Below are 57,671 nucleotides of genomic sequence, written 5' to 3' on the forward strand. Positions count from 1 at the left end.
ATTTTGATTCGGGAGAGAGTCACCGGGGTCTGCCACTTCACCGCGATCTCGCCGGTCCGGCCGACAGGTGACCAGGCCGTGCCGAGATCGCCGTCCCGGACGTCCTTGAAGCTGGTGCCGTCGGCCTTCGTGGAGCCGTCGGCGCCCCCGTCACCACGAAGGCTCAGATTCGGCTGCGGCGCGGGGCTGGCGGAGGCGGTGAGGTCGTGGCGGGCGGGCGCGGCCGGGTCGTGGCGTCCTCGATCCTCACGGGGAGCCAGCGTATCGGCCGTCATCGTTGTCCCGATAGGGCTCGCCTTCGTCATCGTTCGGTAAGGGTTTCCCCGCGCCGGCCGCGGTCTACTGGAAACATGACGATTCGCCGCCCGGCTGCCTGGGCCGCCGCGACCGTGCTGGCCCTGCTGGCCGGTCTCGGCCTCTACTGGTTCCAGCCGTGGAAGCTGGTCACCGACCGCCAGGTCGACGAGGCGCTCGCGGTGGTACCGGCGCCGGCGGCAGAAACATCGGGCCCGACGATCGCCCGTCAGGGCACCTTTATCAGCCACGAGCACGACACCAGAGGCATGGCCAGAGTGGTTCTGCACCCCGACGGCTCCCGTGTGCTCGAACTGCTCGACCTGGCCACCTCGAACGGCCCCGACCTGCGCGTCTGGCTCTCCGATCAGCCGGTGCGCCCCGGCCTGGACGGCTGGCGGGTCTTCGACGACGGCGCCTCGCTCGAACTGGGCCGCCTCAAAGGCAACCAGGGCAACCAGCGCTATGCCATCCCGCCCGGCACCGACCTGGACCGGCTCGCCAGCGTCGCCATCTGGTGCAAGCGCTTCTCGGTCTCCTTCGGCGCGGCCACTCTGCGACCTGAGCACTGAGGGGCTGATCAGCCCGCCGACCTGCGGCTGAGTGCTAGTCCGTCAGATAAAGGCATGAGATTCCCGGTACGCCGGGCGCGGGCGGTCGCCGTGCTCGCCCTCGCGATCGTGGTGCTGCCGCTGCTGGTGAACTTCTTGTCCGACGACACCCCGGACTGGCTGACCTCGCCGGCCCTCATCATCCCGGTCACGGTTTGCGTGTTCGCGGCCCTGGCCTACGACCAGTTCCGGCCGTTCGCCGACACCCAGGCACCGACCGCCGCCGCGGAGTCACGGTTCGCGCAGCGGCTGGTCAACACGACTCTCAAGACCCTCGAGGCGAGGGACCGCGGCTCGATCGACGTCGAGGCCGGGGTGGTGCTCGGCCCGGCCGCCCGGCTCCCGCTGACGCTGCGGCCCGCGGGCGAGGCCGACGGGCCGCACCGGGCCGTCTCCAGCGTGGCCGAGTTGGTCAACGCGGTGGTCGACCTGCGCGGCGGTCTCTCGGTCACGCTGGTCGGCGAGCCCGGCTCGGGCAAAAGCACTTTCCTGCGCGACGCCACCTGGGCGCTCGCCGAGGACGCGGCCGCGCGGCTCGGCCGCGGCGAGGAACCGGTCATGCCGGTCCTGATCGACGCCGGCTCGTGGCCCGCGGGGCTGGACCTCGCCGGACACGTGCGTCAAACCGTGCGGCAGAGCAGTGCGGTTCCCGGTGCGGCCGTCGATCGCTGGCTGGCCGCCGGAACCGTCTACCTGCTGATCGACAATCTGAGCTGGCTCCCGCCGCTGCGCCGTAAGAAGGCGATCGAGCAGGTGAACGCTTTCCGGACGGCCCATCCCGCGGTTGGTCTGCTGATCGGGGCCAATGCGGACGGCACTCGGGCCGGGGGCGCCGAGCTCGATCTGCCCGCGCTGGTCGTCGAGTCGGTCACCGCCGGTCAGGTGCACCTGCATCTCGACCGGTTCCGCGGCACCCACGACGAGCTACGGACGGTGGCGCGCGACTCTCCCGATCTGGTCGAGGTGCTGCGGACCCGGCTCTTCTTCACTACGGCGCTGCTGGCCTTCCCGGATCGGGACGGCACCACCATGCTACGGCTGCGCGACGGTGATCCGCGAAAGGCGATCATCGAGTCGTACGCGGAATCCATGTTGCTCCGGGACGACCGCGCCGGACCGCTCGCCGCACCGGGGGCCCGGGTGGAGCGCGAGGCGTTCCTGCGCGACCTCGGCTGGATCGCTGCCCAGCTGCATCGCCTGAACTCGTTCTATCTGCGCGACTACCTGATGGTCGAGTGGATCCCGCAGCGGACGGCCCGGCGGGTGATCAACCTGGCCGTCGGTCTGCTGGTGGCCCTGGTCGCCGCCCTCGGCGCGGCCACGATCCTCGTCCCCCGCCATCCGGTGGCCGGGCTCGGTGTCGCGCTGACGCTGTTCGTGCTGCTGAGCGCCGTCCACCTGCCGGACCGTACGGGCGACACCGCGATTCCCGTACGGACGGCGCGGCCGCGCGTCTCGTGGTCGGTCCGCGAGTTCCGGCGCGGATTCCGCCGGTTCGGCGGGCTGGTGACGATCGGCTGCGCGCTGTTCGACGCGTACCGCCTCTATCAGGGCCTGTCGGTCTGGGGCTCCCTCGACGCCGCTCAGCGGCAGCGTCTGCTGATCTTCGCGGTGGTCGCGGTGTTGTCGGTGAGCGCGCTGGCCCTGCTTCAGGGCGTCCAGTGGGATTGGACGGACACCGAGAACTGGGCCGTCGGGCCCGTCGTGCGCCCGTTCGGCCCGTTTGCCCTGCGCAGCGCGCGCTGGGCGGCCTACGCCGGCCTCACGTCCGGCGTCGTCACGGCGCTGACGTTCGCCACCGCGCGCATGCTCCTGACCGCCTTCAGCGCGGCCGACCGGCCGTACGGGGAAGTGCTCGCCTCGCTGCGGCCGGCGTTCGACGTCGGCGCCCTGGCCGCCGCCGTCGTCTTCGTCACCGTGCTCGTCGTGCTGCTCAGCGCCCGGCTGGAGGTCACGGTGGTGGAGGCCAGGCTTCGCGACGACGGTCTGATCCCCGCCGACCTGGCAGGCTTCCTGCACCGCGCCACCCGGCTCGCGCTCCTGCAACGCACCGGCGGCAACGAGTACACGTTCAGCCACCAGATCCTTCGCGACCACTTCGCGACCCGGGGCCCGAACCCGGGCGACAAGTTCCCGCAAGCCACGCTGTGACCGCGTTCGGAGCTATTCCTCGGCCTGTTCCGGTGCGGCGTAGCGCTCGATCATCGTGTCCCAGTTCAGCACGCCGACCCGGTCGGCCCATTCCTGCCAGCGACGGGCCATGGCGGCCACCCGTGCCGGGTCCGCGGCCGCGCGGTCGTCGAGTTCCGTACGGTCCTCGTCGATGTTGTAAAGCTCCCATCGGCCGGGGTGGTCGCGGACCAGTTTCCACGGGCCGACGCGGATCGCGGCGTTGCCGATGTGCTCCCAGTAGAGCGCGGCCTCCTCGACCGTGCCGCCCCGCAGCGCGGGCAGCATCGAGCGGCCCTCCCCCGGCCCGGCCGGCACTCCCGCCGCCTCGAGCAGGGTGGGCAGCACGTCGACCAGCTGGAAGGCGTCGTGGACGACGGCGCGGGCGGCCAGGCCGCCGGCGGGCCAGCGCATGAGGAACGGTGTGGAGATGCCGCCCTCGTGCACCCAGCGCTTGTATTTGCGCAGGGGCGTGTTGGACAGGTTGGCCCACGGGACGCCGTAGCTGGCGTACGTGTCCTCGGGCCCGGGCTCGAGTGCGGCGGTGTTGCCGGGGCGCACCGGGCGGCCGTCGCGGGTGCCGGTCCGCAGCACGCTGTCCTTGGCCGCGAACTGCTCCGGGGTGCCGATCGGCAGTTCCTCGGCCGAGGCGCCGTTGTCGGAGAGGAACACCACGATCGTGTCCTCGGCCCGGCCCGAGCGCTCGATCGCGTCGAGCACAGCCCGTACGCCGTCGTCGAGCGCACGCACCTGGGCCGCGTACGTCTCCATTCGCCGCGCCTGCCACGCCCGGTCGTCGGCGTCGTCCCAGGCCGGCTGGGACGGGTCGCGTTCGCTGAGCGGCGTGCCGTCGGCGATGATGCCCTCCTCGACGAGCCGGGCCAGCCGCTTCTCGCGCAGCACGTCCCAGCCCTCGTCGAACGCGCCGGCGTGCGGGGCGATGTCGGCCGGGCGGGCGTGCAGCGGCCAGTGCGGTGCGGTGAAGGCGAGATACAGGAAGTACGGCCGGTCGCCGGGGTGGGCGTCGATCCAGCCCGCGGCCTCCCGCGCGATGGCCGAGGTGTAATAGAAGTCCGGGTCGTCGCGGGCGTCGGTGGCCGGCGACTCCTGGCGGGTCAGCGTCTGCGGGTCGTAGTAGCTGCCGCAGCCGGCGAGGGTGCCGAAGAACCGGTCGAAGCCGCGGCGGGTGGGCCACGAGTCGTTGGGCGTGGCGGTGTCGGCGGCCAGGTGCCATTTGCCGCTGAGCCAGGTGGTCCAGCCGTGCTCGCGCAGCCGGTCGGCGATGGTCGCGCAGGCCGGGTCGAGCGTGCCGGGATAGCCGAGGGGCAGGTCGGGCCGGGTCAGCACGCCGATGCCGGTCTGGTGTGGATGCAGGCCGGTCAGCAGCGAGGCCCGCGACGGGCTGCAGCGCGCGGTGTTGTAGAACTGCGACAGCCGTACGCCTTGCCGGCCGAGCTCGTCGAGCGCCGGGGTCGCGATCTCGCTGCCGTAGCATCCCAGATCCGAGAAGCCGAGGTCGTCGGCGAGGATGAGAACGATATTCGGCGACGGCATGCCGTCATGAGAACAGATATAGTTACCGCATGCAACTAACTGGCTTCGGCACCTCCGAGGATCTCGGCCGGGTCAACGCGTCGCTCGTGTTGCGCACCGTGCTGGCCGAGGGGCCGCTGGCCCGGGCCGAGATTGCCGACCGGCTGGGCCTGCGCCGCGCCACGGTCACGCGGGTGGCGGCCCGGCTGCTCGAGATCGGCGTGCTGCGCGAGGGCGAGCCCAACCGGTCCAACCCCGGACGCCCGACCGTGCCGCTGGAGCTGGGCGGGCACGACCGGGTGGTGCTCACGGCCCATTTCGGCACCCGCGAGCTGCGGGTGGGCGCGGTCAACATCCGCGGTGAGATGCTGCAGGAGAGCCGCCGGCCCTATCGCGACCCCGCCCCCGAGGCGGTCGCCGAGATGGCCCGCGAGGGGTTGGGCGCGCTGGCCGGCGAGCTGCGCGGCGGCGAGACGCGGGTGCTCGGCGTGGGCGCCAGCATCGCCGGCTGGGTCGACCCGGCGACCGGGGTGGTGGCCCGGTTCGCGCCGCTGGGCTGGACGGATGTGCCGTTCGGGCGGCTGCTGACCGACGAGCTGGAGCTGCCGCACTACTTCGACCAGACCGTACGCGGGCTGGCGCTGGCCGAGCGCATGATCGGCGCCGCCCGCGGCCATCAGGACCTGCTGATGCTCTGGGTCGGCAACGTGCTCGGCGCCGCGATCGTCAACGAGGGCGCCGCCCGGCAGGGGCCCCGCGGCGCGGCCGGGTCGATCGCGCACTTTCCGGTGGGCGAGCACGGGCACGCCTGCGAGTGCGGGCGCACGGACTGCCTGCAGCAGCTGCTCACCGACGGGGCGATCCTGCGCGACGCGATCGGGGCCGGCATCGTGCGGCCGAGCGCCTCGATCCGTACGTTGGTGCAGGTGGCCGAGGACGGTGACGAGGCCGCCATGGCACTGATGGCCGAGCGGGCGGCGGTGCTCGGCCGGGCCGCGGCGGCGATGAGCAACCTGATCAACCCGCCGCTGGTGGTGGCGGGCGGGCTGGTGCCGACGGCGCGCGGCTTCATGCCGGCCTTCACCGAGGCGTTCGAGCGGGCCGGTGAACGCGGGGGCGAGATCCGGGTGGCCGGCTCGGCGTTCGGCGACGCCGCCCCGACGATCGCCTCGGCCGCATTCCTGCTCGACGCCTTCTACCGCGACCCGTTCGCCTTCGACCCCGCCTGAGCGACAGCGCCCGCCCAAAAGACAGCGCACGCCCGAGCAACGGCGCACGCCCGAAAAACAGCGCACGCCCACGCCGGCGCGCTGAGGTCGCCCATAGTGGGGGTGAGGGCCGGGGTGGGGGGACGGCGACGGGGACGTTGTCGGGCGGGGAACGGCGGGGACGGCGGTTCGGTGGCGGCGAGCAGGTAAGCCGAGGCCAAAAACATATAGGCGAGATAGGGCTTGCATTTAGTTGTAGCCCGTAACTATGGTGTGACGATGATCGCACTGAAGCCACGCGCCACCGCAGTGGCCGCAGCCGCGGCGGCGCTGATGCTCGCCGCCGGGTGCACCTCCGCAGTGAATCAGCAGGGCGACACCGGCGGCACGCCGTCGCGTGGCGGCACCCTGCGCATCGTCCAGGGCGCCGACGTCCAGCCGGCCACCCTCATGTCGCAGAACAACCCCAACTTCAGCCTGACCCGCACGGTCTTCAATTCCTTGATCCAATACGACCACAAGACGCTCGAGCCGCAGCCCGAGCTGGCCACCGCGTGGGAGACCTCGGCCGACGGCAAGACGCTGACCTTCACCCTGCGCGAGGGCGTGAAGTTCCACGACGGGCGGGCCTTCACCGCGGCCGACGTCATCGCCGACCTCGAGATCATCCAGCGGGCCGAGGTCGCCTCGCAGGTCAAGGGCATCGCCAAGCAGATCGCGCAGATGAAGGCCGAGGGCGACACCAAGCTGACCATCACCTTCAAGCGGGCCATGAGCAACACGCTCGACCTGTTCCTGATGATGCCGATCATCGACCCGAAGACCGCCGACGCCACCTTCGCGGGCACGTCGTTCAACGGCACCGGGCCGTTCAAGGTCGAGAAATACACGCCCGGCCAGGGCTTCACGCTCAAGCGCAACGACCAATACTGGGACAGCGGCAAGCCCCTGCTCGACGGCGTCACCATCACCGTCGTACGGGATTCGCAGTCGATGTTGTCGTCGCTCAAGTCGGGGCAGAGCGAACTCGCGCTCGACCTGGCGCCGCTGGACGCCACCACGATCAAGAACGACCCGGCGTACAAGCTCGTCGAGTCCGACGCCAACGACTCGGTCGCGTATGTCGGCTACAACGTGACCGTGCCGCTGCTGGGCGACAAGAAGGTGCGCCAGGCGATCTCGTACGCGATCGACCGCGACCGCATCCTGGCCCAGGTCTACGGCGGCATCGGCCAGGTCACCTCGCTGCCCTGGGCGCCCAGCTCCCCCGCCTACGACCAGGCCTTGGTCAAGCATTTCACCCACGACGTGGACAAGGCCAAGAGCCTGCTGCAGGAGGCGGGCGCGGCCGGTAAGACCGTGAACGTGTACTACGACTCCGGGTTCGGCCCCAACAACGGCATGGCCGAGATCATCCAGTTCGACCTGACGGCGGCCGGCCTCAAGCCGAACCTGCAGCCGTTGCAGGCCAGCGACTTCCTCAGCAAGCTGCGCTCGGGCGGGTTCGACGGCATGTTCGTCACCGCGCACGGCTTCGGCCAGATCGGCCCGGCCACGCTGCTGGGCGGCGCGTTCCCGTTCAACTTCACCAAGAACGCGTCGTCGTTCGTGAGCCCCGAATACCAGCAGCTCGCCGAGAAGGTCTGGTTCAGCCCGGGCAAGCCCGACGCGCAGACGCTGGCCCAGGTCAACGACTTCCTGCTCGACCAGCAGTTCGTCAGCGACCTGGTGACCAGCACCCACACGTACGCGACCAGCAGCAAGCTGCAGGGCTTGAGCTGGACGATGCTCGACTACCTCGACCTCGACGACGCCTCGCTCGCGAAGTAGAAGTGATGTTCCGTTATCTGCTGCGCAGGCTGCCGGCGGCGCTCGTGGTGCTGCTGGCGGCCTCGCTCGCCATCTTCTTCCTGCTGCGGCTGTCGTCCGGCGACCCGGCGGCCACCCTGGCCGGCCCGGACGCGAGCGACGAGACGGTGGCCGCGATCCGCGGCAGCCTCGGGCTGGACGAGCCGCTGTTCACGCAATACCTGATCTGGCTGCGGGGCGTCGTCACCGGCGACCTCGGCACGTCGTACATCCTGCACGCGCCGATCGCCCAGCTGATCGGCGAGAGCCTCGGCAACACGGTGCTGCTCGCCGCGGGCGCGCTGCTGCTGGCCGTGCTCGGCGGCGGCGTCCTGGGCTATCTGATGGGCACCGTGCGCAACCGTACGGTGCAGAACGTGCTCGGCGCGCTCACCTCGCTCGGGGTGGCCGTCCCGACGTACGTGACCGGGGTGCTCTTGATCCTGGTCTTCGCGGTGACGTATCGGGTGCTGCCCTCGGGCGGTGTCGGGCCGGGGCTGAGCGACTTCGAGATCGGCGTGCAATACCTGCTGATGCCGGCGGTCGCGTTGAGCCTGCCGACCGGCGCCACCCTCGCCCGGTTCCTGGCCGCCTCGCTGCGGCACACGCTCGATCAGGATTTCGTGCAGACCGGCATCGCCAAGGGCCTGCGCCGCCGCCGGCTGATGACCGCGCACGTCGTGCCGAACGCGCTGCCGCCGGTCACCACCGTGCTCGGCATCCAGATCGGCCAGCTGCTCGGCGGCGCCATCATCGTCGAGACGATCTTCGCCTGGCCCGGCATCGGTCAGCTGCTGCTGCAGGCCGTGACCGGCCGGGACTACCTGCTCACCCAGGATCTGCTGCTGATCGCCGTGGCCGTCTTCATCGTCGTGCAGATCGTCACCGACGTCATCGACGCGGCGATCGACCCCCGCATCCGGCTGGAACGCGCATGAACGGACTCCTTCGCGGCTTCCGCTCCCCCGAGGCCCGCATCGGGCTCGCCGTCGTCGTGGTGGTGCTCGGCGCCGGCCTGCTCGCGCCGCTTCTGGCACCCCATTCCCCGTACGCCCAGACGTCCGGCACGTTCCTGCCACCGTCCGCCACGCACTGGCTGGGCACCGACGAGTACGGCCGCGACCTGTTCAGCCGGGTGCTCTACGGCATCCGTCAGGATCTGCTGGTCGGCGCGGTCGCCGTGCCGATCGGTGCGGTCGCCGGCACGGTCCTCGGGCTGCTCAGCACCGTGTGGGGCTGGCTCGACACGGTCATCCAGCGGTTGTTCGACGTCACGCTGGCCTTCACCAGCCTGGTCATGGGGGTCACGGTCGCCGCCGTGATCGGTCCCGGCCTGCCCGCCGTGCTGATCACCGTGGGCCTGGTCAACGTGCCGCTGTTCGGCCGGCTCACCCGCAACGCGGTCAAGAGCCTGCAGACCCGCGACTACGTGACCGCCGCCCGCATCGTCGGCGTGCGACCCGTACGGCTGCTGTTCCGGCACCTGCTGCCCAACGCCCTCGACGCGCTCGTCGTGCAGGCCGCGCTCAGCCTCTCGCTGGCCGTCTTCATCGAGGGCGCGATGAGCTTCGTCGGCATCGGCGTGCGCCCGCCCGAGCCGTCGCTGGGCTCGCTGCTGCGCACCAGCATCACGTTCCTCGACCGCTCCCCGCTGTACGCGCTGGCCCCGATGGTCGTCGTCACCGCGCTCGTGCTGGCGTTCAACCTGATCGGCGACGGCCTCACCAAAGGACTCCTGCGGCGATGACCCTCTTGCAGGCACGCGATCTCGTCACCACCTTCCACACCGCGGGCGGGCCGGTCGAGGCGGTCCGCGACGTCAGCTTCGACCTCGACGCCGGCGAGACGCTGGCGCTGGTCGGCGAGTCCGGCTCGGGCAAGTCGGTGACCGCGCTGTCGCTGCTCAACATGGTGCGCCCGCCCGGCCGCATCGAGCGCGGCGAGGTGCTGCTGGACGGGCGGGACCTGCTCAAGCTGGGCGAGGCCGAGATGCGTACGGTCCGCGGCGGCGAGCTCAGCATGATCTTCCAGGACCCTGTGTCGTCGCTGAACCCGCTGCTCAAGGTGCGCGCGCAGCTGACCGAGGCTGTCCTGGCCCATCGGCGCATGCCGCGGCGGGCCGCCGAGCAACGCGCGGTCGAGCTGATGACCCGGGTCGGCATCCCCGATCCCGAGGCGCGGCTGTCCGACCATCCGCTGGCGTTCTCGGGCGGCATGGCCCAGCGCGTGATGATCGCGATGGCGCTGGCCGGCGAGCCCAAGGTGATCATCGCGGACGAGCCGACGACCGCGCTCGACGTGACGATCCAGGCCCAGATCCTCGAGCTGCTGGCCGAGCTCAACCGCGAGAACGGCACCGCGGTCATCCTGATCACCCACAACCTGGGCATCGTGGCCCGGCTGTGCCAGAGGGTGGCCGTCATGTACAAGGGTGAGATCGTCGAGCAGGGCACCACCGACGAGATCTTCACCGCGCCCCGCCACACATACACCAAGGAGCTGCTGGCCGCGACGCCGTCACTGCGCCGCCCGCGGCCGCCGATGCCCGCCCCCGAGAAGCCCGAGCCGCTGCTCGAGGTGCGCGAGCTGACGAAGTCGTACCGGTCCCGCGGCCGCACCCTGCAGGCCGTGGCGGGGGTGTCGTTCGAGGTCGGCCGGGGCGAGACCGTCGGGCTGGTCGGCGAGTCCGGCTGCGGCAAGTCGACGATCGCCAAACTCGTGCTCGGCATCGAGGAACCGACGAGCGGCCACATCTCGTACGGGGGCAGTCCGGTGACCGGCCTGCGGGGTGCGGCCCAGCGCGCGTACAACAGCAGGGTTCAGCTGGTCTTTCAGAACCCGATGTCCTCGCTCAACCCCCGGATGACGGTCGGGCAGGCCATCGGCGAGCCGTTACGCGTACGGGGATCGGACACCTCGCGGGTGGCCGAACTGCTGGAGCTGGTGGGGCTGCCGGCGAGCGCGGCCGGCAGGTATCCGCACGAGTTCTCCGGTGGGCAGCGGCAGCGCATCGTCATCGCCCGCGCGCTGGCCGTCGAGCCCGAGCTGATCGTCTGCGACGAGGCCGTGGCCGCGCTCGACGTGTCGTTGCAGGCCCAGATCATCGCCTTGCTGCGCGACCTGCAGGCCCGGCTGGGCTTGTCCTACCTGTTCATCGGGCACGATCTGGCTTCCGTACGCGATGTGTCGGCCCGGATGCTGGTGATGTACCTCGGCGAGATCGTCGAGAGCGGGCCATCGGACGAGGTGACGGCGACACCCCTGCACCCGTACGCCGCGAGCCTGCTCTCCTCCGTACCGGAGCCCGATCCTCAGGTGGAACGCGAGCGCGAACGCATCGTGCTGCGCGGCGAGGTGCCGACCCCGCTCGACCCGCCGCCCGGCTGCCGCTTCCACACCCGCTGCCCGATCGGTCCCCTCGCCCGGCCGGGCCGCACCATCTGCCGCACCGACAAGCCACCGCTGCTCCAGGTCTCCCCCGGCCGGGCAGCGGCCTGTCATTTCCCCGGCGAGCTGAAAGAGGACTCATGCGCGCACTGACAGGAACAGCCATCGTTGCCGGTCTCCTCGCCGCCTCGGTGCCCCAACCCGCTACGGCCGCCGCGTCGGTGCAGATCGCCGTGAGCCAGAACCGTTACGTCACCAACGACGGCGTGCCGGTGGGCGACATCCCGGCCGCGATGATCGGCTCGAACCAGCGCTGGCCCGACGACGGCAAGGGCGTCTGGAACAGCGCCGCCGGCCGCCCGGCCGACACCATCGTGTCGCTGAGCCGCAACGCCGGCCTGAACATGCTGCGCTATCCGGGCGGCACCGTGGCCAACCTGTTCGACTTCGCCAAGGCGATCGGCCCGGCCGCCCAGCGCGGCTGCCAGACCTCGGGCGGCTTCGCCAACGGCCAGTTCTCCCCCACCGACAGCCGGTTCGGCCCCGACGAGAACGAGAAGCTGGCCGACGCGATCGGCGGCAAGACCACGGTCATGGTGCCGACGATCAACCGGACCGCCGCCGACGCCGCCAACTACGTCGAATACATGAACTCGCCCGCCGACGGCGCGGCCACCAACCCCAACGGCGGCACCGACTGGGCCGAGGTCCGCGCGGCCAACGGGCACCCCGCGCCGTACGGGATCCGCTATTGGGAATACGGCAACGAGCCCTACCACAACGACCAGATCTATTGGCGCTCCACGGATCCGGCCGTCCGGGTGCGGCAGTTCATCGAGGGCGGCTGGCAGCGGCAGACCGCGGCCAACGCGCCGTACGCCAACAACGACGGCCTGTTCAGTGGCTGCGACCTGGCCACTCGGAAGACCGGCAACGGGCAGCCGAACCAGGCCTATCGCGTACGGTTCGCGCCGATCGCGCTGCCCGGCGACGCCATCGGCAAACCGGGCGTCGGCGACCCGATCCTCGAGCCGGTGCTGAAGGTCAACGGTGTCGCCTGGAAACGGGTCAACGTCCTGACCGGCCAGCCCGCGAACGCGCAGGTCTATCGCATCACCCGGGCCGACGGCGGCGTCCACTTCGGCAACGGCGTGAACGGCGCGATCCCGCCCGCCGGGGCCACCCTGTCCTTCGAGTACGTCAGCGGCATCCACCAGGGCTTCCTGGCCTACCGCGACGCGCTGAAGAACGTCGACCCGACGATCGAGGTCTGCTCCGGCTGGGGCCAGCCCCGGTTCATCGACGCCATGGGCACCCGACCGTACGACTGCCTGGGCATCCACTCCTACAGCAGCCCGCCGACCGACGGCACGCCCACCCGTTACAACAACCTCCAGTACGCCACGGTCAACCGCGACGCCGAGCTGCGCGACTTCCGCACCCGCCTGGCCGCCAAGTTCCCCGCCGCGGCCGCCCGGCCCGACCTGGTCGTCACCGAGTACGGCACGCTGATCTTCCCCGAGCCCGCATACGAGGCCCGCCTGGCCCACGTGCTCTATCTGGGTGGCCAGTTCGCCGGCCAGCTCGAGAACAACGTCCGCCTGTCGATCAACTCCAACACCGCCGACCTGCCCCTGGACAACGGCGGCTACGACCCGGCCAACATGTTCGGCAGCCCGCCCCAGTTCGTCACCACCGGCCGCGCCGCCCTGTTCAGCCTGTACAAGAGCATGGTCGGCAGCCACGTGGTGACCACCGCGGTGACCGGCAACCCCCAGCTGACCGCGCCCAACGGCAACTACGGCGCCCTGCGCGTGGTCTCGGTCTGCACCGCGAACCAGAACCGCCTCATGGTGCTCAACCGCGACCCGGCCAACCCGGTCAGCGCCACCGTCACCCTGACCGGCCGCCAGGCCACCGGCTCAGCCACCGTCGCGACACTCAACGCCGCCAGCGTCGAGTCCTACAACGCGCCGGGCCACCTCAACGACATCGCCATCCAACGCTCCCAGGTGCCCACCTCAGCCGGCACGCTGACCCACACGTTCCCCGCCCACAGCGCCACCCTGATCGAACTGACCGGCACCACCCCCTGCGGCAGCTGAACCGTCAGTCGGCCTCTCGAACGAACGGTGCAACGGCGGTTAGGCCGTGTCCTGCCGATCACCGAAGCCAGATCAAGGCTGCGGTAAGCAGCAATGATGAGCGGTAGAGGGCGGCGCGTTTGGCGTAGCGGGTGGCCGGTGCGCGTTTTGTTGCCGGTAGACCTGCTGGCCGAAGGCCGGTGGTCGTCCGCCGCGGCTGCCTTTGGTGGCCCGGCGGGCGATCTGGTCGGACCGCTCCGCAATGGCGTAGCGGATGCCTCGCCGGCGCAGGCCGATGCGGGTCGGGTCGTGGGCGTAGGCCTTGTCCGCGATGAGCATGTCCGGCTTTCTTGCGCGGCCGGCCGGGCTCGGCGGCGTGCACCGCGATGGCGTCAAGCAATCGGTCCACCGGCGCTGCCGTTCGTGGCAGGTCTTCCACGGCCCGTAACGTTCGGGCAAGTCCCGCCACGGCGCTGCGGTCCGCAGTTTCCACAGAACCCCGTTGATCACCTGACGGTGCTCCCGGGCATCTTCTTCGACACCGCGGCAGTATCCACGGTGATCGCAGGAGTTACACCGTTCGTTTTACAGACCCCCGTCAGTGGCCGGCCGTACGGAGGCGGCGGCGCTCCAACAGGTAGCCGCCGAGAACGAACGCGAGGCTGGGCAGGGTGGTGAAGAGCTGCGGCCACGTGTTCTCACCGGGCGGGTCCACGCTGGAGATTCCCGGATAGAAGACGACGGTGAGCTGGGTGATGCCGTAGACGCCGGCAAGGACAGCGCCGGTGGCCAGCGAGGCGCGCGTCTGGGCCGGCTTCCACAGGTAGTAGAGGGCGATGAGCCCGAGGACGACGCCCATGCTCATGGTCTGGGCGTTGTGGAACTTGGCATGTGGTGGCCACGCCGGGTTGTAGATGTGCGACTCGTTCCAGTCGGCGATGTACGCGCCGATTCCGGTTCCCGCCGCCGATATGGAGATCAGCACCTTCCCCCACGGAAACGCCATTTGAACTCTCCCTCCCATTGATGTCTCACCGCGACATCAAGCTAGCGATGTCGCGGCGTGACGTCAATCTGCTAGGTTGATGTCACGACGAGACATCACAAGGAGAGGGTCCCCATGACGCATCGGCACTCGAAGCGCCTTCAATACCACCGGTACGGCGGTCCGGAGGTGCTGCGGCTCGAGGAGTTCGAGCCGCCGCGGCCCGGGCGCGGCGAGATCCTCGTACGGGTCAAGGCGGCGGCCGCCAACGCGATGGACTGGAAGATTCGCAACGGCGAGCTGCGGCTCTGGACCGGTCGCGGATTCCCGCGCGGCGTCGGCAACGACTTCTCCGGAGTCGTGGAAGCGGTCGGACCGGGCGTGACCCGGCTCCGGGCCGGCGACCCGGTGCTCGGCGGCACGACCCCCAAGGGCGCGGGGGCGTACGCCGAACTGGTCGTCGCCGCCGAGGACGCGGTGGTCCGCAAGCCGGCCGAGCTCTCCTTCGAGCAGGCCGCGGCCCTCCCGGTGGTCGGCGTCACCGCCTACCAAGCCGTGCTCGGCAAGTCGCCACTGCGGGAAGGGCAGGCCGCCTTCGTCAACGGCTGCCTCGGCGGCGTCGGCCGGGCCGCGGCCCAGCTCGCGTTGCTGGCCGGCGCCTCGGTGGCGGGCAGCTGCCGCGCCGCCGACGCGGACGAGGCTCGCGAACTGGGCATCTCCCCGGTCGTCGGCTACGACTTCGACCCGGCGCCGCTGCGGGGGCGCTTCGACCTGGTGTTCGACACCGCCGGCACGCTCACCGCCGCGGCGGCGAGGACACTGCTGAAGCCCGGCGGCCGCATCCTCGACATCGTCCCGTCGGCGGTCAAATTCGCCCGGAGTGCCCTGCCGGGACCGTATCGCGTGCTGATGGGCCGGACCAGCACGGCCGATCTCGACGAGGTGGCCCGCCTGACCGCGCAGGGGCGGTTGCGAATCCCGATCGCTCGCACCGTGCCGCTCGCCGACGCGATCCCGGCGCTCACCGAGCTCGAACAGCACCGCACGCCCCGAGGCGGAAAGCTGATCATCGTTCCCGGCGGTTCCGCCATGTCACGATGAGTCATCAGGGCAGGTAGTGTGGCGCCATGCCGCGGTGGGAGCAAGGCAGTGCGGAGCGGATGAAACAGGCCGCCATGGAGCTGTTCACGGAGCAGGGCTTCGAGCAGACCAGCGCCGTTCAGATCGCGGAACGGGCCCGCGTGACCACCCGCACCTTCTTCCGCTACTTCTCGGACAAGGAGGAGGTCCTCTTCGCCGACGCGGACACGCTCAACGAGGCACTCGTCGAGCAGCTCCGGCAGACGAGCGACCTCGCGGAGCCGCTGCGGGCAGTCACCAGCGTTCTGGCGGCGTACGACTGGGGGCAGCTCGGCTCGCGCGAGTCCCTGCGCCGGCGCGACCAGATGATCCACTCGAACCCCCGGCTGCTGGAGCGCGATCTGATCAAGCGGCAGCAGATGGCCGACGGGTTCCGCGACACCCTCCGGCAGCGCGGCGTCGACGCCGACATCGCCGAGCTGGCCGCCAACACCGCCGCCCAGATCTTCCGTACGGCCTATCGGCAGTGGCTGACCAGCGGCGACGACGCCGACCTGGCAACGATCACCGAGGCCGTGACGGCGCTGCTCGCCACCATCGTGCCGGCGAGCTCTCACCAGCCCAGATAGCTGCGGGTCAGCGCGGCGACGCGTTCCACCTCCTTGACGCCGTCGGCCTGATTCGCGTGGCCGTGCGACAGCACCACCACCGAGACGTCGGTGTCCTCGTCGCTGATCCGGCCGATGCTGTTGACGATCCACCGGCCCTGCTCGGCCGAGCGGGACAACCAGCCGTTCTTCACCGCCACCTGCTCGTCCGGGAAGGAGGCGGCGCTGATCCCCCAGTTCTGGTCGGCGTTGACCGACGACATCAGCGACAGGATCAGCTCGCGCGACTTGCGGGTGAGCGGGCTCTGCGAGGCGGTCAGCGCGCCGATCAGCCGGGTCTGGTCGATCGCGGTGGTGTGGCTGAGCCCGACCTGCCGGGCCGGGTCGGTGGCCCGCAGCCCCAGCCGCTCACCGGCCTGCCGCAGCCCGTTCGCGCCGCCGAGGTCGTCGTAGACCCGGGCCGCGGCGTCGTTGTCACTGGCGACGATCATTTTCCGTACGCGGGTTCGCTCGTCCTCGGTGAGCTCGCGCCCCTCGTCCTGGGCCCGCAGCAGCAACGCCGCCAGCAGTTCGGCCTTCACGATGCTGGCCGTCTCGAACCGGCGATCCCCGCGATAGTCGTAGCTGCGGCCGACGCGACGGTCCACCACCGCGACCGAGAAGTCCGGCGCGCTCTCCGCGTACTTGTCGAGCACCCCGGTCAGCCGTTCGACGCGGTCCGCCCAGGAGCCGGTCGCCTTCGTCCGGTCGACCAGGTCACCGCGCTGCGGCCCGGCGAAGACGAGAGACTTGCCGCGCGGCACGTCAGTTCCGAGCGACGCGAGATCGCCCTTGCCCGCCCGCCCGATCCGCGCGGGCCGGGGAAGCGCCTCGCCCGTCCGGCCCCGCATCGCGCCGGCCATGAAGGCCCGCCAGATCCGGTACGGCATGCCCTCGCCGTTGACCGCCTGGCCGCCCTTCTCCCGGATCGGGCCGGGCAGCTCGCGGCCGACCCAGACGACCGCGGCCAGGTCGGAGGCCCACCCGGCGGTCCAGGCGTCGGACGAGTCGCCGGTGTTGCCCCACTGCTGGGAACCGGTCTTCGCCGCGGCCGGCACGCCGGGCACCCGGCCGTGGTGATCGACCACCTCGGACAGGACGGCGCCGACGTCGGCCGCCACCTCCTTGGAGAGCACCTGGCGCGTCTTCTCCTCGTACTCGTAGATCTTGACGCCGTCGCCCCGGGCCACCGACCGGACGAAGTGCCGCTCCGCCCGCCGCCCGCCCGCCGCCAGGGTGGCGTACATGCTGGTCAGGTCGGCCGGGGTGACCGGGTAGCGACCGAGGGCGATGTCCGAGCGGGTCCGGCCGGGCTCCGGCTCCCCCTTGGCGTCGACCAGCGTCTCCCGGTCGCCGTAGCGGCGGGGCACGCCGAGCCGGTGGGCCAGGTCGCGTACGGAATCCGGCCCGATCTGCGCGGCCAGCGCGTAGAACGGGGTGTTCAGCGAGTACACCATCGCGATGTCGAGCGGGCACACCGGGCACTGCAGGTTCTTCTGGTTGTAGAGCGGCGCGCCGTCGCGATCCTCGAACAGCCGCGGTGAGCTGCCGTTGTAGAGCGACTGGTAGCCGATGTCGCGCTCCTCGGCGGCGGCCAGCACGACCGGCTTGAAGGTCGAGGCGGGCGGACGGGCGGCGAGCGCGTCGTCGTAGTACCCGCGGCCGCGGTCGCCGCCGTAGTAGGCCCGCACCCCGCCGTCGCCGGGGCCGACCGCCACCAGGGCGCTGCGCAGCTCCTTCGGCTGCCCGCGCAGGGCGGTCTCGATGCTGCCGGTGGCCGCCGCCTGAATACCGGCGTCGATCGTGGTCGTCACCTGGAGCCCGCCGGTGCGGATCTGCTGCCGGCTGATGCCCGCGGCCACAAGCTCGTCCTCGACCCGGTCGGCGATCAGCCCGGCCGGTCCGCCGACGGCGCTCGCGGTCACCGATTCCTGGGCGACCTTCGGGTACGCGGCCCGATCGGCCTCGCCCTCGGGCAGCCAGCCCTGCTCGGACATGGCCCGCAGCACCCACACCCAGCGTTCCCGGGCCCACTTCGGGTCGGCCGCGGGATCGCCGCGCGTCGGGTCCTTGACCAGGGCCGCGAGCACGGCGGCCCGATACGCGTCGAGCTGGCCCACACCCGTACCGAAATAGGCACGGGCGGCCGCCTCGATGCCGTACGCACCCCGTCCGAAATAGATCGTGTTGAGGTAGCGCTCGAGGATCTCGTCCTTGCTGTACCGCTGCTCGACCTTGAGCGCGAGCGCCGCCTCGCGGGTCTTGCGGCTGACCGTCCGATCCTGGGTCAGGTAGGCATTACGCACGTACTGCTGGGTGATCGTGGACGCGCCCTGCCCGGAGTCGGTGACGACGTTCGCCCACAGCGCCCGCACCACCCCGCGCACCGACATGCCGAAGTGGTCGTAGAAGCCGCGATCCTCGGCGGCCAGGAAGGCCTGCCGCACCACCGGCGGAATCTGCTCGAACGTCACATCGGTGCGATCGGTCAGGCCGACGCGGGCCAGCACCGTCCGCCCGTCGCGGTAGTAGAACACCGAGGCCTGCGGCGGTGCCGGATCCGGCGGCAGATCGACGCTCGCGACGTAGCCGACGGCCGCCGAGACCAGCGCCAGCTCCACCGCGACGACGGCGGCGGCCGTCCAGCGGCACCACCGGGGCCACCGCCGGAACCAGTCGACCGGCCGCTTCCACGCAGGCCTGCCTCCGGACGAGTTCGACGCGGGTCTGCCTTCGGACGAAGCCACGCGCACGGTCCCTTTCGCAGCGGCGAGGGCGCCGGCCGGCGCCATAGACAAAGACGGATGCCACCGCGATTTCGTGCAACTTGGCCTATGTGGTTCTTTTCACCGCCAATCCGTGCAACCTTGCGCCGGTCAGGCACAATGACGCGCGTGGATCAGCAACAAACGGTCAGGTGGTCCGCGGACTCGAGCGCACCCGTCGCCGGCCTGGGCTGGGGTCTGTTCGCCACGGGTCTGAGCGCTTCGCCCGGCGTGGCCGCGCTCGTCTTCCCCTTCACGGGTCTTGCTTCGCTGTCGCAGGGCATGGTCGCCGGCATGGTTGTGCTCGGCGTCATCGTGGCCGGCGTCCCCGGCGCCTTCACGGTGTTCATGGTGCTCAACCACCGCGAGAAGCGGCGCGAAGTGGTCGAGGTCCGGCTCGGCCCGGCCGAGGTCGTCGTCCATCGCGCCGACGGCAGCTACGGCGCCTACCCCACGTCGGCACTCACCGCGATCGTGGTCGACCGCGAGCACTGGACCGACCCCGTTTACTTCAACACCGTCGTCAGCGAGTTCCGTCGCCTGAAGCTGACCTTCGGCGACCGGGTGGAGCAGACCCGGCCCGGCAAGGCCAAGGACGACGAGTCGTTCGGCGCCGCCCTGGCCGCGCTGAAGGTCCCGATCGAGCAGGGCGTCTACGTCGACTACGACACCGTCGGCTGAAGCCCGAAAAATGCCCGCAGGTCCCCGGCGAGCAGGCCGGGCACCTCGAGCGCCGCGTAGTGGCCGCCGCGGTCGAATTCCGTCCAGTGTGCGATTCCCTTGTTGTCGCGCTCGGCGAGCGGCCGGATGGTCTGGAAGTCGTTCTTGAAGACGGCGACGCCGAGCCGGCCGTGGCTGACCACTGTCTCGCGCGGCGGGTGCTGCTCGGCGTAGTGGTAGCGGACCGCGCCGGCCGAGGTGTTGGTGAGCCAATACAGCGAGACCTGTGCCAGCACCTGCTCGGGCGTGACCAGGCTGGTGCCGTTGCCGAAGTTCTCGAACAGCTCGTTGTAGGCCAGCTGACCGACCGGGGAGTCCGACAGCGTGGCCGCGATCGTCTGCGGCCGGGTGCCGTTCATCGAGTTGTAGCCGCCGACCGACTGGAACCAGCCGGCGAACTCCAGGGCGGCGTACTCCTTGGGCCCGAACGCCTCGAACTCCGCCGGGTCGCCGGACGGGAAGGAGAACAGCTGGAGCACGTGCGCGCCCCGGAACCCGCCGGGGTCGAGCACCGCAAGCTCGCGGCCGACCATCGCGCCGCCGTCGCTGCCGTGCGCACCGTACGAGTCGTAGCCGAGCCGGCGCATCAGGGTGTCGTACGCGCGGGCGACCCGGTCCATCGTCCAGCCGCCGTCGACGAGCGGAACGCTGAAGGCGAACCCCGGCATCGACGGGATGACGAGGTGGAAGTCCTCGGTGAGCAGCGGCACCAGGTCGAGGAACTCGGTGAACGAGCCCGGATAGGTGTGCAGGAGCAGCAGCGGCGTCGCGTCGTCGCGGGCCGAGCGGACGTGCACGAAGTGGATGGTCTGGCCGTCGACCTCGGTGGTGAAGTTCGGCACCGCGTTGATCCGGGCCTCCTCGGCGCGCCAGTCGAACCGCTGCCAGCGCGTGACCATGTCGGTCAGGTAGGAGACCGGCGTCCCGTACGCCCACTCGTCGCCCGGGGCCGGGCTGGGATACCGGGTGTTGGCCAGCCGGGTGCGCAGGTCCTCGAGCGCGGACTCGGGGATCACGACGTCAACGGGACGGATGTCTACGGTCGAAGTGGTCACGAACAGCTCCCTCGTACGGTCGACGACAGGTGCGATGATTTCCGGGTCCGAGGTTTGACCCGGCGTGGTGTGCCGAATCGCAGCACAGGAGGACGAGCATCGCCGTCACCGTGGTAGGCCTCGACGCGGCGCCGGGCGGCAACGTGCGATTCGCCACCGGCGCGCTGGTCGAGCTGGGCAACGTCCTGCACGCGGTGCTGGCCCCTGAGCACCACGGCCAGGCCGCGCATTGGGCGGCCACCCCGGCCGTGGCCGAGCTGCTCCCGACGTTGACGCGGTGGGCGTTCGTGGTCCGGGCGATCCGCGCGCGGATGTTCATCGACGTCTCGATCGCCGGCCACACCAACTGGGACGCCTGCCTGGCGGCCGTCCGGCGCCTGGACGCGATGGCGATGCGCGACGCGCTGCTGCGCCCGCTCGGCGGGGTGGCGGGGGCGCAACGCTACCGCGGCCGTGACAGCCTCGACGCCGACACGGTCGCCGGCGTCCTGGCCGATCCGCAGGCCGCCCGCGAAGAATTCGTCGCACTGCTGCAGACCTGCTGGGACAGCTTCTTCGGGGCCTGGTGGGGACGGCACGGCACCGCCTTGGCGGAAGAGGTGCTGCACCGGCGTCAGCTGCTGCAGCGCCACGGTTTGTCCTCGGCGCTGCAAGACCTGCCCGGCATCAGCTACCGCGGCGACGGCACGGTGGTGCTCGACAAGATCCGCGGCAAACAGCTCTCCGCCGCCGAGCGGCCCGGCCTGGTGCTTATCCCCTCACCGGCGGTCTCACCACACCTGTATCTGGCCGACGAGCCGTCCCTGCCGATAACGGTCATCTACCCGCCGGCCGGATCCGCGCCGCTCGCCGCCGGCGTCCTGCACCGCCGCCTGCAAGCTTTGGCCCATCCGGAGCGGCTGCAGGTGGCGCGGGCCATCACCACGGAGGCCCGCTCCGCCTCCGAGATCAGCCGGCTGTGGCATCTGCAGCGCAGCCGGGTGGCCCGCCATCTGCGCACTCTGGAGCAGGCCGGGCTGGCCCACCGCCACCGCGACGGCCGATCGGTGCTCTACCGCCTCGACCTGACCGCCATCAACGCCCTCGGCACCGATCTGTCGCAGGTGTTGCTGCGCTGAGCGCCCGGGCCCGCCGGTAGGGTCGGATCATGGACGTTGTCGTGGTGGGCGCCGGCATCGCCGGGCTGTCGTGCGCGCGGGCGCTGACCGAGGCCGGCGCCCGCGTGCGCGTGCTGGAGCGGGGCCGGGTGGTCGGCGGCCGGCTGGCCAGCAAGCGCTACAACGGCCGCTACACCGACATCGGCGCCGCCTACCTCGTCGCCGACGATCCGGCCTTCGCCGACCTGGTCACCTCGTGGCAGTCCCGCGGGCTGGCCCGCCCGTGGACCGACACCTTCCAGGTCTACCCCGGCGGCACCCGTACGACGGGGCCGACGCGCTGGGCGGCGCCCGGCGGTCTGCGGTCCCTGGCCGCCGACCTGGCCGACGGGCTCGATGTGCGGCTGGAGACCGTGGTCGACGCCGTGCCGGCCGACGCGGACGCCGTCGTGCTCGCCATGCCGGGTCCGCAGGCCCTGCGGCTGTCCCCGCCGCCAGCGATCGCCGCGGCGGCGAACGCGCAGACGTGGCGGCCGGTGATCGCGGCCGTGCTGACGTACCCGGCGCGGGAGTGGGGCGAGGTGCGCGGGGCCTTCGTCAACGAGCATCCCGACCTCGCGACCGTCTGCGACGACGGCGATCGCCGCGGCGATGGCGCCCCCGTGCTGGTCGCGCACTCGACCGCGGTGCTGGCGGCCCGGCATCTCGACCGTCCGGAGGCGGCCGGGCCCGTCCTGGCCGAGGCGGTCCGCGAGACGCTCGGCGTCGCGGCCAGACCCGAGGTGTACGTCCACCGGTGGACCTACGCCCAGCCGGAGCCGGGCGACGAGGCCGTCGCGTACGCCGCCGACGGCCGGGTCTGGCTCTGCGGTGACGCGTTCGGCCGGCCGCGCGTGCAGACCGCCTGGCTCTCGGGCCGCGCCGTCGCCCGGGCGGTGCTCGAACGGTAGGTGCGTTCAGCCCGCCTCAGATCGGCTCGGCCAGCCTGGCCAGCGCCCGCTCGACGACCGCCGTCTGCGCCTGCGGGGGCGCCTGTTGCTGTTCGAGCCGGCCGATCTCGATGGAGCTGTCGACCACAAATCGGCATCGCGGTTCCTGCCGTACGGCGAAGGCCGCGAACGCCGCCGGAACCGACCCGTGGCGGTCGAGCTCCTCGGCGAGCACCAGCGCGTCCTCGACCGCGATGCCGGCGCCCGAGGCGAGCTGCGGCGTCGTGGGGTGCGCGGCGTCGCCGACGAGGATCACCCGCCCGCGGTGCCACGGGCCGGGCAGCCGGAACGACTCCAGCGGGCGGTACGCGATCTCGGTGCGCGCGTCGATCGACTCGCGGAACGTGCGGACGTGTCCGCCGTACGGCTTGAGCAGGTCGGTGAGTGCGCCCGGCAGCTCGTGCGGTTCCCGGGTCCGGCGTGGCGTCCGTTCGACCACGAACAGGTACATCCGCGTGGCCGAGACCGGCGTCCAGCCGACCTTGACCACGCCGCCGAGGAAGTAGTGGCGGCGGTCGACCCCCGGCGGGCGTGGCACGAACATGCGCCACACGCTCTGGCCCGTGTATTCGGGTTCCGGGGCGTCCGGGAAGACCTGACGGCGGGTCCGCGAGTAGATCCCGTCGGCGCCGATCACCATGTCGTACCGGCCCGTGCTGCCGTCGCTGAAGGTGACGTCGACGCCGGCCGGGTCCTGCGTGAGGGCCGCGACGGACAGCCCGAAGCGTGGCCGCACCCCGGCCGCGAGCACCTGCGCGGAGAGGATCTCGTACAGCACCGGCCGGCCGATGCCGCCGGAGCCGGGCACCCCGGACCGCGGCGGCATCGGCGTCGCGATGTCCCTAAGGTACGCGCCGTCGACCCCGCAGACCCGGATGCCCTCGCCCACGTATCCCCGCGCGGCGACCTCGTCGTACACCCCGAGCTGCCGCAGGGCCCGCAGCGTGGGGCCGGTGATCGTGAGCCCGGCGCCGGCCACCGACCGGCCGGGCTCGATGTCGATCAGGTCGGCCACCACCCCGATGCGCCGCAGGGCGACGGCCGCCGCCATGCCCGCGATCCCGGCGCCCACGATCAGCACGCGGCCACCCGCACGCCCGGACGTCAAGGGTCAGCCGTTCTTCGTCGCGCTCAGGATGCCCTGCAGGGGCAGCGCGTCGGGCGGCAGCGAAGCCGGGTCCTGCGACGTCTCGCGCGTGACCGTGAACCCCGCCTCCTGCAGCCAGCCGCGGAACGTGGACAGCTTCTGTGGCCCGCCCTGCCCCGTCGCGCAGCCGAGGAAGAAGGACGGGTAGTAGTCGACGCTGCGGGATTCCTTGAGGTCCTCGGCATAGATCGGCACCAGGATGTGGACCTGCCCGCCGGCCTCGAGCGACTTGTGCACCTCGCCGAGGATCTTGAGCGCCTCGGCCTTGTCGAACATGTTGAGGAAGTGCTTGATCAAAACCACGTCGAAGCCCCGGGGTACGCCGTCGAAGACGTCACCGCCGATGAAGGACGACTCACCGTCCACGCCGTGCTCCCGGAAGTTGCGCAGGCACTCCTCGCGCTTGTCCGGCAGGTCGAAGGTGGTCACCCGCAGCCCGGGCGAGCCCTTGAACCGGTGGGTGTGGATGGCGCCGAGACCGGTGTGCCCGGCCAGGTCGAGCACCTGCGCGCCGGCCGGGATGTCGATCGCGCCGAAGAACCAGGGGTCGATGCGGCCGGTGACCGAGTCCATCAGCCGCGACCAGGATTCGCGCAGGTCGGCGTGGACGCCCATCGCGCCGTAGAGGTCGCCCTGGAAGCCGTAGAGCTCCCTGAGCCCGACGGGGGCGCCGGTCCGCACGCTGTCGGTGAGGTAGTAGAGCTGCCGGAGCGTGGTGACCTTGATCTTGTCCATGAAGGCGAGCACCCGCTGCAGGTCCACGTCCGCCACGTCCGCGAGCGCGCCCAGGGAGTACGTGCCGGCGGTCTCGTCGTGCTCGACGAAGCCCTCCTTGACCGGCAGGTAGAGCAGCTGTTCGACCGCGTCCGGCTTGGCCCCGACGGTGGCGCCGAGCTCCGCCGCGGTCCGGCCCGGCTTGTCCCGCAGCGCGTCGATCAGGCCGAGCTCGAAGCAGGACAGCAGGTTCATGAAGCGCGCGGGCCCGACCATGTATTCGCGGAACCGGGCGAGCGTGGCTTGTGCAGTCATGACACATTCCCTTCGAGCCGGAATTTGTATTCCGGAATCGATGACCGACGCTACGGACGCGAATTCGACGCCCGCTCGAGCGTTCCTCGAACGGCGCTCGGACAACGCTCATTCATCTGGTCGGCGCCGGGGCCCGGATGCTAATAACTGAGGGCGCTCAATTCGTGGAAAGAAAGAATGAGGAGCTCTGGGCCATGTCTTCGACCTTGGAATCGGACGCTGTCGCAACGACGCTGGAACGGCTGCTGACAGCCGAGGACAAGCAGGATCTGGCGGCCGCCTGGAAGGCCGCCGGGGTGGATCTGCGCGGGGAGTTTCCCGCCGAGATGAGCGCCGCCGAGATGGCGGAGCGCACCAAGGACATCATCATGTCCGTGTCCAGGCCGGGCGGGCAGCTGCTCTACCTGCTCACCCGGACCCTGCGGGCGCGGACCGTCGTCGAGTTCGGCACCTCCTTCGGGATCTCGACGCTCTATCTGGCGGCCGCGGTGCGCGACAACGGCGGCGGTCAGGTGATCACGACCGAGCTGCAGCCGGACAAGGCCCGGCAGGCGACGGAGAACTTCGCCGCCGCCGGACTGGCCGATCTCGTCGACGTCCGGCTCGGCGACGCCCGGGAGACCCTGCGGGAGCTGCCGGACGACGTCGACATGCTGCTGCTCGACGGGTGGCTCGACCTTCGGCTGCCGATCCTGCGGGTGGTGGAACCCCGGCTGCGGCCGGGCGCCCTGGTCGTGATCGACGACGTCGACCTGGACATCGGCCGCGGGGTCTACGCGGAGTTCCGCGACTACATCAGCGACCCGGCCAACGGGTACTTCTCGCTGACGCTCCCGGTTCACCAGGGCGTTCAGCTGGCCCTCAAGCTGGGCTGACATGCGAAGAGCCGGCCGCGGGACCGCGGCCGGCTCTTTCGGCGGGGCTAGCGGGCCGCCGCGAGAACCAGCGCGATGCTCGCGTCGGCGAGACGCTCCGCGCGCTCGCGGGACACGGCCCCGTCGATGTGGGTGAAGTTCCACGAGAGCCGGCCCTGGCTGGTGGACACCGAGGAACCGAGGTAGCCGACCACCGAGATGCCGCCCACGAACTGCGCCCCGGACAGCCGCCACGCGCCGAGCCCGGCCGGGAACTCGAACCGCCCGATGTTGGACACGAAGAAGTTGAAGGGCCCGTTCTCCTCGATGTATCGGACGAAGGGCTCGCAGTCCGCCACACCGGCCGGGCCCTGGACGGCGAGCAGGTCGAACACCTCGTACTGCTCGCCGCGGCGGCGGCGCGCGGCCAGGTCGTCGCGGATGAACCGGGCCATCGACCAGAGATCGTCCGGCTGGTGGCGCACCACCGAGTGCAACGCCGACACGAAGCAGCCGGCCTCGTCCTCGGGCACCGGACGGGAGAGCTCGTCGCGCAGGGTGATCGGGGAGCCGACCGCGATGTGCGTGGGTGGCGTGGCGCCGGCCTCGCCGGCGACCGCACAGGCCAGCGCCGCGGCCAGCACCCCGTGCAGCGTGGCCCCTTCCCGCTTGCACGCGCGCGTGAGCCGGTCGAGCGCGTCGCCGTCGAGCGACCGGTGCAGCATCCGGGTCCGCCGCTGGTCGAACGGCACGAACCGCTCCGGCCGGAGCCGGCCCACGTCGCCCGCGGCCGGCTGGTCGCCGGACGGCGCGGCGGGGGCCGTTTGGGGGCGCTCCCGGAAGAGCGCCTCGAAGGACTCGGGAGCGGGGCCACCGGTGACGGCACTCGAGCCGGGCGCCGGCGGCTCGGCGGCCAGCCGCACCCATTGGCGCAGCAGGGAAAGCGCGGTCGTCCCGTCGGCGATGCTGTGCGGGACGGTGAGCAGCAGGTCGTGGATCGGCCCGGGCCCGCTGATCAGGACGGCGCGGGCCAGCGGACCGGACCGCCAGTCGAGGGGCACGGTCAGCTCGTGGCCGTCCACCTCGCCGACCCAGCGCGCGTCGTCGAAATCGGCCGGATACACCTCGCGCAGCGGGATCGGCCGGTCCGTCGGCACGAACCGCGGCCCCTCCCCCGGCCGTTCCGCGATGGCCGCCCGCAAACGCGGGTGCCGGTCCTGCAGCGCGCCGAGCGCGGTGCGCAGCGCCTCCGCCGAGAGCTCCCCCTCGATGCGGACCCGGGCGCAGACGTTGAGCGTCGACAGCTGATCGATGATCCAGTACCAGCGTTCGCCCGGGCTCAATTCGCGTGACATGGTGACGTATTCGGTCAGAGCGCTAGGTGCATTCATGGCAGCCACTCCCCATAACTTCCGCACTGGATAGCCGGAGGAAGTTAGCAGCGCCGGATCGAGTATCGGTCGAGGGCGAATGGTTCAGTCGTTCTCAAGCGTCTTCTGGTGGCATTCCGCGTTCGGAGTCTCATTTCGCCAGGAGGACCGCCGGCATGACCGATACGACGCTCGAACAACCCACCGTCCCGCTGTTTCCCATCGACCCGCTGGGCACCGACCGGCACGGTGAGGCAGCCCAGATGCGCGACCTCGGCCCGGTCGTGCGCGCCGTGCTTCCCGGCGGCGTCCGCATGTGGGTGGTCACCGACTACACGCTGCTCGCCGAGCTCACCGCCGACCCGCGGGTGGGCCGGGACTGGCGCAACTGGACGGCCCTCCGCCGGGGCGAGGTCCCCGACGACTGGCCGCTGCTCGGCATGATCCGGCTGAACAACCTGATGGCCCGCGACGGCGCCGAGCACCGGCGGCTGCGCCGCCCGCTGACCCGCCACTTCACGCGGGCCCGGGTCGAGCGCATGGCCCCGCGCATCGACCAGATCGTGGCCACCATGCTCGACGACCTGCCCCGCCAGGTCGCCGCGGACGGCACGGTCGACCTGCGGCGGCACTACGCGTACCCGTTCCCCATGCAGGTGATCTGCGAGCTCATCGGCGTGCCCGAACAGTGGTGGGCACGCTTCCGCGCGCTGATCGACACCGTCATCCGCGCCGACACGACCGCCGAGCAGTTCGTCGCGGCCCAGCAGGAGCGGCACGAGTTGTTCCAGCGCCTGTTCGCCATGCGGCGCGCCGAGCCGGCGGACGACCTGACCAGCGCGCTGCTGACCGACGACGGTGACGAGGCCGAGGACGCGTTCACCGACGAGGAGCTCGAGGACACGCTGTGGACGCTCATCGGCGCCGGCCACGAGACCTCGATCAGCCTGATCGTCAACGCCACCCGCGCCCTGCTCACCCACCCGGAGCAGCTGGCGATGGTTCGCGCCGGCGACCGCGGCACCTGGGGCCAGGTCATCGAGGAGACCCTGCGCTGGGACTCCCCCGTGGGCAACTTCCCGGCCCGGTTCCCGACCGAGGACGTCACGGTGGCCGGCGTCACGATCCCCAAGGGCGACGCCATCCTGGCCCCCTGGAGCGGCGTCAACCGTGACCCGCAGCAGTACGGCGAGACCGCCGACCGGTTCGACATCACCCGGCCCGTCAAGCGGCACCTGGCGTTCGGCAGCGGGCCGCACGTCTGCATCGGACCCGCGCTGGCCCGGCTGGAGGGGATGGCCGCGCTGCCCCCGCTGTTCGCCCGCTACCCCGAGCTGCGGCTCGCCGTCGACCCCGCCGAGCTGACCGCGGTCCCGTCGATCTTCTCCAACTCCGTCACCGGCCTGCCCGTCCACCTGGGTCCCGAGCAGCGCTGAGACCGCCGGCAGCCCTTGACCTGACCATCAGGTCAAGGGCTGTCCGTCTGAGGGCTCCAGCGCGCGCCGAGCCGATCACAAGCGCGGCGGGTGAGGGTGCTGAGGTGTCGAACTTCTAGCCGACTCCTCAGAAGGTGGACCCCACGGATATGGCAACGATCTGCAAGCCGTCGGTAGATGTGCCGGAATACGTCATCACCATGGAAGAGACTCTGCGGTTCGCCGAGGAGACCCACCACGGCAAGCCGCAGCTGCCGCTGGCGCTCCGGCTGATCAGGAACACCGGCGTGCGGAAGCGGCACATCGTCCGGCCGATCGAGGAGACGCTGCGTCACCCCGGCTTCGAGGAGCGCAACCGGATCTTCGAGGCCGAGGCCAAGAAGCGCTGCCCCCGGGTCATCGAGCAGGCCCTGGCGAACGCCCGACTGAGCGCCCGCGACATCGACGCCATCATCTTCGTGTCCTGCACCGGGTTCATGATGCCGTCGATGACGGCCTGGCTGATCAACAACATGGGCTTCCGCACCGACACCCGGCAGATCCCCATCGCCCAGCTGGGCTGTGCCGCCGGCGGCGCCGCGATCAACCGGGCCCACGACTTCTGCACCGCGTACCCGCAGAGCAACGTCCTGATCGTCTCGTGCGAGCTGTGCTCGCTGTGCTACCAGCCCGAGGACGACGGCATCGCCTCGCTGCTGTCGGACGGGCTGTTCGGCGACGCGGTGGCGGCCGCCGTGGTGCGCGGGACGGGCGGCACCGGGATGGCGCTGGAGCGCAACGCCTCGCACATCATCCCCGGCACCGAGGACTGGATCTCCTACGCCGTACGCTCCACCGGCTTCCACTTCCAGCTGGACCGCCGGGTGCCCGGAACGATGGAGCCGCTCGCCCCGGTGCTGCGCGACCTCGCCCGCAGCCACGGCTGGGACATCGCCCGCCTCGACTTCTACATCATCCACGCGGGCGGCCCGCGCATCCTCGCCGACCTGAGCAAGTTCCTGGGCGTCGACCTGCACATGTTCCGGCACAGCTGGGCCACGCTCACCGAGTACGGCAACATCGCCAGCGCGGTCGTCCTCGACGCCCTGCGCCGGCTCTTCGAGGAGGACACGGTCACCCCGGACGCCACCGGCGTGATCGCCGGCTTCGGCCCCGGCATCACCGCGGAGATGGCCGTCGGCAGCTGGCGCATGCCGGTTCCCGCGAGCGCACGCCGCCTGGCCGTGCCGGCATCCCGGTAAGGAGCAGCAGATGACTGTCAACCAGCCTTCCCCCGGCCGCATCCTGGAGATCGCCAGCGGCTACTGGGCCACCGGCCTGCTCGGCGTGGCCACGGAACATGCGCTGTTCACGCTCGTCCACGACGGACTCGACACCGCCGACAGATTGGCCGCGAAGACCGGCATGGCCGTACGCGGCATGCAGACCCTGCTCGACGGGCTCGTCGGTCTGGGTCTGCTCGAGATCCACCGGGGCACCTACCGCAACAGCGCCGAGGCGGAGCTGTATCTGGTCGCGGGCAAACCCACCGACATCAGCGGCTTCGCGCAGCTCAAGCTGGCCGAGATGGACAAGCTGGCGGGCCGGCTCGACGTCTTCCGCACCGGCGGCCCGGTGGCGGACCCGATGGTGGAGGTGGCCGAGAACCCGCACTGGGAGAAGGTCGTCACCGCCATCGCGGGGATCTCGGTCCCCGCCGCGGAGACCGCTGCCCAGGTGCTGGAGCTGGCCGACCGCGAGGACCTGGCCATCCTCGACGTGGGCGGCGGGTCGGGTGTCTTCGCGTCCGTCTGGCTCGGGCTCAGCCCCACCGCCCGGGTGACCCAGCTCGACTGGGCGCCGATCAACGCCATCGCGCGCAAGCTGCTCGCGCGGCACTCGGTAGCCGACCGCTTCACCACCCTCGACGGCGACTTCCACACGGTCGAACTCGAAGCCGCCGCCTACGACGTGGTGCTGTATTCGCACATCGCCCATCAGGAGGGACCCGAGGACAACGTCGCCGTCTTCGCCAAGCTCCGGGCGGCCCTCAAGCCCGGCGGCTCGCTCGTCGTCTGCGACTACGTCGTGGCCGACGATCGGAGCGGCCCGTCCTTCCCGTTGCTGTTCGCCTCGGAGATGTTGCTGAAGAGCACGAAGGGCGGAACGTGGCGCCGGGCCGACTACGCCGCCTGGCTCGCGGAGGCCGGCTTCGAGACGGTGTCGTTCCACCCGACCGCGTCCCCCGCCACGCTGGTCATCGGCGGGAACGGCCCACTTCATCGGGTAGGGTAGTCGGAATCACCGTCCACAGGGGTTGCTAAGCGGAGGTCAGGCGTGCCGGTCACTGGCCAACGCGTCGTGCGGCGGGCATTGGGGCGGCGATTGACGCGGCTGCGCACGGCGTCCGGGATGAGCCGGCGCGATGTGGTGGAGGCCCGGCTGGGCATCTCGGAGCCGACGCTGCACCGCATCGAGACGGGCAAGGTGCCGGTCACCGGGGCCAACGTACGCGCGCTGTGCTGGCTCTACGGCGCCGACCAGGGCATCACCGACGCGCTGGCCGACCTCGCGCTGGGCACGTCGCAGCAGGAGTGGTGGGACGCCAGCCCGGTGATCCCCGAGTGGTTCAAGCTGTACGTCGGGCTGGAGGCGTCCGCGTCCCGCATGTTCGGCTACGACGGCGAGGTCGTGCCGGGCGAGCTGCAGACCCCGGAGTACGCGCGCGCCATCTTCGGCGCCGAGCAGCCGGTCGACGCGGAGCTCGCCGAGCGCCACATCAATCTTCGCCTGCAGCGGCAGAAGACGCTTTTCGCCCGCAACCCACCGGTCCGCCTCGTGACGGTGCTCGGCGAGGGCGCCTTGGCCCGGCCGGTCGGCGGCGAACAGGTGATGAAGGGGCAGATCGAGCACCTGCGGCGGCTGTCCGAGCAGGACACGGTCGACATCCGGGTGCTGCCGTTCTCGGCCGGGGCGCACGCGGCGATGGCCGGCGCCTTCCGCATCCTCGAGTTCGACGACCCGGACGATCCGGACGTGGTCTACCTCGAATCCCACGTCGGCGCGCTCTATCTGGAGGAGCAGGTCGAGGTGGACGAATACCGGCGGATCTTCGATCTCATCGGTAAGGACTCCGTGCCGGTCGGAGAGTTCCGCTGACTTCGATCAGTCGGACAGGAGCCGGTCGAACTCCCCACGCTTGGCGCCGAACAGGAACGAGTCCCACTCCTCGGTCGTGAACACCACGGTGCCGGCCTCACGCGCCTTGCTGTTGCGGACCTCGATGAGGCCACCCTGGCGGCGGGCCTCGACGCAACTGCCGCCGTTACCTGTCGACCTGCTGGAAATAATCCACGTGGCTTCGCTGCTCATGAGTGCCCCTCCCCCGACGTTGCTTGCTGTGCGTAATCGACGTGCCACGGATCCGCCGTCCGTGCTGACGTGCAAATCAGCACCCCGCACGTGCACGCGAATCTTTCACCACGAAAGTGACGGCACTCAGAGTAGCCGAAACCCGGCTCGGATGCATCCTGTCACCGTGACACCTGTCTTCGTGAAATCTTGCACGGTTCCTGAGCGACTGTCATGATTCCCCTGTGACGCTGGGCGATCCCCCGCCGTGACTCGACAAGCTCCAGCTGGTCCGCCGCAGTTCTGAGAGGACGGCCTATGCGGATCCTCGATTCTGCAGCCGCCGACATGGGCGGCGTACCGCCGGAGAACGCTCAGCTCCGGACCGGGCCCGAGATCGCCCGCCTGCAAGCTCGCATCGATCAGCTCGCGGCGCACGTCCAGCGGCTGGAGCAGGAGCGTGCCTCATTGCGCTACATGGCCGGCCACGACGAGCTCACCGGAATCGCCAACCGCCGCCTCTTCCACGCCCTCGCCCCGGAGCTGCTGCGCGACGGCGATCGGTCGCCGGCAGTCGTGATCCTCGACCTCAACGGCTTCAAGCCGATCAACGACACGTACGGGCACGACGCCGGCGATGAGGTCCTGCGTGTGGTCGCCCGGCGCATGACCGACTGCCTCGGCGACCACCTGGTGGCCCGGCTCGGCGGTGACGAGTTCGCCGCCCTGCCGCGCGCCCCGCACGCCGATGCCTCCGAGGCGTGGTGGCACGAGGTGGCTCGCTCGCTGAGCGCGGCGATCGCACCCCCGATGATCGTGGGAGACCACACCCTTTCCGTCACCGCCTCGATCGGCGTCGTGCCGGCGGGGCGGTCGACCGACCTTCCCGTTCTGCTGCGCCGCGCGGACCAGGCGATGTTCAGCGCGAAGCGACACGCGAACACCACCGCCGGGGCCGGCATCACCTGGGTCGTGTCGACCGAGAGCGGCGACCACACCGAGACGTACGGGCCGGTCGCCACGCCCGCGGTGGCATGCCGGCCGGGCGACCCGGTGTGGGTGCACCGCAACGGCGCCCGCCGGGCGGGAGTGGTCGAGAGCGCCTGCGACTGGGCGGCCCTGGTTCGCTACCGCTCCCCGAACGGCGCCGGCACGATGGTCGACACGATCCCCACGAGCTCCCTGACGATCCGGGCCGAAGCCGATCCGTATCTGGACTCTCTGGCCTGAGGGACGCCTCAGTCCACCGTCAGCACGATCTTGCCGTGCAGGCCACCGGCCAGCACCCGCCGGTGGGCGTCGGCCGCCTCGGTCAACGGCATCGTGTCGGCCACGCGCGTGCGCAGCCGGCCCGCCGCCACCTGACGCACCAGGTCGGCCAGCAGTCCGCGGTCGAGCCGGATGAGTTGCAGCTCCTGACGCACGCCACGGGCCGGGACGAAATCCGGCGTGGGCCGGGTCACGACCACGACTCCCCTGTCCTCGACGGCGGCGGCGGCCGCGTTGCCGACGGGGACGGCGTCGAACACCGCGGCCACCGGCCCGACCGTGGGCAGCTCGACCGTACGGGGAATGACCTCGTGAGCGCCGAGACCGTGCACCCATTGCTCATCGTCGTGACCGGCCTGCGCCAGCACGCGATAGCCGCCCTGCAGGGCGAGCTGGGTGGCGAAACCGCCGACGCCGCCGCTGGCCCCGGTGACCAGGATGCTGCTGCCGGCCGGAAGCATGGCCAACGACACCAGTGACAAGCCCTGGTGCGCGGTCTGGGCGTTGAGCGGCACCGTGGCGGCGGACACGAAGTCGAGCCCGTCCGGCAGCGGCACCAGCCAATCCGTGGCGGCGGGCACGAACTCGGCATAGCCGCCCGGCGCACCACGCGTCGTGTACCACGGGATCATCCCGGCGACCCGGTCGCCCACCGCGAAATCAGCCGTGCCGGGGCCGACCGAGGCCACCTCGCCGGCGATGTCCCACCCGGGCAGGAACGGCGGCACATCCGGCCCGCGCGGGATCTGCCCGGTGGTGGCCGCGACGTCAGCCGGATGCACACACACGGCGCGAACCCGGACCACCACCTGCCCCGGCCCCGCCTCGGGCTCGGGCAGCTCGGTCACCTGCAACACCTCAGGCCCGCCCAGCGCGGCCGCGACGACTCCCAGCACGCGTCCACTCTAGACCGTCAATGCTCGGCACGCCCCGGGGCAGGTAGAGCAATCGCGCGCCACCACGGCGAAGGGGCTCCAGCGGCACCCCGCCGACCGAGCCGACCCCTATGGGGAACCCCTACGATTCCGCGTCGTCGTGCCGGGTCGTTGTTGATCTGTTACGGTCCGCCGATGGGTTCAGGCACTTTGCTGGCCATCAGCGATCTGCACGTCTCGTACGCGGAGAACCGGGCGATCACCGACGGCCTGCGGCCGGGCTCCGACGACGACTGGCTGCTCGTGGCCGGCGACGTGGGGGAGATTTTCGACGAGGTCACGGCGACGCTGAAGTCGTTGAGCGAACGGTTCGCGAAGGTCATCTGGGCGCCGGGCAACCACGAGCTGTGGAGTCACGCGCAGGACCCCGTCACTTTGCGCGGCGAGCATCGCTACCGCGCGCTGGTCGAGGCCTGCCGCGACATGGGAGTCCTCACCCCGGAGGACGAGTTCGCCGTCTGGCGCGGCCGGGGCGGCCCGGTCACGATCGCACCCTTGTTCCTGCTGTACGACTACTCCTTCCGCGCTCCGGGCACCCGCACCAAGGAGGAGTCGCTGGCCTACGCGCACGAGACCGGCGTGGTGTGCACCGACGAGATCCTGCTGCACCCCGACCCCTATCCGAGCCGGGAAGCGTGGTGCTGGGCCCGCGTCGCCGAGACCGAGCGCCGGCTGACGGCGTGCGACCCCGCACTTCCCACGGTGCTGGTCAGCCACTGGCCGCTGGTCCGGCAGCCGACCGAGATCCTGCGATACCCCGAGTTCGCGCAGTGGTGCGGCACGGACCGCACAGCGGACTGGCACGTGCGGTTCCGGGCCGAGGTCGCCGTGTACGGCCATCTGCACATCCCGCGGACCACCCGCTACGACGGCGTACGGTTCGAGGAGGTGTCGCTGGGCTATCCCCGGGAGTGGGGCCGCCGGGCCGGGCCGCCCAGGTTGCTCAGGTCCGTCCTCGACGTCGCGCCGGCCACGACCTGACCAGCCCGCTCCCGGATCTGGCGGTGCTTCGGGCGGCTCAACGCCCGGACCAGATCGGGTCCCGCCCCTCGGCGAAGGCGCGCAGGCCCTCGAGGGCGTCGGCGCTGTTCCCCAGGCCGGCGAACTCGCGGTCGCTGGCCGTCCAGAGCTCCTCCTCGCTCAGGGCGTCGGCCCACGACGCCCGCAGCAGGCGCTTGCTGGCCTGCACCGCGAGCGGCGCGTTGGCCGCGAGCTCGGCGGCGAGCGAGACCGCGGCCTCGAGCACCTCGGACGCCGGAACCACCTGATTGACCAGACCCCAGCGATACGCCGTCGCGGCGTCGAGGGGACGCCCGGTGAGCACCATCTCGTTGGCGAGCTTGGCCGGCAGCTGGCGCGCGAGGCGGATGACGCCGCCGGCGCCGGCCAGCAGGCCGAGCCGGACCTCCGAGAGGGAGAACGTCGCGGTCTCGGCGACGACGGCGAGGTCGCAGGCGAACACGATCTCGGTGCCGCCACCGTCGGCGGGCCCGTTCACCGCGGCCAGCACCGGCTTGTCGACGGTGTGCTGGGTGAAGCCCGCGAATCCCCACTCGCGATGTCCGCGGGCGAAGAGGTCCTCCCCGCGGAGGATCGCCTCGACGTCGGCGCCGTCGCAGAAGGCCTCGCCGGCACCGGTGACCACCGCCACGCGCGCCTCGGGGTCGGCGTCGAACGCCGCGAGCGCCTCGCCCAGCTCGGTGGCCAGCCTTGAGTCGACGGCGTTGCGCGCCTCGGGCCGGTTCAGCGTCAGGACGGTGACCGCCCCGCGCCGCTCGGTCAGCACGGCCGGTTCGGCCGCTTGCTCAGCCTCGGTCACTGCGCCACCCTCTCTGGTCATCGGTTGCCAGGACGCCGGAGTCGACGCTGCCGGCCCGAGGAGCGCGCACTACGCGATGCGTCGATCAGCGCGCCGTCCAACCACGACAGTGATCGTATCGATCATGCCGCTGCCGCGCACCACTGCGGACCGAACGGTCTTGTTGAATATTCTTCATATCGCCGAGCGCGAATATAAGGTGCTTTCTTAAATGCGCGTCGAACGCATAATAAAACCGGGCCCGCGCGTGCTTTCTCTCACTGATCTTGCCGCCGACGTATTAGGCGGCGCGATCGATCTTCCTGGGGGATGCCCTTTCCGGCTATCATGTGTGCCCTTTTCACCAACCACCCCGAACAATGCGCCGGGGCGATGACTGCCACCCCCTGCCCGGCAACCGTATACGTGGGTCTAGGCCCGGACGGACGACAGGTTGCCGACAAGTTAAATCAGGCGGACCTCGCCTTCGAATATGAGCTGCGCAGCAGGGTTCCGGTGCTGCGGTGAACCGGTTTTGTTCACAACGGTATTGATGGCCGGCCTAGAGCGGTTGATCATTTCGAGTTAGGGTACAGAGATCCACTGGACGGCGGTGGCGACGAAACAAGCGTGACAAGGACCAATGTGTACGGAGGTGTCAGTGCTCACCGTTCAGAATGTCGACATCCACGCTTTCGCCTTCGGCGTCCTGGGCCCCACGGTGGTTCGCGTCGCGGGCGGCCCGCCCCGGCAGTTCCCGCCCAAGACCAGCCAGGTGCTGGCGATGCTGCTCATCGCGCGCGGGCGGACCGTCCGGCCGGAACGCATCGTCCGGTCGATCTGGGGTGAGGAGCCGCCCAACTCGGCGCGGATCATGGTGCGCGCGCACGTGAAGAAGGTGCGGGACGGGCTGGGACCCGCGGGCGCCCGGGCCGTGGTCGCCGACGCCGGGGGGTACGCCATCTCCCCCGGGACGGGCACACTCGACGCCGACCTGTTCGAGGCGTCGTTCGGTGCGGGCCGCCGCCACTTCATGGTCGGTGAGTTCGAGGAGGCCAAGCGGTGCTTCCTCGCCGGCCTGGACCTCTGGCACGACGTGCACGCCCTCAACGACGTCCGCGAGGTCGCCGAGCTCGAGGCCGAGGCGGTTCGGCTCGAGGAGTATCGCTTCCAGGCCGAGCAGTCGCTCGCCGAGTGCCTCCTGCTGACCGGCGACGCGCACGAGGCGATTCCGTACCTGCGGATGCTGACGGTGCGCCATCCGCTGCGGGAGAGATTCTGGGGCCTGCTCATGGTCGCCCAGGCGAGCCTGGGGCGCCGCGCGGAGGCGTCGGCCACCTTCCGGACGCTGCGGAGGTCGTTCATCGCCGAGAGCGGCATGGACGTCTCCACCGAGATCGAAGACCTTCATCAGGGTCTGCTGCGAGGCGACGAGCCCGCCGCCATGATGCAACGCTTGTTCCAGTACGCGCCGTCTTTGTGAGCTGCTCCTCGGCGGGCGTCACCCGGTCACGTCCGGGGTGAGCTCGCCATAGACGTCGCTCTGCAGCCGTACGTCGAGCGGTAGGTCCTCGCGGCGGCCGACGCCGAGCTTGCGATAGATCCGGGTCAGGTGCTGCTCGACGGTGCTCACCGTGACGAAGAGCTTCGCGGCGATCGCCCGGTTGCTGTGGCCGAGCGCGGCCAGCCCGGCGACCCGGTGCTCCGCCGAGGTCAGCGCGTTCGGGTCCGGCGCGGACGCCGTCGTGCGCTGGGCGAGGTCGTCGCCGGCCACCGTCATCGGCCGGATCGGGGCGCGTGTCGCGCGGGTGTCGTCATTGGGCGCGACGCCGATCTCGGCCGCGAGCGCCTCGGCTCGCGACGTCATGGACGCGGCCAGCTTGTGCTCGCCGAGCTGGCGGTGCGTCGCGGCGAGCGCCAGCAGCGAGCGTCGCAACTCGACCCGTTCCTCACAGCGTTGCAGCAGCTCCACCGACTCGCGCAACAACCGCAGGCGGGCGACCGGCTCGGCGCACGAGCCACGCACGCGCAGCGCGGCCGCCCGGAGGCGGTCGGTGTCGGCGCCCGGACGCTCGAGGTGCGCGGCGAGCAGCGCGCCGGCCTCCTCCCGGTCGCCGAGCTGCAGGCGCGCCTGCGCGAGGTCGACGCGCCAAGGGACGAAGGACGCCGAGTCCATCGACCACGCCTCGGCCAGCTCGCCGCACAGCCGCAGATCCGCCTCGGCGGCGTGCGGCTGGCGGCGGGCCAGGTGGTACTGGCCGCGGGCGTGCAGGTATTGCATGCCGTCCACGGTCTCGAAGGTCGACGGTGGCAGCCGGACGTCGAGGTCGGCGGCCGCGTCGCCCCAGCGGCCCAGGGCGAGCGCCGCGCGCAGGGCCACCGAGAGCGGCCGGGCGACCGCGATGCCCCAGGCCCGGACCCCGATCGCGGCGATCGCGTGTTCGGCGTGGTGGCGTGCGCTGCCCGGGTCGCCGCGGCGGATCGCGATCTCCCCGCGGGTGGCGGCCAGCGAGGCGGTCCACGCGGTGGCCCCGGAACTCTCGGCGTGGGCGAGCAGCCGGTCGCACGCCGCGGCGGCGCTGTCGAGCCGTTCGGCGTACACGAGGGTGTTCAGCGCGAGCAGCGCCGCCTCGCCGCCGGCGTCGTCGAGCGGGACGATCCGCAACGCCTGCTCGGCCTCGAGAGCCGCCGGATCGCCCGGACCGGAGGCCAGGACCCGCCGCAGCGCCGCCGCGGTCGTCGTCGCGGACCGGGTGTGCCCGTCGAGGTCGACGGCCGAGGCCGGGCGGGACACGCCGAGGCGGGCGAGCAGGCCCGGTGTCGTGGTGGCGAGCACGTCGTAGGTGCTGCGCAGCGCGCTGCCGGCGCTCCCCGGGCCACCCGGGCGGTTCCCGCTGCCGCTGACGAGGTCGACGAGCAGCTCCTCGGCCTCCTTGATGAAGCCGAGGTGCACGCTGGCCCGGATCACCTGCACCGACTCGGCCGGCGGCAGGTGGCCCGCGCGCACGGCCGGCACCAGGCGGTGCAGCAAGGGAATCGCCGTCTCCTGGTTGACCCGCCAGCGCACGGCCATGCGCAGGGCGTCGACCATCGCGTGGCCCGACGCGTCGCCGCCGCAGCGGGCGGCGAGGTCGAGGCAGCGCGTGGCGGCGTCGGCCTCGCCCGCGCGCAGGTGGTCGCGCGCGACCTCGGTCAGCAGGCGCATCTCGTCGCCCGCGGGATCGTCCCCGGGGTCGTCGGTGGCGACCAGGTGCCGGGCGAGCGTCGCCGACGAGGCGCTGGCGGCCTGCAGCTGCGTGATGGCCCGCCGGTGCGCCTCGCGCCGCTGGTCGTCGGGGATGTCGTCGTAGACCGCCGACGCGCCCTCGGGATGGCGGAACGCGAGGCCGGTCAGGATGCCCGCCCACTCCAGCGAGGTGACGATGCTCTCGACCATCCCCCTTCGATACTGGCTCAGGGCGACCACCAGCTCGAGGGTCGCGTCCTTGCCGAGGGTGGCGATCGCGCGGGCCACACCGGTCGCCTCGGGCCCGGCCTTGTGCAGGCACGCGAGCAGGGCACAACGGAACGCCACGCTCGGTGTGGGGCTCGCGGTGTGCTCGGGGGCCAGCCGCGCCGTGATCAGATCCTCCACCAGGCTGTGCGCCAGCATCGGATTGCCGCCGGAGAGGGTGTGCAGGGTCGCGGCCTCATCCGCGTACGCCGCCAGGTCGTCCGTGCCGGGCACGAAGAGGCCGAGCTCGTTCTCGAGCAGGCTCGCCGTGGACGCGGGTTGCAGCGGCCGGAGCAGGCGTCGGCCGGCGTGCGGCTCGCGCAGGAGCTCGGCCCGGAACATCCCGTGGGCCGAGTACGCGTGCGACGCCCCGCCGAGCAGGACGACGACGTGGTACGCCCGCGCGCGCCGCACGATCTCGAGCACGCAGGCCCGGCTGCCTTCGTCGGCCCAGTGGACGTCGTCGACGGCGATGACCAGCGGCCCGCCGGCCCGCTGGGCTCCGCCGCCGAGCGCGGTGAGCAACGAGGACAGCCGCGTGACGGCCTCGTTCCGGCTGACGGTGGCGGTCGCGCCGAGCGCCTCACCGGTGGCCGCCCCGAGGAGGCGATCGACCACACCGAGCTCATTCTCCTGCTCGGGGGCGGCGGCGGTGAGGAAGACGACCGTGGAGCCACGGGCGGCTGCGCGATCGGTGAGGAACCTGAGCAGCGTCGTCTTGCCCGAGCCGACCGGTCCCTCGATGAGCAGGGCTGCCCCTTCCCCGGCGGACGCCGAGTCCAGGAGCCGGTCGAAATGGCCGGCCTCGTCCTCGCGCTCGAGCAGCATCATCGCGCCTGACCTCTTCCCGTTCAGTACACGTCCCAGCGAGAGTGACGCGGGCACCAGCGGGACGATGCCGTCCCGGTGTCGCTGGATGGTCCGAGGTTAGAAAGCAGACCGAAGTCGAGGCGTGGATCGTCCGTAATTTTTGGGTAATGACGCATCTGGATGGCTGTGTGACCTTGGATACAAGAAGGTCCTACCGGGTGGCCGCCCGGCGGTACTGCCTGCTGGCCAGCGGCGCGAACACTGCGACGATCGCCACCGCCCAGAGCAGCGTGTAGAGCTGTGGATGCTCCAGGGGCCAGGCCGTGGAGACCGGGACAGTCGGATCCGGGTCGGCGTTGCCGAACAGGTCGCGCGCGGCCTGGGTGACCGCCGAGATCGGGTTCCACTCGGCGAAGACCCGCAGCGGCGTGGGCATCGTCGCCGGCGGGACGAAGGTGTTCGCGAATGACGTCAGCGGGAAGATCCCCAGGTAGGGCGCGCTGCCGATGACCTCGGGACTCGGAATCAGCAGCCCCAGCAGGGCCATCACCCACGAGGCGGCGTACGCGAAGATCAGCAGCAGGGTGAAGGCCCAGAGCGCGTCGAGGAACGAGCCGCGGACGCGCCACCCCACGATCAGCCCCGTCACCGCCATCACGGCCAACGCGATGGCGTTGTTGACCACGTCGGACAGGGTGCGCCCGGCCAGCACCGCCGACGGGGCCATCGGCAACGACCGGAACCGGTCGACTATGCCCTTCGTGACGTCCTCGGCGAGGCCGGCGCCGGTGGTGATCGTCCCGAAGATGATGGTCTGGGTGAAGATGCCGGGGATGAGGAACTCGCGATAGGCCGCCCCGCCGGTGGCCGGGTCGATGGCCCCGCCGAACACATACGCGAACAGCACCACGAACATCATCGGCGAGAGCGTGGTGAACACGATCAGGGCGGGCACCCGCTTGATCTTGATCAGATTGCGCTTGGCCACGACCGCGGAGTCCGCGATCAGCGTCGTCACCGCCATCAGCTCTTCCCCCCGCCCACCACGGCCGCGTGCGGCTCGGCGCCCTCGGTGGTGCTGCCGGTCAGCGCGAAGAAGACGTCGTCCAGGGTGGGCCGGCGCACACCCGCGTCGTCGACGCCCACACCCGCGTCGTCGAGCGTCGCCAGCGCCGCACGCAGCACCGCGACCCCGCCGGAGACCGCCACGCTCAGCGAGCGCCGCCCCTCGTCGATGTCCGGCTCGGCCACGCCGAGGGGGGCCATGAGCGCGGCGGCGTCGCGCAGGCGTCCCGGCTCGCTCACCGTCAGTTCGAGGCGCTCGCCGCCGACCTGCGTCTTGAGCTCGTGGGACGTGCCACGCGCGATGGCACGGCCCCGGTCGATGACGACGATCTCGTCGGCCAGCGCGTCCGCCTCCTCCAGGTATTGGGTGGTGAGCAGCAGGGTTGTGCCGCCCGCGACGAGGCGCTCGATCAGCTGCCACATGTCGGTGCGGCCGCGCGGGTCGAGCCCGGTGGTGGGCTCGTCGAGGAACAGCACCGGCGGCTCGGCGATGAGCGCCCCGGCCAGGTCGAGACGACGCCGCATGCCGCCGGAGTAGGTGCGCGCCGGGTTGTTGGCGACGTCGGCCAGGGAGAACAGCGCGAGCAGCTCGCGCGCTCGTTCGCGGCTGCGGCGCCGCCCCAGGTGATAGAGCCGCCCGATCATGTCGAGGTTCTCGAATCCCGTGAGGTATTCGTCGACCGCGGCGTACTGCCCGGACAGCCCGATCCGTTGCCGTACCGCGCCCGGCTGGGCGAGCACGTCGACGCCGTCGACCGTCGCGCTGCCGGCGTCGGGAAGCAGCAGCGTCGACAGGATGCGTACGACCGTGGTCTTGCCGGCGCCGTTCGGTCCGAGCAACCCGAGCACCGTCCCCCGCGGCACCCGCAGGTCGACCCCGTCGAGCGCGGTGACCGCGCCGTATCTCTTGACCAGGCCGACGGCCTCTATTGCGTACGGCATCGTGCTCCTCTCGTTCGTATCCGGGGCGAGCCGGGTCATCGGTCTCAGAGCTCCGTGAATGCCAGCGGCGCGATGGCGTCGTACACGTCGCCGGGACCGGGGTTGGCCGGCCTGGTGGTCCCGCCGAGATGGTCGAGCACGCCCCAGACCGCGTTCAACGCCGTGGTCACCGCCCCCTCGGCGAACCCGCCGGTCCAGGACACGTCGTCGCCGGCGAGAAAGAACCCGCGCTGGGCCGGGTCGGCGTCCCGCTGCACGAAGTGGGTGAACAGGCGACGCTGGTAGCGGTACTGACCGGGCAGGTTTTGCTTGAAAGCACCCATGAAGTTGGGCTCGGTCTCCCACGTCACCGCGAGCGGCGCGCCCACGATGTGCGACCGGATGTCGACGCCGGGATAGATCGCCCGCAGCGAACCGAGAACGAGGTCGAGCCGGGTGCCGACGTCGAGCGTCGCGAACTTCAGTGAGTCGTCGTTCCAGGTGTAGGACAGGCACATCACCGCGGGCCGGTCCGGCCCGTTGTCGAACAGGTACATCCCGCGCGGCAGCCGGTCGGTCAGCGTCATGCTCAAGGTGTCGCGGCCGGTCAGGGGGTCGCGATCGAGCCAGAACGGGCGGTCGACCGCGACGAAGAGCTTCGACGCGCCCATGTAGTGAGTGCGCTCGACCGCGGTCCAGTGCAGGTCCGAGAGCAGCGACGGGTCGCACTTCACGCGGGTCAGCAGCACCGAGAGCTGCGCGGTGAACACGACCGAGGCGTAGCTGCGGGTCGCTCCGTCGGCGTCGGTCACCTCGATCGAGGATCCGGCGCGCCGCAGCGCGGTGATCGCGGGACGGGGCACGCCGCCGTGCAGGCTTGCGAGCGAGGTCCCCGCCGGCCAGTGCGCCATGTCGGCGGGGCTGCGGCGCCACAGCCCCTCGGGGATCTGCTGGCAGCCGCCGGGGATGCGCTGGTGGTCGTGGTCGGCGCCGCTGTAGACGACCCGCAGCACCTCGAGCACCGAATTCGGGAAGTCGGTGTCCCAGCCTCCGCTCCCGAAGCCGACCGCGCCGAAGACCTCGCGGTGATGGAACGACCGCAACGACGGCGCGTGGGCCAGGAAACCGTAGAACGACTCGTCGTCGAAGGCCGGCAGCAGGCGGTTCCAGATCGCCTTGATCATGGCGATGTCGCGCCGGCGGATCGCATCGGTCATCGCCGAGAACTCGGCGACCTCCTCCAGCGCCTTGTCCCAATGATCGGCGACCTGCTGATACACCGCCGGAAGGTCGTCGAGGGAGCGGGCCCAGTGCGGGACGCCCTTGAGGTCGACGACGGTGCTGGGTGTGGCCGGAGCGAGCGGATTCTGGAACGGTTCGGTGGGCAGCCCGAGGGAGTCGATGTAGTGGAACAGGGCCCGGGCCGAGGAGGGAAAGCGCATCGCGCCCATCTCGGCGATCGCGCCCTCCACGCCCTCGAACGGGGTCGAGCGCATCCGCCCGCCGATCTGCTCGGCCTCGTAGACGACCGGGCGCAGCCCGAGGCGCAGCAGCTCGTAGGCGGCCACCATCCCGGCCATCCCGGCGCCGACCACGGCGACCTCGCTGCCGAGCCGGTCCTCGGGCACGGCGCCGAGACCGTCGGGGTGGGCGAGCCAGGCGTCGTAGGCGAACGGGAAGTCGGGGCCGAACATCGTGACGCCGGGGCGCTCGGGACAGGGGTGGGACGGGTCGTAGGTGACGGTGTCGGGGCTTGGCGGCGATGCGGTCGGGTCGGCCGGCGCGCTCATCGGATCCTTCGCGTCATCGTTGGTCAACGTCGGTCGGGCGCTGTCGCGGGAGGTCGCCGGGGACGGCCGGCGCCTGGGCGTAGAGCTCGGGGCGGCGGTCGTCGAGGTAGGGCGTCGCGGCCCGGGCGCGCTTGCCGGCGCCGAGGTCGATGTCGGCCGTGACGAGGCATTCGCCGATCCCGCCGGCCTCGGCGACGATCGTGGCATCGGGGCCGGCCACCCGGGTCAGACCCGCGTACTCCAGGGCGGCCTCGCGACCGGCCCAGTTGACGTACGCGACGAAGAACCCGTTCTCCAGCGCCCGGGCCGGCACGATGGTTGTCACGACGACCCGGTCGGCGGCGGGCAACGCCGACGGGACGACGAGCAGGTCGGTGCCCGCGCTCGCGTGCAGGCGGACGGCCTCGGGAAACTCCACGTCGTAGCAGACGAGCAAGCCGACCCGGACACCGGCGACGTCGGCCTGGACCACGGCCTCGGCGCCGGGGGTGAAGGTGGCCTTCTCCCGCGCTCCGAACAGGTGGGTCTTCCGGTAGACGGTGGCGTGGCCCGCCGGATCGACGAGCACAGCGCTGTTGTACCGGCGGCCGCCGGGTCCGGGGAATTCGGGCCAGCCGGCGACGACGGTGATTCCGTGCCGCGTCGCGAGGTCACGCACGGCTTGCACATCGGGCCCGTCGACGGGAGTGCCCGGCGACCGCAGGCCCGCGCCCACCTCGTAGCCGGTCAGCGACATCTCCGGGGCGACCAGCAGGTCGGCGCCCGCCGCGACCGCACCGGCCACCGCCGCCCGCAAGCCGTCGAGCAGGCTGCCCTCCCGTACCCGGTCGCTGCCGGCCTGCCAGCACGTGATCCGCATGCCTCGCCCCCCGCCCTCAAGCCGCCGGGGCGACGGCGGTCCGGGGGGTGACGGACTCGACGGCGAACGCGTCGGTGGTCACCCGCAACCGGCGCAGCAGGACGTCGGCCCCGCAGACCACGATCCGGCCGACCCCGAGCGTACGGAGGGTCGCGACCGCAGCCGGCCAGTTCAGCGGATGGTCGAACGAGTCCAGCAGGGCCGTCCGGACGTCGCCGGCGGTCTCGATCACTCGCCCGTCCTGGTCGCAGACGATCGGCACGGCGGGGTCGCCGACGTCGATGTGGTCGAGGACCTCACGCTCGACCATCGCCCGCAGCCCGGTGAACGCCCGCGCATGAGCGGGCGGGCGCATCGTGTACGTCGAGTAGCCGCCGATCGCGCTGATCCGGTCGGTGAGCCGGTCGAGCCGGCTCTCCCGCAGGGACAGCATGTGGAACCCGTCGCCCAGCGAGGCGGAGATCTCGTGGAACTCCCCGTCGGCGTCGAGCTCGCCGAGCAGCCCGGTCAGCTGCTCGTCGCTCACCCGCAGGAACGAGTGGGTCACGACGTCGGTGAACTCCTCGGCGAAGTAGCGCCACTCGCAGCGGGCCATGGCCGCCACCGCCCACACCGCCTGCTCGTAGGACAGCGCCCCGCTCCAGGCTGCCGCCGTCTTCAGCCCGGCGCTGAGCCCGGTGCACGCGGCCGGTGGGCGGCCGAGCCGCTCGACGGCGGTGTCGGCCAGCGCGAGGCAGGTGACGAGAAAGGCGACGTGTGCCGCCTCGGCGTACTCCGGGCCCTCGTCGCGCCAGGCCGCGAGCACCCGACGGCCGAGGACGTCGTCGGCGATCGCCAGCCGGCGGCGCGCATGCCGGTTGAGCAGCAAGAAACGGCCGGCGTCGGCGAATCGGGAGGGACCCATGCCGGGAAAGACCATGGCGGTGGCGGGGCGGTCGGTGGCCGTCAAGCCGTGGCCTCCTTCCGGGCGAGACGCTCCAGCGCGGCGACGTCAGGCTTGCCGTTGGCGTTGAGCGGGAACCGGTCGAGCAGGATCACCCGGTTCGGCTGCTCGTACTGCGGCAGGGCCGAGGCCAGCAGCTCGCGGACCTCGTGAGTCGACCGACCCGGGACGCACTCCACGAAGAAGGCGAGCTGGCTGCCCCGGCGGTCGTCGGCCAGGGCGGCGATCTTCACCGACCAGCCGGCCAGCGCCAGCCTCCGCTCGATGACCTCGGGGTGCAGCGTGTATCCGTTGCGGTGCACGGCGCGCATGCGACCGACGATCGCCAGGTTGCCGTTCTCGTCCAGGTGGCCGAAGTCGTTGGTGCGATACCACCCCTGCGGAACGGGTTCCAGCTTGCCGCCGTCGTCGAGATAGCCGGCCATCATGTCCGGGCTGTCGACCATCACCTCGCCGACTTCCCCGGCCGCGAGGGCGACACCGTCGTCGTCGACGACCTTCACGCCGATGCCGTCGAGCGGGCGCCCGCACGCGATCGGGTTGTCGAGTGTGGCGAAGGTCAGGTTGCCGAGCTCGGTGCTGCCGTAGCTGTCGAGCAGCGGAAGCCCGAAGCGTTCCTCGTACGCACGGGACAGGGCGGGGGTCAGGGGCGCGGCCCCGCTGCAGAACATGCGCGCTTGCGCGAGATGACGCCGCAGCACTGGCCGGCGGGCCATGATGTCGAGCATCGAACGATAGGTCGCCGGGGTGGCGTCGAGCACGGTGGCGCCGCAGCGGCCGGCCATCATCAGCGCACGGTCGAGCCGGCGGTACGGGGCGATCATGAGCGAGCAGCGCGCGAGCCAGGCGATGAGCACCATCGAGAGCCCGTACTGGTGGCTGAAGGGCAGCAGCGGCAGCAGCACGTCGCTCTCGACATGGCCCATGTGCGAGGCGTTGCGCCGCAAGTTGGTGAGGAACCGGCCGCCGTTCTTGACCACGCCCTTGGGCTCACCCGTCGATCCCGACGACCACATGATCAGGCCGTCGGGCCGGGCGGCCCACGCGTCGACGTCGAGCCGGTTCGCCGCGGGGGCTCGCTCGGCGGCGTCGACGAGCAACTCCTGCAGGTTGATCACCGTGCCGCCGGTGTCGTCCGTACCGTCCTCGGTGATCGGCGCGTCGTCGTCGACGATGACCAGCTCCGCGGCGGTCTGCCGGCGGACCCGGGCCGTCACGGCGGCCTTCTCCTCATGACCGAGCAACACGATCGATGCTCCCGTGTGCATGAGGCCGAGCAGCGTGCTGACGTAGCCCATGGAGTTCCCGGCCTTGAGCAGGACTCGGGTTCCCTCTCCGGCGCCGGCCGCGCGCAGCGATCCCGCGATGGCGAGCGCCTGGCGCTCGAAGTCGTCCAACGGGGCGACCGCGTCGGGGGAAAAGAGCTTGGAAGACATATTTGCATCCACTCTTGTCGCCAGGCTGACGTCTGCAGTCGACCGTAGGAAGATCGTTAGGGGTGAACAACCCCTTACGAACCCCTACGGTTCGGCCCGCAAACGCAGCGCTTCAGGACATCAGGAGGTCGCGAGCGGCAGCACGCGCGGACCACTGATGATGGGGGTGTTGCGGCGGACGCAGGCCCCGGCGAGGCGCAGCCGCGGCATCCGCTCGGTCAGGACCCGCAGCGCCACCTCGGCCTCCATCCGGGCCAGCGGCGCGCCGATGCAGTAGTGAATGCCCGCGGCGAACGAGAGGTGGTCGCCCTGCCCCTCACGCGTGATGTCGAATCGGTGTGGGTCGGGGAAGACGTCCGGGTCGTGGTTGGCCGCGTTGATCAGCACGACCAGCGCCCCGTCGGGCGGAATCCGATGACCGTCGATCTCGATCTCCTCATGGGTGAAGCGTGAGACCAACCGGATCGGCGCGTCGTAGCGCAACGCCTCCTCGACCACCCGCGGCGCGAGTTCGGGGTCAGCGTGGAAAAGGGCCATCTGCTCGGGATTCTCGAGCAGGGCCAGCGTCGCGGTGCTGATGGCGTTGGTCGTCGTCTCGAAGCCGGTGATGGCCAGGATCATGCACAGCGCGAGGAGCTCGTCCTCGGTGAGCGTCCCCTCGTCGTGGGCGGCCGTGAGCACGGTGACCAGGTCGTCGGCCGGCTCGGCCCGGCGCACCTCGATGAGCTCGGCGAGCATCCGGCGGTACGCGGTCTGGGCCCGCTGGAAGTCGCGGGCCATCGGCAACGAGCTCAGGCCGTCGACCATCGCACCGATCGCGCGGCCGTGGCGCAGGAACGGCTCCCGGTCCTCGGCACGGATTCCCAGCAGCTGACCGATGACGGTGATCGGCAGCGGCCCGGCGTAGTCCTCGACCAGATCGAACCGGCCCCGGCGCTCGGCCTCGTCGAGCAGCTGATGACAGACGCGCTCCACCTCGACGCGATACTCGGCGATCTTGCGGGGGGTGAAGGCGGGCTGGGCCAGGCGACGGTGCCGGGTGTGATCGGGCGGGTCGAGCTGGAGGATCGACGGGTCCCAGTGGATCTTGTCCATGAGGGTGGCCGCGGCCCGGCCGTTCCGCCGGCGCATCAACAGCGAGCGGTCCCGCAGGACCCGGGTCCCGACCGCGTGCTTCGCCGTCACCCAGCTGTTGAGCCGGCGACTGCGGTAGAAACTGCCAGCCTCGCGAACCTGGTCGTAGGCGGCTTGGGAGTCGGCCGGCTTGAACAGCACGGTCCCGAACGGGTCGCCCTTCGTGAGCGCACTGCCCAGGGGAATCATGGTGCGAAGCTGCAGCGACAGCATGGTGTCGCGAAACCGTGAGCCGGTGGCGGTGACGGGGGCGGTGGACATGGTCAGGCTCCCTTCTTCGCGGCGACGTCCAGGTCGAGAACCCAGGACTCGATGGCCGCGGCGGTGGTGGGGGCGTGCTCCAGCACCATCGTGAAATGGTCGCCGGGCACATCGGCTTGCGTGTGCGGGTAGTGCCACTGGGGACGCCAGTCGTAGGCGTGCTGCCACTCCCCCAGGGGCTCGCTCGAGCGCACCATCAGGGTCGGGACGTCGATCGCCCGCTTCGGCAGCCAGTCCATCCCCGCGTAGTGGCCACTGGCAGTGATCCAGGCATCGCCCCAGGCGTCGTCCCCGTCGAACGCCTCGTACGCGTACTGGTAGTGGCCGGAGAGCGCGGTGGCCATCCGGGGGCCGAGCCGGACGAGGGCCTCGGCCTCCATGTAGCTGTCGATGAGGACCACCCCGCTGGGCCGGCGCCGCCCCTGGAGCTCGAGCTCACGAGCGACCGCGTAGGCCACGAGCCCGCCCCCGGAGTGCCCGGCGAGCACGAACGGCCGGTCGCCGACGTGGTCCAGCACCGCCGCGGCGTGGATTCGCGCGACGGCCACGACGTCGGACGGCAGGGGCTGATCCTTGAAGAACCCGGGCTGGAACACCGAGCTGACGTCCCGGCGGCCGCGCCACTGGTCGGCCAGGTCGGCGTAGTCGTACGGACCCGCCTTGCCGAAGTAGGCCGGGAGGAAGACGATCTCGGTCGCCGCGTCCCCGCGGGCCAGCCGCGCCGGCGCCGGGACGTGGTCGAGGCCGCCGGGCCCGTCCACGCGGTCGCGGAAGGTCGCCAGGTCCCGCATCACCGACCACATCTCGTCGACGCGTCCCGCGGCCACTCCCTTCTGGAACAGCTCGTGCAGAGTTCGCGAGCCCGATGAGCTCGCCGCGGCAGGGGCATCATCGGCCCGGCCCACCAGCGCCGCGGTCAGGTGGTGAGTGAGGGCTCTCGGGGTGGGGTGGTCGAAGATCAGGGTCGCGGCGAACCGGGTGCCGGCGGCGGCGCTGAGCCGGTTGCGCAGTTCCACCGCGGTCAGCGAGTCGAACCCGATCTCCAGCAGGGGCACCTCGGGGTCGACCTCATCGGGGCCCGCGTGTCCGAGGACCGCGGCGATGTGGGTGCGGACCAGATGCAGTACGGCGCCGACGCGATCGGCCTCGGGGAGTGCGGCGAGGCGACGGCGCAGGGCTGCCGGCTCGTCGCGGCCGGCCCCGTCGACGGCGCGGCGCAGCCGGGGACGGATCAGCCCCCGCAGCGATGCCGGAACGGTGTCGGGCCGGGCCGCGACGTCCAGGACCGTGGGCACGACCCCGTCGACATCCACCGCGACAGCCCGGTCGAAGAGGGCCACGACGTCGGCGGCGCGCAGGACCGAACCGTTCGCCGGCGAGTCCAGCGACCAGGGGTCCCAGGCATGAGACTGGGCGGGCAATCCGTGCGCGCGCCGGTGCTGCGCCAGGCCGTCCAGGTAGCCGTTGGCCGCCGCGTCGTTGCCCGGCCCGGGAGCGCCGAGGATCGAGCCGCCGCCGGAGAACAGAATGAACCGGGTGAGCTCGGGGCACCGTTCGCGGGTGAGCTCGTGCAGGTGGCGGGCCGCGTCGACCTTCGGGGCGAACACCCGCTCGACCTGCCGCGGGGTCAACGTCGCCACGGCCCCTCCGTCGAGGACTCCGGCCGCGTGCACGACACCGCCAAGGGGGTGGTCGAGCGTGTCGAGCAGGGCCGCGAGGGCGTCACGGTCGGCGACGTCGCACGCCACAACCTGCGCCGTCGCGCCCGCGTTGGCCAGGTCGGCCACCAGCGCGTCGGTCCCGGGGGCGGTGGCACCGCGCCGCGACGCCAGGACGAGGTGGCGCACACCGTGCTCCCGGGCGAGGTGCCGGGCGATCACGCCACCGAGCGCGCCGCTCGCACCGGTGACCAGCACCGCGGTGCCCTCGGGGACCAGGGGTGCCGGCTGCTCGGGCCGCTCCGGGGCGTCGACGGGCACCAGGCGGGCCGCCAGCACCTCGCCGTCGCGGATCGCGAGCCGGGGCTCGTCGAGCACGGCGGCGGCGAGCAGACCTCGCGTCGCGGGGCTTGAGGACGGATCGATGTCCACAGCGACGATGCGATTGGGGTGCTCGGCCTGAGCGCTGCGCACCAGCCCGCACACCGCGGCCGAGGCGGGATCGACGTCGTGCCGGGAGGAACCGGGGCGCACCGCCCCCGCGGTGGCGACCACCAGCCGGGTCCGGTCGAAAGTCGCGTCGGCGAACCACTGCTGGAGGAATTCCAGGACGCGGCAGGTCTCGGCGAGCGGGTCGCTCCCGGGCGGGCACAGCAGGACCACCACGTCGGGCACCTGTCCCCCGGCGTCAACGGCCCCGACGAGGGCGGCGAGGTCGTCGTGGCTCCCGGGCGTGACGCCGGCGTCGATCAGGGCCCGGCCGACGCCGAGCCCGTCGGCGCCCACCGTGGCCCACCGACCGGCCCGGAGGTCGGCCGGCATTGTCACCGTCACCCAGTCGACCGCGAGCAGCCTGGCGTCGGAGCGGCGGGACTCAGCGGCGGGCCGCACCGACGCGGCCGGACGGAGGTCGGCGCCCGCGAGCCGGGCGATCGGTGCCCCCTCGCCGTCGGCCAGCAGCGCCGTCACGGCACCGGCCCGCACGTCGATCCGCACGCGAGCGCTCGTGGCGCCGGCCGACGCCACCGACAGCCCGTCCCAGCCCACGACCAGCTCGCCCGGGCCGTTCCCGTCCAGCCAGCCGGCCGTCTGCAGTGCGGCCTCGAGCAGAACAGGGTGCAGCACGTGGCCGGCGGCTTCGGCGCGGCACGAGTCCGGAAGCTCGATCTCGGCGAACACCTCCCCCGCGCGGGTCCAGACCGCCCGTACGGCGTCCCGGTGGTCGGCTCCGTAGGCCACCCCCACCGTGGCGAGGGACCGGTGGTGGGTGTCGAGGTCGACGGGCTGCGCGCCGGCGGGAGGCCACTCCCGCAGGGACGGCAGCGGCTCCGCGGGGTCGAGGGCGAGCACGCCGGTGGCGTGGTCGGTCCACGGCGTACCGGATGGCGCGCTCTCGGGACGGGAGGCCACGTCGACGGTGCGCCGGCCGTTCTCGTCGCCGGGCCCGACCACGACTCGCAGACGCAGCCCACCCTCGGCGGGCAGCTCCAGCGGGGTCTGCTCGGTGAGCCTGTCGAGGTGGCCGCACCCGAGCCGGTCGCCGGCGGCCAGCGCCAGGTCGACGAAGACGGACGCGGGCGCCGTCGGACGCCCGTGCAGGGTGCGCTCCGCCAGCCAGCGCTGGGCACGGGCCGGCACTCGACCGGTGAACAGCGCGCCTCCGTCGTCGGGCAGGTCGGTGACGGCGGCCAGGAAAGGGTGCCCGGCGGGGTCGAAACCGGCCGAGACCACGTCGGAGGCACCGGAGTCGCGCACCAGCCAATAGGGCTGCCCCTGGAACGGATAGGTCGGCAGTGGCACCCGGTGGCCCCGGGGCACGACGGTCGCCCACCGTACGGGAAGACCGCGCACCCAGCCCTCGGCCAGGGAGGCGATGACGCGGGACTGGCCGCCCTCGTCGCGGCGCAGGGTCCCGATCGCCACCAGCTCAGTTTCGAGCGCGTGCTCGCGGACCGCGGCGACAAGCACCGGATGCGCACTGACCTCGACGAAGAAGCCGTGCCCGCTCGCGGCGAGCGCGGTCACGCCGGCGGAGAAGCGCACCGGCTCGCGCAGGTTGGTGTACCAGTACTCGGCGTCGAGTTCCGCACCGTCAACCCAGCGACCCGTCACCGTGGAGAACATCGGGATCGTGGCCGGGCGCGGTGTCACCGGCGCCAGCAGCCCGGCGATCTCTTCTTTGATTTCCTCGACGTGGTGGGAGTGCGAGGCATAGTCCACCGGGATCCGCCGCACCCGCACACCGTCGGCCTCATACGCGGCCAGCAACGCGTCGAGTTCGGCGTCATCACCGGAGACCACCGTGGCCGCCGGAGCGTTCACCGCCGCCACCGACAACCCCGCCGTCAACCGCGCCTGCACCTCGGACTCCGGCGAAGCGACCGACACCATCCCGCCGCGGCCGGTGATCACGGTGATCGCCCGCGACCGCAACGCCACCACCCGCGCCCCATCGGCCAGCGACAGCACCCCGGCCACCGTCGCCGCCGCGATCTCACCCTGCGAATGACCCACCACCGCTGCCGGCTGCACGCCATGGGCCCGCCACAGCTCTGCCAACGACACGTTGACCGCCCACAACGCCGGCTGCACCACATCGACCCGCTGCAACGCCGCCTCGTCCGACAGCACTGCGAACAGGTCCCACTCCACGAACTCGGCCAGCGCTACTGCGCACTCCCGCATCCGCTCCGCGAACACAGGCGAGGCAGCCAGCAGGTCGGTGGCCATCCCCACCCACTGCGAACCCTGACCCGGGAAGACGAAGACGGGCTTACCGCGGGTGTCGGCCGATCCGCGGATCTCCAGGCCGTTCACCAGCACCGCTCGGTGCTCTAGCTCGGCGCGGTCGTGCACCAGCGACCAGGCGACGTCGCGCGCGGGCAACCCCGGCCGGTCCTGAACCCAGTCGCGCAGCCGGGCGGTCTGCTCGAGCAGCGCGCCGGACGACCGCGCCGACAGCACCCACGGAATCGACGGATCGGCGCGGTCGTCGTGGGCGGCCGGCTCGAGGGGCACATCGCCCTCCTCGATCACCAGGTGGGCGTTGGTGCCGGAGATTCCGAACGACGAGACGCCGGCCCGGCGCGGGTGTCCGTTGCGCGGCCACGGCATCGCGTCGGACAGCAGTGCGACCGCACCCGAGCTCCAGTCGACGTGCGAGGTGGGGGTGCCGATGTGCAGGCTGCGCGGCAGCGTGCCGTGCTGCATGGCGAGCACCATCTTGATCACCCCGGCCACGCCGGCCGCCGACTGGGTGTGGCCGATGTTCGACTTGACCGACCCCAGCCACAGCGGCCGGTCGGCGGGCCGGCGACCGTAGGTGGCGAGCAGCGCCTCGGCCTCGATCGGGTCGCCGAGCGCGGTCCCGGTGCCGTGCGCCTCGACGGCGTCGACGTCGGCGGCCTCGAGCCGGGCGTCGGCCAGCGCGGCCCGGATGACCTCCTGCTGCGAAAGCCCGTTCGGAGCGGTCAGCCCGTTCGACGCGCCGTCCTGATTCACCGCGACACCGCGGACGAGCGCGAGCACCGGGTGCCCGAGGCGCTGCGCGTCGGACAGACGCTCGAGGACCAGCAGGCCGGCGCCCTCGCCCCAGGCGGTGCCGTCGGCCGTGTCGTCGAACGCCTTGCACCGGCCGTCCCCGGCCAAGCCGCCGAGGCTGCTGGCCTCGCCGTACATGGTCGGCGTGGCCATGACCGTCACCCCGCCGGCCAGCGCGAGGCTGCACTCGCCCCGACGCAGGGACTGCGCGGCGAGCTGCAGCGCGACCAGCGAAGACGAACACGCCGTGTCGATGCTCATCGACGGACCCTCGAGCCCCAGGACGTACGAGACCCGGCCCGAGACCATGCTGGCCGAGATCCCGGTGGCGACGAACCCGCCGACCCCTTCGGGCAGCGGACCCGCACCGACGCTGTAGCCCGACGAGCTCGCGCCGGTGAAGACGCCGGTCCGGGTGCCCCGCAGAGAGCGCGGATCGATCCCGGCCCGCTCCAGGGACTCCCACGAGCACTCCAGCATCAGCCGTTGCTGAGGGTCCATCGCCAGCGCCTCACGCGGGGAGATCCCGAAGAACGAGGCGTCGAAGCGGCCGACATCGTGCACGAACCCGCCGGAGAGGGGAAGGCCGACGAGATCCTCGGGCCACCCGCGGTCGGTGGGGAAACGCCCCATCGCGTCGACGCCGCCCGAGAGCAGCTTCCAGAACTCCTCGGGAGAGGACACCCCGCCGGGGAAGCGGCAGGCCATCCCGACGATCGCCAGCGGCTCGTCCGCGGCCGCCGCCACGACCGGGAGGGCCGGAACGGCCGGCGCGTCGTCGTCGATACCGATCAGCCGGGTCAGCAACTCGGTGCCCAGGTATTCGACGCTGGGATAGTCGAACACGAGCGTGACCGAGAAACGTTGGCCGCTCAACGCGGTCAAACGGTTCCGTAGTTCCACCGCGGTCAGCGAGTCGAAGCCCATGTCGCGGAACGCCTGCCGGGTATCGATGCGTTCCGGCCGGTCATGGCCCAGAACAGCGGCCACCTGCTCGGCCACCAACCGCATCACATACTCACGGCGCTGCTCCGCAGGCATCGCCAGCAGCACCCCGGCCAGGCCGACACCCTCACTGCCGCCCGCCATGACTGTGCGCCGGGCCGGGCCCTGCACCAGGTCACGCAGCAGGGCGGGCACAGCACCGCCGCTGGTGAGGTTCAGGGGTGCGGCGACCAAGGTGGCCCGGTCGCGGGCAGTGGCGGCGGCGAACAGGGCCATGCCCTCCTCGGCCTGCAGGGTGCGCATCCCGATGCCGCGGCTGCGGGCTCGGTCGGCAGTGCTCAGGCCGGCGGTCATGGTGCTGTCGCTGTCCCACAGGCCCCACGCGATCGACTGCCCGGCCAGGCCTGCGTCGTGGCGGTATTGCGCGAGTGCGTCGAGGTAGGCGTTGGCGGCCGCGTAGTTGCCTTGCCCGGGCGAGCCGAACGTCGCGGCGACGCTGGAGTACAGGGTGAACATCGCCAGGTCGGCGCCGGCGGTCAGCTCGTGCAAGTGCCAGGCCGCGTCGACCTTGGGGGCCAGCACTCGGTCCAGCTGGCCCGGGTCCAGCGAGGTGATGGTGGCGTCTTCCACCACGCCGGCGACGTGCACCACGCCGGTCAACGGCGTATCGGCCAGCACCCGTGCCAGCGCATCCCGATCAGACACGTCGCAAGCGGCGAACCGCACTCGCGCTCCACGGCCTACCAACTCGGCTTCCAACGCCGTCGCGCCCGGCGCCGCGGCCCCCTGCCGGGACAGCAGCAGCAGACGGCCCGCCCCATGGCGCTCCACCAGATCAACCGCGACCAGGCGACCCAGGGCGCCTGTGGCCCCGGTGACGACCACCGTCGCGTCGGGGTCGAGGCGGCGCGGCATCTTCAGGACGACCTTGCCGATGTGTTCGGCGCGGCTGATGAACCCGAACGCCTCCCGCGCCCGGCGCACGTCGAAGACCCGTACGGGCAACGGGGTCAGAGCATGCTGGGCGAACAACCCGACCAATTCGGCCAGCAACTCAGCGATCCGCTCCGGCGGCGCTTCTCCGAGGTCGAACGGCCGGTAGACGATCCCGTCGCCGACTGACTCGCGCAGGTCGGTCTTGCCCATCTCCAGGAACCGGCCACCCTCGGTCAGCAGCCCCGCCGACGCGTCGATGAACTCACCGGCCAAGGCGTTGAGGACCACGTCCATCCCGGCCGGGAACTTCTCGGCGAACTGCAAATCGCGCGAGGAGGCGATGTGGTCGTCGTCCAGGCCCAGCGACCGTAGGACCTCCCACTTGGCCGGGCTCGCCGTGGCGAACACTTCCGCCCCGAGATGCTGGGCGATCTGGATGGCGGCCATTCCCACGCCACCCGCGCCGGCGTGGACCAGGACTCGCTGACCGGTGCCGAGCCCGCCCAGATCGCGGAGCCCGTACAGCGCGGTCAGGAACACCAGCGGGGTGGCCGCTGCTTGCTCCATCGACCAGCCCTGCGGAACGACCGCTACCCGGGCGGCGTCGGTCACCACGACCGGGCCGAAACCATCGACGGTCAGACCCATCACCCGGTCGCCGACGGCCAGACCGGTCACCTCAGGTCCGACCTCGGCAATGACCCCGGCGGCTTCGCTACCGACCGCTGCCACGCCTGGGTACAAGCCGAGCGCGATCAGCACATCGCGGAAGTTCACGCCGGCCGCGTGCACCTGGACGCGGACCTGACCGGCCGCCAGCGGGACTGACACCACCTCGGGGTCGGGGCGCAGCCACAATGAATCCAGCGAGCCGTTGTCGCCAGGTTCCACATGCCAACCCAGCGCCTCCGGAATCACCAACGCGCCGTCAGAGCCTTCACGGACCAGCCGCCGGGCCAGCACCTCACCATTACGGACGGCCAGTTCTGGCTCATCACGAGCCACTACCACCGCCCGCTCGGCGCCGGGCTCGACCTCGACCAGCACCACACGACCCGGGTGCTCGGACTGCGCCGAACGCACCAGACCGCGTACCGCCGCGCCCACCAGATCGGCCTCGTTCGCGCCTTGAGTCAGCACTACCAACCGACCGTCGCGCTGCTCATCGGCCAGCCACGCCTGCACGATGCCCAGCACCCGCGCAACCTCGTCGTGCACCAGCTCCGGCAGCAACCCGGCGGTCACCGTGACGACTCCCGACGCCCCGGCCGCGACGTCATCCACACTCGCCACGTCCACCAACCTGCCGGGATCACTGAGCTCGCCGGCGGGTACCGGGACCCACGACACGGCGAACAGGCTGTCCTGCGTCCCCGCAATCTGAGCGGCCTGCATCGCGTCGGCGTCCATGGCCCGTACGACCAGCGAGCCCGCGGTCAGCACCAGGGAACCCTGCTGGTCGAACGCCTCCACCCGTACGGTGTCCTGGTCGCCCTTGGTGAGCCGGAGCCGGAGGACCGCTGCCCCGGTCGCGTGCAACGACACATCGGTCCACTCGAACGGCAACGACGCACCCTGGGCCGACACCACGTCACCGAACGCGATCGCGTGCAGCCCCGCGTCCAGCAACGCCGGATGCAACCCGAACCGATCGACCTCGTCGCGAACGTCCTGCGGGAGTTCGACCTCGGCGAACACCTCGCCCTCGGTACGCCACGCCGCACGGAGACCCTGGAACACCGGCCCGTACTGCAGCCCCGCCGCGTCCAACCGCGGGTACAGATCCTCCACCGGCACCGCCACAGCGCCCACCGGCGGCCACACCGCGAGATCCTCCGGCACCGTATCCACCGACCCGGCTGGGAGCAGGCGACCCGATGCGTGCCGCACCCACACGTCCTCGCTCCGGGAATGGATCACCAGCTCCTGGCCACCGGTCTCGTCGGCCGCGCCGACCAGCAGCTGCACCGCCACCCCGCGCGGCGGCACCACCAACGGCACCTCCAACGTCAGGCGTTCCACCCGAGCGCACCCCACACGATCACCGGCCTGGATCGCCATCTCCAGCACCGCCGTACCGGGCACCACGACCAGGCCGCCGACCACGTGATCGCCCAGCCACGGATGCGTCGCCACCGACAACCGGCCGGTCAACACCACCGCGCTGTCCGGCAACTCCACCACCGCACCCAGCAGGGGATGCTCACCGGCGACCAGGCCCAGCTGCCGTGGATCCCCCG

General features: G+C 71.5%; 41 protein-coding genes and 2 pseudogenes (2 of these 43 only partly in view). 21 read left to right on the top strand and 22 right to left on the bottom strand.

Annotated elements, in window-relative coordinates; genetic code table 11:
* On the bottom strand, positions 1-275 hold the 5' portion of the coding sequence (locus JKJ07_RS37950; protein WP_202996831.1) for a hypothetical protein. 187 nt of this gene lie to the left of the window's left edge; 275 of the gene's 462 nt are visible here — the first part of the coding sequence; the start codon lies at positions 273-275; its stop codon lies beyond the left edge, outside the window.
* Between the two features lie 75 nt (positions 276-350).
* Here JKJ07_RS37950 and JKJ07_RS37955 point away from each other — a divergent pair, with 75 nt between their 5' ends.
* Both JKJ07_RS37955 and JKJ07_RS37960 read left to right on the top strand, forming a co-directional pair.
* On the top strand, positions 351-866 hold the full coding sequence (locus tag JKJ07_RS37955) for a DM13 domain-containing protein (protein WP_202996832.1): 516 nt from the start codon (positions 351-353) through the stop codon (positions 864-866).
* A 54-nt stretch (positions 867-920) separates the two neighbouring features.
* Positions 921-3,056 (top strand): P-loop NTPase family protein, encoded by a 2,136-nt coding sequence (locus JKJ07_RS37960; RefSeq protein WP_202996833.1) that lies wholly within the window; start codon positions 921-923, stop codon positions 3,054-3,056.
* A 12-nt stretch (positions 3,057-3,068) separates the two neighbouring features.
* On the opposite strand, the gene JKJ07_RS37965 is transcribed toward JKJ07_RS37960, so the two are convergent.
* A complete protein-coding gene (locus JKJ07_RS37965) occupies positions 3,069-4,628 on the bottom strand; it encodes an arylsulfatase (protein WP_202996834.1) in 1,560 nt (519 codons plus the stop codon).
* A gap of 29 nt (positions 4,629-4,657) precedes the next feature.
* Here JKJ07_RS37965 and JKJ07_RS37970 point away from each other — a divergent pair, with 29 nt between their 5' ends.
* The 6 genes from JKJ07_RS37970 to JKJ07_RS37995 all read left to right on the top strand — a co-directional run bounded on the left by JKJ07_RS37970 (position 4,658) and on the right by JKJ07_RS37995 (position 13,155).
* Positions 4,658-5,836 (top strand): ROK family transcriptional regulator, encoded by a 1,179-nt coding sequence (locus tag JKJ07_RS37970; RefSeq protein WP_202996835.1) that lies wholly within the window; start codon positions 4,658-4,660, stop codon positions 5,834-5,836.
* Positions 5,837-6,094: 258 nt separating this feature from the next.
* On the top strand, positions 6,095-7,645 hold the full coding sequence (locus JKJ07_RS37975; protein WP_202996836.1) for an ABC transporter substrate-binding protein: 1,551 nt from the start codon (positions 6,095-6,097) through the stop codon (positions 7,643-7,645).
* 5 nt (positions 7,646-7,650) lie between these two features.
* Positions 7,651-8,601: an ABC transporter permease gene (locus JKJ07_RS37980; protein ID WP_202996837.1), complete on the top strand. Its 951-nt coding sequence runs from the start codon at positions 7,651-7,653 to the stop codon at positions 8,599-8,601.
* Positions 8,598-9,410 (top strand): ABC transporter permease, encoded by an 813-nt coding sequence (locus tag JKJ07_RS37985; RefSeq protein WP_202996838.1) that lies wholly within the window; start codon positions 8,598-8,600, stop codon positions 9,408-9,410. Before JKJ07_RS37980 ends, JKJ07_RS37985 begins: the two co-directional genes overlap by 4 nt.
* Positions 9,407-11,203 carry an ABC transporter ATP-binding protein gene (locus JKJ07_RS37990; RefSeq protein WP_202996839.1) on the top strand — a complete coding sequence of 599 codons (1,797 nt, stop codon included), beginning with the start codon at positions 9,407-9,409 and terminating at the stop codon, positions 11,201-11,203. Before JKJ07_RS37985 ends, JKJ07_RS37990 begins: the two co-directional genes overlap by 4 nt.
* The gene (locus tag JKJ07_RS37995; protein WP_202996840.1) at positions 11,191-13,155 is read left to right on the top strand and encodes an alpha-L-arabinofuranosidase family protein; all 1,965 of its coding nucleotides are present in this window, start codon (positions 11,191-11,193) and stop codon (positions 13,153-13,155) included. The genes JKJ07_RS37990 and JKJ07_RS37995 overlap by 13 nt, the downstream gene beginning before the upstream one ends.
* 72 nt (positions 13,156-13,227) lie before the next feature.
* Here JKJ07_RS37995 and JKJ07_RS50545 read toward each other — a convergent pair whose 3' ends face one another.
* The 3 genes and pseudogenes from JKJ07_RS50545 to JKJ07_RS38005 all read right to left on the bottom strand — a co-directional run bounded on the left by JKJ07_RS50545 (position 13,228) and on the right by JKJ07_RS38005 (position 14,140).
* Positions 13,228-13,473: a hypothetical protein gene (locus JKJ07_RS50545; protein ID WP_236030595.1), complete on the bottom strand. Its 246-nt coding sequence runs from the start codon at positions 13,471-13,473 to the stop codon at positions 13,228-13,230.
* A gap of 63 nt (positions 13,474-13,536) precedes the next feature.
* Positions 13,537-13,656 (bottom strand): annotated as a pseudogene (locus JKJ07_RS50550) (transposase); the annotation flags it as partial.
* Between the two features lie 76 nt (positions 13,657-13,732).
* Positions 13,733-14,140 carry a DUF6640 family protein gene (locus JKJ07_RS38005; protein WP_202996841.1) on the bottom strand — a complete coding sequence of 136 codons (408 nt, stop codon included), beginning with the start codon at positions 14,138-14,140 and terminating at the stop codon, positions 13,733-13,735.
* A 114-nt stretch (positions 14,141-14,254) separates the two neighbouring features.
* On the opposite strand from JKJ07_RS38005, the gene JKJ07_RS38010 reads away from it, so the two are divergent.
* Positions 14,255-15,220 carry an NADP-dependent oxidoreductase gene (locus JKJ07_RS38010; protein ID WP_202996842.1) on the top strand — a complete coding sequence of 322 codons (966 nt, stop codon included), beginning with the start codon at positions 14,255-14,257 and terminating at the stop codon, positions 15,218-15,220.
* A 26-nt stretch (positions 15,221-15,246) separates the two neighbouring features.
* Positions 15,247-15,828 carry a TetR family transcriptional regulator gene (locus tag JKJ07_RS38015; RefSeq protein WP_202996843.1) on the top strand — a complete coding sequence of 194 codons (582 nt, stop codon included), beginning with the start codon at positions 15,247-15,249 and terminating at the stop codon, positions 15,826-15,828.
* Here JKJ07_RS38015 and JKJ07_RS38020 read toward each other — a convergent pair.
* The gene (locus tag JKJ07_RS38020; protein WP_307834615.1) at positions 15,813-18,593 is read right to left on the bottom strand and encodes a transglycosylase domain-containing protein; all 2,781 of its coding nucleotides are present in this window, start codon (positions 18,591-18,593) and stop codon (positions 15,813-15,815) included. The two genes, JKJ07_RS38015 and JKJ07_RS38020, sit on opposite strands and share 16 nt — an antisense overlap.
* Before the next feature lie 147 nt (positions 18,594-18,740).
* Between JKJ07_RS38020 and JKJ07_RS38025 the strand changes: the two genes are divergently transcribed.
* Complete coding sequence (locus JKJ07_RS38025) at positions 18,741-19,292, top strand: hypothetical protein (protein ID WP_202996844.1); 552 nt, start codon at positions 18,741-18,743, stop codon at positions 19,290-19,292.
* Here JKJ07_RS38025 and JKJ07_RS38030 read toward each other — a convergent pair.
* Positions 19,274-20,386: an epoxide hydrolase family protein gene (locus tag JKJ07_RS38030; protein WP_307834616.1), complete on the bottom strand. Its 1,113-nt coding sequence runs from the start codon at positions 20,384-20,386 to the stop codon at positions 19,274-19,276. The genes JKJ07_RS38025 and JKJ07_RS38030 overlap by 19 nt on opposite strands.
* A 110-nt stretch (positions 20,387-20,496) precedes the next feature.
* On the opposite strand from JKJ07_RS38030, the gene JKJ07_RS38035 reads away from it, so the two are divergent.
* Both JKJ07_RS38035 and JKJ07_RS38040 read left to right on the top strand, forming a co-directional pair.
* Positions 20,497-21,504 (top strand): ArsR/SmtB family transcription factor, encoded by a 1,008-nt coding sequence (locus JKJ07_RS38035; protein ID WP_202996845.1) that lies wholly within the window; start codon positions 20,497-20,499, stop codon positions 21,502-21,504.
* Between the two features lie 29 nt (positions 21,505-21,533).
* Entirely contained in the window at positions 21,534-22,433 is a 900-nt protein-coding gene (locus tag JKJ07_RS38040; protein WP_202996846.1) for an NAD(P)/FAD-dependent oxidoreductase, read from the top strand.
* A gap of 16 nt (positions 22,434-22,449) precedes the next feature.
* Here the strand turns inward: JKJ07_RS38040 and JKJ07_RS38045 are convergent, their stop codons facing one another.
* The gene (locus JKJ07_RS38045; RefSeq protein WP_202996847.1) at positions 22,450-23,553 is read right to left on the bottom strand and encodes an FAD-dependent monooxygenase; all 1,104 of its coding nucleotides are present in this window, start codon (positions 23,551-23,553) and stop codon (positions 22,450-22,452) included.
* Between the two features lie 30 nt (positions 23,554-23,583).
* The gene (locus JKJ07_RS38050) at positions 23,584-24,648 is read right to left on the bottom strand and encodes a methyltransferase (protein WP_202996848.1); all 1,065 of its coding nucleotides are present in this window, start codon (positions 24,646-24,648) and stop codon (positions 23,584-23,586) included.
* Between the two features lie 194 nt (positions 24,649-24,842).
* Here JKJ07_RS38050 and JKJ07_RS38055 point away from each other — a divergent pair, with 194 nt between their 5' ends.
* Positions 24,843-25,523: an O-methyltransferase gene (locus tag JKJ07_RS38055; RefSeq protein ID WP_202996849.1), complete on the top strand. Its 681-nt coding sequence runs from the start codon at positions 24,843-24,845 to the stop codon at positions 25,521-25,523.
* Positions 25,524-25,570: 47 nt separating this feature from the next.
* On the opposite strand, the gene JKJ07_RS38060 is transcribed toward JKJ07_RS38055, so the two are convergent.
* Entirely contained in the window at positions 25,571-26,893 is a 1,323-nt protein-coding gene (locus JKJ07_RS38060; protein ID WP_202996850.1) for a phthiocerol/phthiodiolone dimycocerosyl transferase family protein, read from the bottom strand.
* Positions 26,894-27,048: 155 nt separating this feature from the next.
* Between JKJ07_RS38060 and JKJ07_RS38065 the strand changes: the two genes are divergently transcribed.
* From JKJ07_RS38065 to JKJ07_RS38080, 4 genes are all read left to right on the top strand, one after another.
* Positions 27,049-28,308, top strand: a complete 1,260-nt coding sequence (locus JKJ07_RS38065; protein ID WP_202996851.1) for a cytochrome P450 family protein — start codon at positions 27,049-27,051, stop codon at positions 28,306-28,308.
* 200 nt (positions 28,309-28,508) lie between these two features.
* The gene (locus JKJ07_RS38070) at positions 28,509-29,549 is read left to right on the top strand and encodes a type III polyketide synthase (protein ID WP_307834617.1); all 1,041 of its coding nucleotides are present in this window, start codon (positions 28,509-28,511) and stop codon (positions 29,547-29,549) included.
* Positions 29,550-29,559: 10 nt separating this feature from the next.
* Positions 29,560-30,582 (top strand): methyltransferase, encoded by a 1,023-nt coding sequence (locus JKJ07_RS38075; protein ID WP_202996853.1) that lies wholly within the window; start codon positions 29,560-29,562, stop codon positions 30,580-30,582.
* Between the two features lie 66 nt (positions 30,583-30,648).
* The gene (locus tag JKJ07_RS38080) at positions 30,649-31,446 is read left to right on the top strand and encodes a helix-turn-helix domain-containing protein (RefSeq protein WP_307834636.1); all 798 of its coding nucleotides are present in this window, start codon (positions 30,649-30,651) and stop codon (positions 31,444-31,446) included.
* Positions 31,447-31,452: 6 nt separating this feature from the next.
* On the opposite strand, the gene JKJ07_RS38085 is transcribed toward JKJ07_RS38080, so the two are convergent.
* A complete protein-coding gene (locus JKJ07_RS38085; RefSeq protein WP_202996855.1) occupies positions 31,453-31,659 on the bottom strand; it encodes a DUF397 domain-containing protein in 207 nt (68 codons plus the stop codon).
* A 297-nt stretch (positions 31,660-31,956) separates the two neighbouring features.
* Here JKJ07_RS38085 and JKJ07_RS38090 point away from each other — a divergent pair, with 297 nt between their 5' ends.
* Positions 31,957-32,868 (top strand): GGDEF domain-containing protein, encoded by a 912-nt coding sequence (locus tag JKJ07_RS38090; protein ID WP_202996856.1) that lies wholly within the window; start codon positions 31,957-31,959, stop codon positions 32,866-32,868.
* An 8-nt stretch (positions 32,869-32,876) separates the two neighbouring features.
* Here the strand turns inward: JKJ07_RS38090 and JKJ07_RS38095 are convergent, their stop codons facing one another.
* On the bottom strand, positions 32,877-33,803 hold the full coding sequence (locus JKJ07_RS38095) for an NADP-dependent oxidoreductase (protein WP_202996857.1): 927 nt from the start codon (positions 33,801-33,803) through the stop codon (positions 32,877-32,879).
* Between the two features lie 174 nt (positions 33,804-33,977).
* On the opposite strand from JKJ07_RS38095, the gene JKJ07_RS38100 reads away from it, so the two are divergent.
* Positions 33,978-34,823, top strand: coding sequence for a metallophosphoesterase family protein (locus JKJ07_RS38100; RefSeq protein ID WP_202996858.1), 846 nt, complete (start codon positions 33,978-33,980; stop codon positions 34,821-34,823).
* A 37-nt stretch (positions 34,824-34,860) separates the two neighbouring features.
* Here JKJ07_RS38100 and JKJ07_RS38105 read toward each other — a convergent pair whose 3' ends face one another.
* Positions 34,861-35,661 (bottom strand): enoyl-CoA hydratase-related protein, encoded by an 801-nt coding sequence (locus JKJ07_RS38105; RefSeq protein WP_307834618.1) that lies wholly within the window; start codon positions 35,659-35,661, stop codon positions 34,861-34,863.
* 640 nt (positions 35,662-36,301) lie between these two features.
* On the opposite strand from JKJ07_RS38105, the gene JKJ07_RS38110 reads away from it, so the two are divergent.
* Positions 36,302-37,123 carry an AfsR/SARP family transcriptional regulator gene (locus JKJ07_RS38110; protein ID WP_202996860.1) on the top strand — a complete coding sequence of 274 codons (822 nt, stop codon included), beginning with the start codon at positions 36,302-36,304 and terminating at the stop codon, positions 37,121-37,123.
* A gap of 18 nt (positions 37,124-37,141) precedes the next feature.
* Here the strand turns inward: JKJ07_RS38110 and JKJ07_RS52020 are convergent, their stop codons facing one another.
* The 9 genes and pseudogenes from JKJ07_RS52020 to JKJ07_RS38155 form a co-directional block, all read right to left on the bottom strand.
* The gene (locus tag JKJ07_RS52020) at positions 37,142-39,964 is read right to left on the bottom strand and encodes a helix-turn-helix transcriptional regulator (protein WP_202996861.1); all 2,823 of its coding nucleotides are present in this window, start codon (positions 39,962-39,964) and stop codon (positions 37,142-37,144) included.
* 190 nt (positions 39,965-40,154) lie between these two features.
* Positions 40,155-40,967, bottom strand: coding sequence for an ABC transporter permease (locus tag JKJ07_RS38120; protein ID WP_202996862.1), 813 nt, complete (start codon positions 40,965-40,967; stop codon positions 40,155-40,157).
* On the bottom strand, positions 40,967-41,950 hold the full coding sequence (locus JKJ07_RS38125; RefSeq protein WP_202996863.1) for an ATP-binding cassette domain-containing protein: 984 nt from the start codon (positions 41,948-41,950) through the stop codon (positions 40,967-40,969). The genes JKJ07_RS38120 and JKJ07_RS38125 overlap by 1 nt, the downstream gene beginning before the upstream one ends.
* Positions 41,951-41,994: 44 nt before the next feature.
* Complete coding sequence (locus tag JKJ07_RS38130) at positions 41,995-43,719, bottom strand: flavin monoamine oxidase family protein (protein WP_202996864.1); 1,725 nt, start codon at positions 43,717-43,719, stop codon at positions 41,995-41,997.
* 13 nt (positions 43,720-43,732) lie between these two features.
* Positions 43,733-44,578 (bottom strand): nitrilase-related carbon-nitrogen hydrolase, encoded by an 846-nt coding sequence (locus JKJ07_RS38135; RefSeq protein ID WP_202996865.1) that lies wholly within the window; start codon positions 44,576-44,578, stop codon positions 43,733-43,735.
* A gap of 16 nt (positions 44,579-44,594) precedes the next feature.
* On the bottom strand, positions 44,595-45,527 hold the full coding sequence (locus JKJ07_RS38140) for an ACP S-malonyltransferase (protein ID WP_202996866.1): 933 nt from the start codon (positions 45,525-45,527) through the stop codon (positions 44,595-44,597).
* Positions 45,524-46,957: a class I adenylate-forming enzyme family protein gene (locus JKJ07_RS38145; protein WP_202996867.1), complete on the bottom strand. Its 1,434-nt coding sequence runs from the start codon at positions 46,955-46,957 to the stop codon at positions 45,524-45,526. Before JKJ07_RS38145 ends, JKJ07_RS38140 begins: the two co-directional genes overlap by 4 nt.
* A 120-nt stretch (positions 46,958-47,077) precedes the next feature.
* Positions 47,078-48,352 carry a cytochrome P450 gene (locus JKJ07_RS38150; RefSeq protein WP_202996868.1) on the bottom strand — a complete coding sequence of 425 codons (1,275 nt, stop codon included), beginning with the start codon at positions 48,350-48,352 and terminating at the stop codon, positions 47,078-47,080.
* A gap of 53 nt (positions 48,353-48,405) precedes the next feature.
* Positions 48,406-57,671: pseudogene (locus tag JKJ07_RS38155) on the bottom strand (SDR family NAD(P)-dependent oxidoreductase); its annotated part runs 14,182 nt beyond the window's last position; the annotation flags it as partial.

Origin of the sequence: Paractinoplanes lichenicola (genome assembly GCF_016785085.1) — a bacterium.
Taxonomy (GTDB): domain Bacteria; phylum Actinomycetota; class Actinomycetes; order Mycobacteriales; family Micromonosporaceae; genus Actinoplanes; species Actinoplanes lichenicola.

What these genes read in the sequence shown, in the direction of transcription:
- JKJ07_RS38150 (WP_202996868.1), bottom strand. Translation starts at nt 48,352, where the DNA reads ATGTCCACCGCCCCCGTCACCGCCACCGGCTCACGGTTTCGCGACACC.
- JKJ07_RS38120 (WP_202996862.1), bottom strand. Translation starts at nt 40,967, where the DNA reads ATGGCGGTGACGACGCTGATCGCGGACTCCGCGGTCGTGGCCAAGCGC.
- JKJ07_RS37960 (WP_202996833.1), top strand. Translation starts at nt 921, where the DNA reads ATGAGATTCCCGGTACGCCGGGCGCGGGCGGTCGCCGTGCTCGCCCTC.
- JKJ07_RS38055 (WP_202996849.1), top strand. Translation starts at nt 24,843, where the DNA reads ATGTCTTCGACCTTGGAATCGGACGCTGTCGCAACGACGCTGGAACGG.
- JKJ07_RS38145 (WP_202996867.1), bottom strand. Translation starts at nt 46,957, where the DNA reads ATGTCTTCCAAGCTCTTTTCCCCCGACGCGGTCGCCCCGTTGGACGAC.
- JKJ07_RS37980 (WP_202996837.1), top strand. Translation starts at nt 7,651, where the DNA reads ATGTTCCGTTATCTGCTGCGCAGGCTGCCGGCGGCGCTCGTGGTGCTG.
- JKJ07_RS38125 (WP_202996863.1), bottom strand. Translation starts at nt 41,950, where the DNA reads ATGCCGTACGCAATAGAGGCCGTCGGCCTGGTCAAGAGATACGGCGCG.
- JKJ07_RS37995 (WP_202996840.1), top strand. Translation starts at nt 11,191, where the DNA reads ATGCGCGCACTGACAGGAACAGCCATCGTTGCCGGTCTCCTCGCCGCC.
- JKJ07_RS38085 (WP_202996855.1), bottom strand. Translation starts at nt 31,659, where the DNA reads ATGAGCAGCGAAGCCACGTGGATTATTTCCAGCAGGTCGACAGGTAAC.
- JKJ07_RS37970 (WP_202996835.1), top strand. Translation starts at nt 4,658, where the DNA reads ATGCAACTAACTGGCTTCGGCACCTCCGAGGATCTCGGCCGGGTCAAC.
- JKJ07_RS52020 (WP_202996861.1), bottom strand. Translation starts at nt 39,964, where the DNA reads ATGATGCTGCTCGAGCGCGAGGACGAGGCCGGCCATTTCGACCGGCTC.
- JKJ07_RS38060 (WP_202996850.1), bottom strand. Translation starts at nt 26,893, where the DNA reads ATGAATGCACCTAGCGCTCTGACCGAATACGTCACCATGTCACGCGAA.
- JKJ07_RS38005 (WP_202996841.1), bottom strand. Translation starts at nt 14,140, where the DNA reads ATGGCGTTTCCGTGGGGGAAGGTGCTGATCTCCATATCGGCGGCGGGA.
- JKJ07_RS38090 (WP_202996856.1), top strand. Translation starts at nt 31,957, where the DNA reads ATGCGGATCCTCGATTCTGCAGCCGCCGACATGGGCGGCGTACCGCCG.
- JKJ07_RS38075 (WP_202996853.1), top strand. Translation starts at nt 29,560, where the DNA reads ATGACTGTCAACCAGCCTTCCCCCGGCCGCATCCTGGAGATCGCCAGC.
- JKJ07_RS38130 (WP_202996864.1), bottom strand. Translation starts at nt 43,719, where the DNA reads ATGAGCGCGCCGGCCGACCCGACCGCATCGCCGCCAAGCCCCGACACC.
- JKJ07_RS38040 (WP_202996846.1), top strand. Translation starts at nt 21,534, where the DNA reads ATGGACGTTGTCGTGGTGGGCGCCGGCATCGCCGGGCTGTCGTGCGCG.
- JKJ07_RS38050 (WP_202996848.1), bottom strand. Translation starts at nt 24,648, where the DNA reads ATGACTGCACAAGCCACGCTCGCCCGGTTCCGCGAATACATGGTCGGG.
- JKJ07_RS38010 (WP_202996842.1), top strand. Translation starts at nt 14,255, where the DNA reads ATGACGCATCGGCACTCGAAGCGCCTTCAATACCACCGGTACGGCGGT.
- JKJ07_RS37975 (WP_202996836.1), top strand. Translation starts at nt 6,095, where the DNA reads ATGATCGCACTGAAGCCACGCGCCACCGCAGTGGCCGCAGCCGCGGCG.
- JKJ07_RS38015 (WP_202996843.1), top strand. Translation starts at nt 15,247, where the DNA reads ATGCCGCGGTGGGAGCAAGGCAGTGCGGAGCGGATGAAACAGGCCGCC.
- JKJ07_RS37965 (WP_202996834.1), bottom strand. Translation starts at nt 4,628, where the DNA reads ATGCCGTCGCCGAATATCGTTCTCATCCTCGCCGACGACCTCGGCTTC.
- JKJ07_RS50545 (WP_236030595.1), bottom strand. Translation starts at nt 13,473, where the DNA reads ATGCTCATCGCGGACAAGGCCTACGCCCACGACCCGACCCGCATCGGC.
- JKJ07_RS38135 (WP_202996865.1), bottom strand. Translation starts at nt 44,578, where the DNA reads ATGCGGATCACGTGCTGGCAGGCCGGCAGCGACCGGGTACGGGAGGGC.
- JKJ07_RS38065 (WP_202996851.1), top strand. Translation starts at nt 27,049, where the DNA reads ATGACCGATACGACGCTCGAACAACCCACCGTCCCGCTGTTTCCCATC.
- JKJ07_RS37990 (WP_202996839.1), top strand. Translation starts at nt 9,407, where the DNA reads ATGACCCTCTTGCAGGCACGCGATCTCGTCACCACCTTCCACACCGCG.
- JKJ07_RS37955 (WP_202996832.1), top strand. Translation starts at nt 351, where the DNA reads ATGACGATTCGCCGCCCGGCTGCCTGGGCCGCCGCGACCGTGCTGGCC.
- JKJ07_RS38100 (WP_202996858.1), top strand. Translation starts at nt 33,978, where the DNA reads ATGGGTTCAGGCACTTTGCTGGCCATCAGCGATCTGCACGTCTCGTAC.
- JKJ07_RS38070 (WP_307834617.1), top strand. Translation starts at nt 28,509, where the DNA reads ATGGAAGAGACTCTGCGGTTCGCCGAGGAGACCCACCACGGCAAGCCG.
- JKJ07_RS37985 (WP_202996838.1), top strand. Translation starts at nt 8,598, where the DNA reads ATGAACGGACTCCTTCGCGGCTTCCGCTCCCCCGAGGCCCGCATCGGG.